We start from the raw sequence: 51,847 nt of genomic DNA, 5'->3' as shown, positions 1-51,847 counted from the left end.
CTGCCACTTCGCCTACGACGACGAAGAGACCTGCATCGCCGAGGTCCGCTACCTCCTCTCCCTCCTCCCGCGCAACAACCGCGAGGCACCCCCCGCCGCGCCCTGCGCCGACCCCGCAGACCGGCGCTGTACGCGCCTGCGCGACCTGGTCCCGCTCGACGGCAGCCGCCCCTACGACATGCGCGAGGTCATCGCCGAGATCGTCGACGACGGCGAGCACATGGAGGTCCACGAGCGCTGGGCCACCAGCGTCATCACCACTCTCGCCCGGCTCGGCGGCCAGGTCACCGGCATCGTCGCCAGCCAGCCCAGCTCGCTCGCCGGCGTCCTCGACATCCACTCCTCCGAGAAGGCCGCCCGCTTCGTGCAACTCTGCGACGCCTTCTCGATCCCCCTGGTCACCCTCGTCGACGTCCCCGGCTTTCTGCCCGGCGTCGACCAGGAACACGGCGGCATCATCCGCCACGGCGCCAAGCTGCTCTACGCGTACTGCAACGCCACCGTCCCCCGGGTCCAGGTCATCCTGCGCAAGGCGTACGGCGGCGCCTACATCGTCATGGACTCCCGTTCCATCGGCGCCGACCTCTCCCTCGCCTGGCCCGCCAACGAGATCGCCGTCATGGGCGCCGAAGGAGCCGCGAACGTGGTCTTCCGGCGCCGCATCCAGGCCGCCGACGACCCCGACGCCATGCGCCGGCAACTGGTCAAGGAGTACAAGTCCGAGCTGATGCACCCCTACTACGCGGCCGAACGCGGCCTGGTCGACGACGTCATCGACCCCGCCGACACCCGCTCCGCGCTCATCGCCTCCCTGGCGATGCTGCGCACCAAGCACGCCGACCTGCCCACCCGCAAGCACGGCAACCCCCCGATGTGAGGAGCCCCCATGGCCCGCACCTCTCACACCCCTTCCGCCCCGCCCTTCGAAGGCCCCCTCGGCCCCGCCCTGTTCCGGGTCGTCGGCGGCAGCCCCACCCCCGAGGAAGTCGCCGCCGTCGCCGCGCTCCTCACCGCACTCGCCACGGCGCCCGCCGAGTCCGCCGCCGAGACGGCCTCCGGCACCGAGGACGCCCTCGAACAGGCGCCCGCCCGCTGGCACTGCCCCGCCGCCCCGCCCCCCTCGTCCTGGCGGGCCCGCGCCTGATCACCCGCTGGCAGCTTGCTGCCGCCGCCGTTGCGGCCCTGCCCAACGCCTTGTTACTCAGTCAGAAAGCGGCGAAACCGGCCGTACAGGTACGGCTGCGGCCGGAGTCGGGAGGCAGCGGTGCTTCAGGTGGTGTTCCGGATCCTGGGCCCGCTGGACATCAGCGCCGAGGGACGGCCCATGGCCCTGCAGGGCGCCCGGCAGCGCACCATCATGTCGATGCTGCTGCTGGCCCCGGGGCGGGTCGTCTCCGTCGACACGCTCGCCGACGCCGTCTGGCACGGCGAACCCCCCGCCACCGCCCGCAACCAGATCGCCATCTGCGTCTCCGCCCTGCGCAAGACCCTCAAGACCGCGTTCGGCATCGACGGCGTCCTCGTCACCAGCCACCCCGGCTACATGCTCTTCCCCGGCGAACACCGCATCGACGCAGTCGAGTTCGAGGAACGCGCCGCCGAGGGACGGGTCGCCGCCCGCCGCGGCGACCTCGAGGAGGCCCGCGCCCACTTCGAGGAGGCCCTCGCCATGTGGCGCGGGCCCGCCCTGGAGGGCGTCACCGCCGAACGCGTCGAGGCCGAGGCGGCCCGCCTGAGCGAACTGCGCCTCGACGTGTACGAACAGCTCACCGCCGTACGCCTGGAACTCGGCCAGCACGGCGAACTCGTCGCCGAACTCGCCCGGTTCGTCCGTGAGAACCCGCTGCGCGAACAGGCCGTCGCCCAGCTGATGCTGGCCCAGTACCGCTGCGGACGCCGCGCCGAGGCCCTGGAGACCTACCGCGAGGGGCAGCGGCTGTTCGCCGAGGAACTGGGCATCGACCCCGGCCCCGCCCTGCGGGAACTGCACGAGGAGATCCTCGCCGACGCCCCGACCCTGGTAGCGCCCCCCGACCAGGTGACCCTCGCGCCGGCCACCATCGTGCCCGCCCATCTGCCGCCCGCCCCGGCCTCCTTCACCGGGCGCCGCGACGAACTCGCCACCCTTGACCGGCTCCTGGACCACCTCGACGGCGCGGCTCTCCCGGTCGGCTCCATCACCGGCACCGGCGGCGTCGGCAAGACCGCGCTCGCCGTCCACTGGTCCCACCAAGTGCACGCCCGCTTCCCCGACGGGCAGCTCTTCGCCGACATGCGCGGCTACGACGAGGAGGAGGCCCCGCGCAAACCGAGCGCCGTCCTCGACCGCTTCCTGCGCGCCCTCGGCGTGCCCGGCCCGCAGATTCCCGCCGAACAGGTCGAACGCACCGCCCTGTTCCGCAGCGTCCTCGACGGCCGGCGGGTGCTGATCGTCCTCGACAACGCCCGCTCCTTCGCGCAGATCCGCCCGCTGCTGCCCGGCACCTCCCGCTGTTGCGTCCTGGTCACCAGCCGCGACAGCATGGGCGGCGCCATGGCCGGCGACTACGCCTTCGTCCCCCTCCAGCTCGGCTCGCTCGAACAGGACGAGTCGATCACCCTGCTGTCCCGGGTCGCGGGCGACGACCGGTTCGGCGCCGACCCGGTGGGCGCGGCCCGGCTCAGCGAGCTGTGCGACCGGCTGCCGCTGGCGCTGCGGATCGCCGCCGCCCGGCTCGCGGCCAAACCCCACTGGTCGGTACGGACCCTGGTGTCCCGCCTGGAGGACCAGCACCGCAGACTCGACGAACTCAGCATCGACTCCCGCGGTGTCCGGGCCGGCCTGCGGCTCAGCTACCGCGGCCTGCCCGCCGACACCGCCCGCATGTTCCGGCTGCTCGGCTGGCTCAGCGTCCCCGAGTTCTCCTCGTGGACCGGCGCCGCGCTGCTGGGCCTCGACCCCGTCGACGCCGAGGACCTCATCGAACAGCTCGTCGACGCCCAGCTGCTGGAACCCGTCAGCGTCGGCGTCGGCCACGTCCGCTACCGCTTCCAGGACCTGCTGCGGCTGTTCGCCCGCGAACGCGCCGCCGAGGAGGACTCCGACGACGACCGGCGCGCGGCCGTGCGCGGCGCCGGCGGCAGCTGGCTCGCCCTCGCCCGGGAGGCCCACCGCAGGATGTACGGCGGCGACTACGCCGTGATCCACGGCCCCGCCGCTCTGCGGGAACTGCCCGCCCACCTCGTGGACAGCCTGCTGGAGGACCCCATGGGCTGGTTCGAGACCGAGCGGCTCGCCCTCACCGCCCTGGTCGACCAGCTGGCCCGGGAGGACGAGTCCGCCCACGCCTGGGACCTGGCCGTCACCGCTGTCACCCTCTTCCAGAACCGCAACTACCTGGAGGACTGGCGGGACTGTGCCGAGGCCGCGCTGACGGCGGCCGTGCGCACCGGCGACCGGCTGGGCGAGGCGGCCCTGCTGCAGTCCCTCGGCACCCTGGAGATCATCCAGTGGGACTTCGGCTCCGCCCATGCACGCCTGGAGCCGGCCCTGCGCCTGTTCGAGGAGCTGGGCCGGCCCGAGGGCCGTGCGCTCGTGCTGCGCAATCTGGCTCTGTGCGCCCGTCATCAGACGGAACCGGACCGTGCGCACGAGCTGTGCCGCGACGCTCTGGAGATCTTCCGCGAGGTCGGCGACCACTACGCGGAGGCCCATGTGTTGGGCCTGCTCGCGCAGATCGAACTGGAACGGGGTGACGCCCGGGCGAGCCTGCTGCTGTCGTCGGAGGCGGTGGCCAAGAGCCGGGGCCTCGGCGCGGTGCGCGGCGAGGCGCAGAGCACCGTACGGCTGGCCGAGGCGCTCGTGCAGCAGGGAGAGGGGGAACGGGCCGAGGCGGCCTGCCGCCACGCCCTGGATCTGGTGCTCGCCAGCGGTGACCGGCGGGGTGAGGCGCATGTGCTGCGCGCGCTGGGGGAGGCACTGTGGTGCCAGGAGAAGCTGAGCGAGGCACAGACCGTGCTGCGTGACGCGGTACGGGCGGCCGAGCAGGTGCCGGACCGGTACGTCCAGGCACGGGCGGCCGTCGTCCTCGGCTGTGTGTTGATGCAGTGCTCGGACCGGGCGGGCGCCGCGGTCAGCCTGCGCATGGCGGACGAGTTGTTCGTCGAGGTCGGGGTGCGGCAGTGGCGGGAGCGGGTGCAGCAGCTGCTGGTGGCGCTCGGGGAAGACGAACCGGCCGACACACGCCTGCTGTTCGCCCTCGCCCGCCCCTGACCAGGCCCCGCCGCCGGCCGCTCAGGTCCACGGGTCGTCCTGGGCCGAGGCGGGGGCGGACGTCCACGGGTCGTCGGCGGCGCTCTTCGGCGCGGGGGTCCAGGGATCGTCGGTCGTGTCGGCGGGCGCCGAGGTCCAGGGATCGTCCCCCGGCGCCGCGGCCCGCACCGACGTCCACGGGTCGTCCGCCGTGATTCCGGGCGCCCCCTGGCCCGCCAGCGGCGCCAGGCCCTGGGCCGCGCCGAGCGTGCCGACCGCGGCGAGGGCGAGCACGGCGCCGGCCGCGAGACGGCCCACCGGAGCGGTCGCGGCGGTCTTCCTGGCGGTGTGGAAGAAGCGGTGCATCGGGTCCTCCTGGGATCGGGGGGCGTTCTCAAAGCGGTTGCCCGGGGGTACGCCGAGAACGCTAGGCAGTCCCCTTTTTCCGGCGGTTTCGAAGCTCTTTCGCCGCCCCGAAATCGATCCGAGGGCGAGGAAAAACCGCAGGTCAGTAGCTTTTCGCGGTAGACGGCCCGGAACCGGACGCGGGCCCGCGCAGCTGCGGAGGACCGCATGGAGTTCAGGATTCTCGGCCCCGTGTCCGCCGAACGCGACGGGCGGTCCGTACCCCTCGACGGCGCCAAACAGCGCGCCACCCTGGCCGCGTTGCTCCTCGCGCGGGGCCGGCTCGTCACGGACGAACGGCTCACCACCCTGCTCTGGGGCTGGGACCCGCCCACCACCAGCACCCGCCAGCTCTACACCTACGTGTCCCGGCTGCGCACCCGGCTCGGCCCCGGACACGGCCTGACCCGCCACGTCAGCGGCTACCGCATGGATCCGCAGGACGCCGTCCTCGACTGGCAAACCTTCCTGGAACTCGCCGAAGCGGGCCGCGCCGACCTGCGCGCCGGACGCTTCGCCGACGCCGAACGGCGCCTCGCCGAAGCCCTCGCCCTGTGGCACGGCCCGGCCCTCGGCGACGTCACCGATGAACTCGCCGGGACGGAGGGCCCCCGCCTGGAGGAAGCCCGTCTCACCGCCCTCGAGGACCACACCGAGGCGGCCCTGGCCCTCGGCCACCACCACGACCTCGTCCCCGCCCTCACCGGCCACGTCCACCACCACCCGCTGCGCGAGCGGCTGCGCGGCCAGCTGATGACCGCCCTGTACCGCTGCGGCCGCCGGGCCGACGCCCTCACCACCTACGAGAACACCCGCCGCCTCCTCGCCGACGACCTCGGCATCGACCCGGGCCCGGCCCTCCGCACCCTCCACCACCACATCCTCACCACGACCCTCCCCGCTCCCCCGGCCGAGGACCGCCCAACGCCCCCACTCCACACACCGCGACCGAGGCCCACCACGAACACCCAGAGCTCGACGGACGGTCAGACACCCCTGACAGGTCGGCCCTCGGTGGGACGGAGCACCGCGACGGTTCAGCCCCTCGGGTTCACCCAACTCCCTCCGGCCGACTGGCCGTCAGCGACCGGTCAGGCATCCCCGGCAGGTCGGATCCCCGGAATCGCCCGGCCCGCCGCCGGTGAGTTCGCCGTGGCCGGCCAGGCCCTCGCGTACGTCCAGGACACCGCGGTGCCCACCCTGCCTGCGCCCGCCACCACCCCCGCCCCGCCCCGCAGCGCGGCTCACCCCGATGCGTCGGCTCTCCTGCCGTCTGCACCTGGTGACTTCACCGGGCGGGAGGCCGAGATCGACGAGGTGGCCGGCGCGCTGCGGGCCCGGTACGACGTCGTGGTCACGGGTGCGCCCGGCAGCGGGACGTCCGCGCTCGCCCTGCGCGTCGCCGAACTGTGCCGCGAGGACTTCCCCGACGGCCGGCTGTACGCCGATCTGCGCACCGACGACGGCCGTGGACGGGACGCCCACGAGATCCTCGGCTGGTTCCTGCGCGCGCTGGGGATTGCCGCCGACCGGCTGCCCGGGACCGCCGACGAACGGGCGCGGCTCTACCGCGCGCAGATCGCCCGACGGCGCGTCCTGATCGTCCTCGACAACGCCGCGGACGACACCCAGGTACGCCCGCTCCTGCCCGGCGGCGGCCCGAGCCGCACCCTCGTCACCGGCACCCACGCCGCACTCGCCTCGCTCGAGGCGGTCCGGCTCGTCCGGCTCGGGCCCATGGCCCCGGCGGAGGCGGCACAGCTCCTCGCCGCGCAGGCAGGCACCGCACGCCTGGCCGCCGAACCCGAGGCGACCCTGCGCGTGGCCGAGTTCTGCGACCGGCTGCCGCTCGCGCTGCGGATCGCCGGCGCACGCCTCGCCGCCCGGCCGCACTGGCCCGTCGCCCGCCTCGCCGACCGGCTCGCTCCGGAGGAGCACCGCCTCGACGAACTGCGCATCGGCGCCCTCGACATCACCACCGGGCTGCGCACCGCGCTCGCCGGGCTCCCGGCGCGCGTGTCCGAGGCCCTGCGCGTCCTCGCGGCGGCCGGCCTGCCCCGGCTCACCGCGCGGGACGCCGCCGCGCTGCTCGACCTCACTGCGCGCGACGCGGAGGACGTCCTGGACCAGCTCACCGACGCCCACCTCGCCACGGCGACGGCCTTGCACGACGACGAACTCTGCTACCGACTGCCGCCGCTGGTCCACCTGTACGCCCTGCGGCAGTGCTCGCACGCCCGGCCCGACCGCGAGCCGACCCTGACCTGACCGCCCTTGCCCTGCTCCCCCCGCCCGGTGGCGGCCGTCCTCTCGGACCGGCCGCCACCGGGCTGCACCGCGTCGCGGCTCAGCCGCAGCCGCCCGCATGCCCCTCGTCGAGCCCGTACGTGGCTGTATAGCCGTTCTCCTCGGCCCCTCTCAGCGCCAGCTCGTTCAGCGCGTCCACATAGGCGGCCAGCAGATCCGCCCACGGCGTTCCGGCGTCCCGCAGCAGCAGCTCCTGCTCCGTCGCCGCGGAATTCTCGATCTGCGTCAGAAATTCCAGAGGATGCTGGACCTGAGACGGGTGGTTCAGTTCGTCGTGCATTCTCTCCTCCTGTTGTTTTCGGGTCCCTCTCAGGTCCCGCACCAACAGATTCGAGGAGCTCGCTGTACGCATTCACCGGCCCGTCCGTACGCGTCGATACACGCCGGTGCAGGACAATACAGCCCCGATACAGAGTGCATACAGACCGGCTGCACATCGCCCGGGGAAAGGCGTCGAGAATTGCCTCATGGAAAGCCTGGAGATCGTGATCGCCGGCGGCACGCTCGCCGCCTGGACCGCCGCCGCACGGCTCGCCGCCACCTTCGGGCGCGCCCTCGGCGTCACGGTGCTGGAACCTCCGCGGCAGACCCCTGCCCCGACCGGGGAAGAGCAGGTCGTAACCCTCGCACCGCAGGTGCAGCGGGACCTCTTCGACCGCCTGGGCGTTCCCGAGGACACCTGGATGCGCGCCTGCACGGCGTCCTTCACGCTCGCCGTGCGCTACGTCAACTGGCGCGCCGGCGGGCCCGCGGCACGCACCCCTCGCCCCCTCCCCGGCCATTCACCGGACCGGTTCGACCTGCCTTTCGCGGCGCTGCCCGAATGCGAGGAATTCCCGCTCTCCGAATTCTGGCGGCTGCGCCGCAGCACCGGCGAGACCGTGGAGCCGTTCGACCGCGCGTGTTTTCGTGAGCCGCCGCTTCTCGACGCCCGCAGGTCGCCGCGCTGGATGGACGGCCGGGTGGCCGTTCCTTACGGCTGGCACGCCGACGCGGAACTCCTCACCCGATTCCTGCGCGAGACGGCCGTCCGGCAATTCGGCGTACGGACCGTGTACGGCACCGTGCGCAGTGCCGAGCGGCACGCCGACGGCGGAATCACCGCCCTGCGCACCGCTGACGACACCCGGCTGGCGGGCGACCTCTTCCTGGACTGCACCGGCCCGGCGAGCCTCCTGCTGAGGGGCCTGCTCCACGAACCCGTCCCCGAGCCGCCCGGCGGCCTCCTCGCCGACCGCATCCTGACCGTCAGCGTGCCCCGCCCCGACGACAGCGCCGGCGACGGCATCGAACCGTTCGGCACGGCCACCGCCCTGCCCCACGGCTGGGCCTGGCACCGTCCCCTGCCCGGCCGCATCGGCGCCGGACTGGTCCACGGGAGCGCCTGGACGGACGACGAGCAGGCCGTGCGCACGCTCTGCGCGCTGTGGGGCCTGCGGCCCGGCGAGGCCGACGTCCACTTCCACCCGCGGCCTGCCGGGGCCGCACGCCGCGCCTGGGTGCACAACTGCGTGGCGCTCGGCGCGGCCGCCGGCGGCACCGACCCGCTCGCCGACCCCGGCCTCACCGACGTACTGCGCCACCTCGACCGTCTGGTCAGGGACTTCCCCGACCGCGACCACCTCGGCGCGTCCGCGGACCGCTTCAACCGGGCGGCCCGCCAGGACCACGCAGCGGCCGACGACCTGGCCGGGCTCCTCTACCGGTCCGCCCCCCGCGCCGACACCGCGTTCTGGCGAGCCCACCGCGAGCTCCCCATGTCCGACACCCTGTCGGCCTGCCTGGAGGGTCATCGCGCCGGGCTGGCCCCCGAACCCCCCGAGCTGCCCCTGCGCACCCTGCTGACCGCCCTGGACCCTCAGGGCGCCCCGCCCCCGGCGGCCCTGCGGCACCGCACGACGGCCCGCCGGACCGCCGACGCCCACTTCGCCAGGATCCGCCGCCAGCAGCGCATCCTCCTGGAAACCCTCCCGACCGCCGAGACGTACCTCCACCGCCTGCACACCCGCCCCCCGCTGGCCGCGCCCCCGGCCCTGGCCGGCGCGTGACCGGCACTCGGTCCGCCCGTCGGCTCTGGGGTTGACCGGCGGGCAGAGACTCCCGCCCGGCGCGTGCGGCGGCTCAGATGTCCCGGCAGAGAACGGGTGGCCCTGTGACCTGGCGCGCTGGGCGGGTTCGCGGTGTTGAACTGCACAGATAGCCTTTCGGTTGTTTCACATCCGTACTCCTTGACGCAGCCGGAAGTCCCAGAAAAGTCCCAGGGAACCGGCACTTCCGACGGCCACTGTTTCGGCTTTGGGCAGGGGAGAGGACGCAAGCAGTCGAAGTGCGGTACTCCACGGCGGCTGGTAACAGACGACGGTGGCCGACATCCCGCTGCAGTGATGTCCACCTCGCACTAAGGCTGTGAGAGTGCGTCGGTGCTGCCTTCAGGGATGCCGATGACCTCGACAGTCACCCCTCGTGCCGCCAGCGCTTTTGCGGTCTGCGCAATGGTGATCTGAGAGAAGCCGAAGACGGAGTCCGGGGTCAGGCTCGTGCGGTTCTTGAGGAGCATCGCGAGGACGATTCGCTTGGGCGTGTAGTCATCAGGAAGCAGGCGTGCGCCTCGACTCAGTCGGGCCACCTTGGCGGTGAACTCGCTGCGGACCCGGGCGGACTCCTGGAGCAGTTCCACCGCGACCCTGGCCTGGCTGAACAGGTGGCTCAGCGGCCCGGAACCGCCTGCCCGCTTGACGAGGATCAGGGTGTCGTCCGGCGTGAGCAGGTCGCAGATCTCGACCTGGTCTCTGGGCCGGAGAGGGTTGACGACATTCTTTGTGTCGAGGCAGAGCCAGCGGGGCTGGCCGTCAGCCACCGCGCTGTTGTACTCCTCGGCCACTCTGTTGTTGTAGGTGTTCTCCGACTCGCCTTCTTCCCAGGAGGGCAGGGAGACGGAAGGCAGAGGAGAGAACAGCGCCCGCACCGTGGCCCGGCACTCTTCGACATAGGCGGCCCCGGCCTCGTACCACTCGCCGTCCATCAGGAAGAACCGTCTGGAGCCGAGGGATACGCCGGTCTCCAGCCAGGTCAGCGCGCTGGTGACGGCGAGCGTGTCGGCGGCCCCCCTCCGGCGGCCCCTGGCCAGGGTCACCGTCCCTTCGCGCAGTGCCTTCAGGCGCCGGCCGGGCGGTGCGAGCCGGGCCCGGGTGAGCACGTATCCGAGGTCGAAGTCGTCCGAGAGCAGGGCTCCGTTGTCGCTGTTGATCTGAGTCATGTACGTGGTGGCCTCCGCGTATGCCGTGTGATGTTCGGAGGGGACACAGACCGAGAAGCTTCCCTCGTCCGGCTGGCCGAGACGGTCGTCCAGGGTTTCGTGGAGGGTGTCGAGGGTCGTCGGGTCGCTCACCGGGACGATGTGGTCGACGAACTCCAACTCCGGGTGCGGGATGTCCTCGCGGCAGATCCTGGCGATGGCCCGCAGGTCGGAGAGCAGGGCCTCGGGTTCGATTCCGAGGGCGATCCGCAGCCCACAGCCGCCTTGGGCGCTCACGGCTTTGCCGAGGCTGTACCGCGACCGGGTGAGCGGCAGGTTGTCGAGGTATCCGCCCAGGCTGCGCACGATGCGCGAGTGGTCGCGAATACCCAGCAGCGGGACCGAGGCGCCGCCCGGAACCAGGGAGATGTCCGTGCGTGCTTGCCCGAGAGATCTCGACACGGCTCCGCGGATCAAGTTCGGGTCCATCTGCCGGATGGCGAACGAGAGACCGAAACGCTTGTCCTTGAGGTGCTCGGGGATCAACCGGTACCCCTGGTCGCAACCGATGGCGTACACCACGCCGTCGACTGCGAGCAGCAGTACGGCTGCGGTGCGGCGGACGCTCTCGTTGACCACGATGCCCGTGGTGCGTGACATGGGCTCGCACCACGGGGCCTCGGTGCGTTCCATCCCACAGGTGATGTACACAGCCGGGACCCCGAGTGCCTCCGGTAAATGTGGATCCGCACCGAGGCTGTCCAGAAGGGCGGCGTCAAGGGCGTCCAGCATGGCTTCGCTGGTGGGGGCGACGCCAGGCAGCCGGTAAACGGTGCGTACTTCGGTGTGCGAGGGCATGGCGAGGCTCCGTGGGTCAGGAGGAATCGAGTACACACAGTAGAGAAACATCTGGCTGTGTACGTTGTCAACAGAGTTCTTTCTGGAATGGGAGTGGCGGTCCGTGTACGCTGGGGTTATGACGGACAACGCCGTTCCATCGGTCGGCCCCCTGGTCACCGGCGCCGAGATCGCCCGGCTGGCCGGAGTCACCCGGGCCGCTGTCTCCAACTGGCGTCGGCGCTACGACGACTTCCCCGCGCCGGCCGGAGGTGCCGCGAACAGTCCGCTCTACGCGCTCACCGAGGTTCAGGAATGGCTGGACCGGCAGCGCAAGGGCCAGGAGGTGTCGCCCGAGGTCGAGTTGTGGCAGGCCATGCGGGCCGCGTACGGGGAACAGATGGTCTCGGGTCTGGCGCAGGTCGCCGCGGCTCTGTCCGGGCAGCCCGGACCAGGGCTGCCGGACGACGTCGCCACCCGCGTACGGGCGCTCGCCCGAACCGGGCCGTCCGTCGACCTTGTGAACGGACTTACTGACCGGTTTATGGACTCCGCTCGGCGGGCTGGGTCCGATCAGGTGACCCCTGAACGCGTAGTGCGTGCCGTCCGCCACTTCGCCCCCGAACTGCCTTCCAGCGCCACGGTCTTCGACCCTGCCTGCGGAATCGGGGTGCTCCTCCTGTCTGTCGCCTCCGATGCCGGGACGCGTTGCTACGGACAGGAGGTGGATGACGACAGCGCTCGCTTCGCACAGCTCCGCGCCGACCTCCTGGGCCGCTCCGGCGTGCGCATCGTGGCAGGCGATTCACTGCGTGCGGACGTATGGCCGGACCTCAGGGCGGATCTGGTCGTCTGTGATCCTCCGGCCGGTGTGACCGAGTGGGGGCGGGAGGAGTTGTTGCTCGACTCCCGCTGGGACCTCGGTACCCCGTCCAAGGCCGAGGGGGAGCTCGCCTGGCTCCAGCACGCCTACGCCCACACCGCGCCCGGCGGCCACGTCCTCATGGTGATGCCGGCCTCGGTCGCCTACCGCAAGGCCGGCCGCCGCATTCGGTCGGAACTCGTCCGCCGGGGCATCGTGCGCCGAGTGATCGCGCTGCCGCCGGGGACGGCGACCTCGCACGCCCTGCCTGTGCACCTGTGGTGTCTCCAGCGTCCCGAGAGCACGGAAGGGGTGGACACGCACCACACCGTGAGCATGGTCGACCTGACGGAGAACCCGCCCGACGGGGATCTGGAACCACGCCCCGACCAGGTTGCCGACGTGCCCCTGATCGAACTCCTCGACGACACCGTCGACCTGACGCCCGGGAGCCATCTCCGTTCCCGTCACCGCGATTACCCCGCTGAATACGTTGCCCTGCGCAAGGAGTTGGAGGACCAGATCCGGCGACTCGCCGCCCTTCTGCCCGAACTCGCGACGGGCGGCGGTCCGGGCTCGCTGGACGGCGCCACCACCAGCGTCGCGGATCTGGCCCGCGCCGGGCTCGTGGCGTACGAGGGTCCGGAGCCCGTCTCGGCCAGCGAGCAGCTCGACACGGACTATCTGCAAGGGTTCCTGCGCAGCTCGGCCAACGCCCGCAGGTCCACGAGCGCGAGCGGGACCTACCGCTTCGACGGCAGGGGCTCACGTATCCCCCGTATGGGCATCGACGAGCAGCGTCGGTACGGCGCGGCCTTCCGTGCCCTGTCCGCGTTCGAGGAGGGCATGCGCAAGGTCGACGAGCTGAGCCGACAGCTCGCCGAGGTCGCCCGTGACGGTCTGGCCACGGGCGCCCTGGCACCGGAGGAATGAGTCGGTTCGCCGGTCAGTCGACGGGCGGGAGGAAGGTGCTCACGGTCCCGCTCCACGTCACCTTCAGCGTTTCGCGAGCGCGTGTGCAGGCGACGAAAAGCAGGCAGCGCTCGCGGAGCAGATCGGCGTCATGCTGGAGTGGGTCCGCCTCACGCGGGGTGATCTCATGGGCGAACGGGACGGTGCCCTCGGCGACACCGAGCACCGACACCGCACGGAACTCCAGTCCCTTCATCGCGTGCATCGTCGCCAGCCGTACGCCCTCGGACCCTTGCGTGACCTGCCCTTTGACCCGGAGCACCGGAATCCCCGCGGCCTTCAGCTTCTCCTCGGCCGCGTCCAGGGCGAGGTTGAAGCGCGCGCACACACCGATCTCGTGCGGCGCGAAACCCTCGGCGACCAGGGCACGCACCCGCTCCACCAGCGCCTCCGTCTCCTCCTGCCGGGTGGCATACCCCCGCACCCGGGGGCGGCCGCCGTGGAGCAGCGAGCGGTACCCGGCCAGCGAGTCCGTCCCCTCACCCTCGAGCGCGTCGACGGTGACGGGCGCGAGGAGGCGGGCAGACCAGGTCAGGATCTCTTCCGTGGAGCGGTAGTTGACGCGCAACCGGAAACTGCGACCGGCCGTGGTGATGCCCAACGAGCCGAGCGACACCCGGGAGTCGTAGATCCGCTGATGTGGGTCACCGGTGATGAACAGGTCGTCGGGGCCGGGGGAGACGGCGGCACGCAGCACCCGCCACTGCGCGGGGTGCAGGTCCTGTGCCTCGTCCACGACGACATGGGCGTACGGCGCCGGCCCGTCGGCTAGGAGTTCCGCGGCACGGGCGCAGATGCCCAGGTGCGTGGTCTCGCCGCGGTCGCGCAGGAACTGCTCGAACCGTTCAACGCCCCTCCACACCTCCCGGCGGCGCGCGGCGCCGAGACCGGTGCCGCGGCCGCGGCGGCTCGCGGCGAGGTAGGCGTCAACATCCCGGAGGTTCTGGCCGAGGACGACATGCCGGTACTCCTGGGCCAGGAAACGGGCGGTGAACGGCAGATCCAGCTGCTTGACCACCTTCTCCCACAACTGCCGCTGCTCCCGGTCCCCGATCGGCTTGGGCGCGGTCACCGAGTGGGTGCGCACGACGCCGTTGGCACAGGCGTCGACCGTCGTCACATCCACCCGTGCCAGCAGCTTCTCGTCCTCGTCGAGGAGCAGGCCGAGCATCTCGCGCAGTCCGGCGGCGAGCGCGTTCGTGTACGTGGTGAGCAGGATACGGCCGTCCTCGGAGCGGCCGAGCAGATGCTTGACCCGGTGCAGCGCGGCCACCGTCTTGCCCGTGCCGGGGCCCCCGGTGACCTGCACGGGGCCGCCGTACGACGTGCGGTAGGCGACGCGCCGCTGGGAGGGATGCAGGAAGACGCGCCAGGCCGCGAACGGCTTCGCCAGCATCTCCTCCAACTCCCGCGGCCCGGTGACCAGTCGGATGCGGGCGGACGTGTTGGTGATCACCGTGGCCAGGTCCTCGACCGGTTCGGCGGGCGCGTCGGCGGGGCGCCGTACGGCCACGACGTCCCGGTAGACCTCTTCCGGGCTGAAGCCCTCGGCGAGGTACTGGAGCACCTCCAGCTGGTCCTCCGGCAACAGCGTGGCGAAGGCCTCCAGTTGGGCCTTGTCCACCAACGATCGTGCGGCGCGCAGGACTTGGTCGTCGATGCCGAGATCGCGCAGCGTGCCGTCGGAGACGTCCGCGAACAGCAGCCGGGGAGCCGTGCGCGCGGCCGTCTCGTACAGCGGTGTCAGCTCGTCCAGGGCGACGGCGTTGCGCACTTCCAGGGCGCGCGTCGCGGAGTTCGCGCTGTACAGGCGCTTCGCCGCCCAGGTGTAGGCGTCGTCGTGCGGCAGGACATTGACCAGGAGGAACATGTCACTGCCGTCGTCGGGGGCAAGAACGACGCCACGCCAGAAGTCGGTGATGCGGATCGTCCGCATCCGCGGGTCACGGGCGTTCTGGACGGACTCCAGGTGCAGCCCCTTGTCGGCGTTGAGTTCGGCCGCGCTCATGGCCTGGAACTTCGCCATGGCTTTGCGTACTCCGGCCCGGACCGGCTTCTCCAGGGCGTCGTAGCCGTCCCAGAAACTCTGGGCGAAGGCGAGCCGAGGCATCAGGTCACTTCCCTTCTTCCGGACGCCAGGTGTGCGGCGATCTCCCGGAAAGCGGTGAGGAGTTGTTCCGGCTCGCGGGAGAGATCGAGGCTGTGCTGATAAAGCCGCACGGCCGTTCCGCGCACCTCGTGGTAGCGCAAGGGCTGCCGTCCGGCCGCGTACACCAAGTGGGCCTCGCGCAGACCGAGCACCGTGGCGTACGCGAGGGCCTGGTACAGGTCGGCGTTGAGGAGCCCGTCGGCCATCTCCACCTTGTACTTGGCGTCGACGACGGCGAGCGGGGTACGACCGTCACCGGTGCGGACGACCAGGTCGGGGCGCATGCCCACCCGACCCGCGACGTCGAGGTGATGGGGGTCCTGGAGGCGCGCGGTCAGACCATGCTCCCTGAGCGCCTCGCGCAGGCCGACGGTCACGAAGTCCTCGAACAGCTTGTTCATGTCGAGCAGGAAGCCGTCCACGGCGAGTGGGTCGGCCCCGGCCGGCCGGTGCTCCGGCGAGGTGCCCCGCAAGACCGCTTCCGCGAGCCGAAGCGCGGGCTGGTAGCGGGAGTTGAGGCGCGACGGCTGCCACCGCGGCAGTGCCTGCCCCCGTATCAACGGCATCGCGTCGGCCAGCCGCACACGCTGATGAGCGAGGCGTCGCCGGACGACACCGGGAACACCCGGCAGCCGCAGCAACCGCTCGGTGGCGGCGCGCAGGATGCGGTTCTCGGCGGTGTCGGCGGTGTACGCGTCGTAGGCGATCTCCACGGGCGGCGTACGGCCGAAGTGCCGCCGGATCTGCTCGGCCTCACGCAGCCTTCCGCGCACGACCAGCGCGGTCTCCTCGACCTCCCGGTAGCCCTGGAGGACACCCTGCCGCAGGGCCCCGTCGATCTGCCGCTCCACGGCATGGGCGAGGGCGGGCACGACATCGTCGTAGGCGCCGGTGTCCACGGTGCCCTCGCTGCTGTCGCGCCAAGCGCGGGCGGGGTCGAGGCTGAACCCGAGGAGGAAGAACAACCGGCTCACCGGGGTCTTGGGCATGATCCGTACCACCTGGCCGCCGGCTGTGCGCACCGCGCCGACGCGGCTGCCCGCCCGCAGCAGCCAGTGCCCGCCACGGCCGGGATCGGGGGTCGCGCTCTGCAGGATCCCGGAGGCGGCCAGGGCGCGCCCGGCCTCGGTGTCCAGCGCGACGGAGACGGCGGGTCCGTACTCGCGCAGCGACACCTCGGGCAGGGGCAGTGTCACGGGCGCCGCTCGCGCAGTGCGTCGAGGCCGTAGCGGGCGGCGACGTCGAGGCCCTCGCCGTAGTGGTGCTCCTCCAGCAGCGGCAGGATCTTCGTGCGCCACGTCCGTTCGAGGCCGCCGTTGCGGTACACGCCCGGCTTCATCAGGTACGACGGTCCGATGGCGAAGTCGCCGTCGTCGATACGGGCGTTGAGGGCGTCGAGCAGCCGGGCGGGCTCCAGGTCCCTGCCCTCGCGCTTCAGCCAGCGGGCGAGCAGCCCGGCGGTCGGCTCGGTGCGCGGGGACAGCTCCACGAACGCGAAGCGGCGCCGCATCGCCGCGTCCACGAGGGCGATCGACCGGTCGGCGGTGTTCATCGTGCCGATCACGAAGAGGTTGGGCGGCAGCGCGAAGTCGTCCCCCGAGTAGGTGAGTCGGACCGACTTCGTCCGGTACTCCAGGAGGAAGTACAGCTCGCCGAAGACCTTCGCCAGATTGGCGCGGTTGATCTCGTCGATGATCAGGAAGTGCGGGATGTGCCGGTTGCCGTCGCGGGAGGCGAGATCGGCGAGCTCCCGGAGCGGGCCGGCCGTCAGCCGGAAGGCCACCTCCCGCGTCTCGGGGTCCTCCACGGGCCGGAACCCCTCGAAGAAGTCCTCATAGGCGTACGAGGGGTGGAACTGCACGATCTTGACCTGTTCCGGGCCGCCGCCGAGGTACTCGGCCAGCTTCATCGCCAGGTACGTCTTGCCGGTGCCCGGGGGGCCGTAGAGCACCAACTGCCGTTCATCGATGAGCAGTTCCCGCATCTCGTCCAGCCAGGCGCGGTCATGGACGAAGAGCTCGGCGGCGAGTTCTGCGGTGATGTCCGGCAGGGTCAGCTCCCGGGGCGTCGGCGACCGCTCCCCGGTGGTGTCGACCGCTCCCGGGGCCGCGAGATCCCCCGGTCCGGCGAGCACGTCCAGGGCGTCCAGGACACCGGTCAGGTCGACGACATCATGCTGAACGGACAACTTCTGCTGCAGTTCCTCCGGCAGTTCCTCGTAGGCGTGGCTCTTCGTGCGCCAGGCTACGGTCCTGCGCAGATTGGACAGGCCGTCCGGTGACGAGGCCTGCACGGCGTCGCCGGTGAGCCGTCCGGTGTGAAGCCGACCGTCGCTGATGGTGGCCACGGTGTCGCCGATCCGCATCTGGGTCAGGAAGGCGTGCAGCTCGTCGACGAGACCCCGCTTCTGGTTGTACGAGGCCGCTCCCTCGTACCCGTCCTCCACGAAGCGGCGCAGCGTGCTCTTGGTCGGGTCGGTCTCCTCAAGGGGCGGCAGATGCGCGGCCGGCAGCGAGACGAGCCCTTCCTGGAGCCACAACTGCCGCACCAGGTTGTGCCCGGAGACGTTGGAGCCGCGGACCAGCCATGCCTTGCGCGGGGCACGCCAGCCGGTGGAGAGGTAGTCGGCGAGCGGATGGCCTTCCGCGGTGCGCCAGGACTCCGGGCCGGAGGCGTCGTAGCCGTACACGAGCGCGGCGGCGGCCGAGGAGGAGTTGCACTCGATGTCCCGGGCCGCCCTCCACCGTTGCTGGTCCTTCGGCAGGCCGGGGTCGGCCGTCTCGTCGACGAGGCCGCCGCTCGCGCGCAGATCCGCGCGGTTGCGGCGGGCGTGGTCGCCGAGCCCGGGCCAGGCCTCGGCGGCCACCAGGGAACCCTCCCGCAGCAGGAACTTGTGCGTGCCGTTGCCGCCGAACTCGGCCAGCAGGTGCCCGCGCGCCTCACCTCCCTTGGGGAGCTTGATGCGGAACTCGGGAGTGCCGGGGAGGAGTTCGGGCTGGGACACGGATGACCTTCCGGGAGTCGCGAGGCCTGCACCGACGGTCACACCCTACCTGTTGACGCCGTCAAACGACCTCTCTCGAGTGTAAACAAATCCAGATGATGCGTTGACGTTGTAAACGTGCCGGGTCTAGAGTGCTGGTTGTGCTCGGCCGACCCCTAGCCGGAGGTCCGGGCGCTCTAACGCTCAAGTGGGGGGCACTATGGGTGGGGAGCCGACGGCTGAGGCCAGACGGCGCACGATCGAGGCGGAGTTGCCGTCGGTCATCGAAAGACTGAAGGGCTGTGCGTCTCGTGCGGGCGTGGTCAGCCAACGGGCCTTCGTGCTGGAGGCGGACCGGCTCGGGTTGAGGACCGATGAACAGCGGCGAAGACTTTGTGGTGAGCTGGCCGCCGCAGGCGTTCACGTGAAGCCCGCGAATGGGCCCGCGCCTGTCGTCGATATTGAGGTGCCGACTGCGCCTCCGGCGGCAAAGGTGTCTGCCCCACCGACCCTCTCCGCTGAACCAGGGCTCGTCGCAACCGAGGCAGCCAGACGCCTGGCCCAGGCCCGGCGCATGCTGGCCCGCTACACCGACGCCAACGGCACCGTCAGCAGGCTCGCCCACGATGGAGTGGTACGACTCCACGGACTGAGCCCAGACGAAGCGCGCGAGCTGACCGCCGACTTCCCGATCACTCGACCTGGAACGCTCCGCGTGCAAGTCGAACCTGCGGAGCGTCGTGATGTCCGCTCCGGCGCGCCCGCACTGGCGCCGACGTTCCGGGCCGCACCGGTGAGGCCGCCGATCGGCCGGACGAATGCCCTGGTTGCTTCTTCTGCCGAGGAAGTCGGACTCGCCGACGCCGTTCGCGCCGCCCGAGCTGTACTGGAGGAAGACCGGTGGCGCCAGGACGCGGCCACAGTGGTGCTGAAGGCGGACGAGGAGGTCGGCCTCGCCCTTCTGCTCCGTGGCGGTACCGGCCCCCTCGCGCGCGCCGTTCCGGAGAGCGAGATCTCGGCGCTGCCTCGCGACAGCGAGCGACGGCGCGCTTACGAGTGCCTTGTTCTGCATAATCAGCACCTCGTGCGGAGGATCGCACAGGGCCACCGGGGACGCGGACTGGACATTGAGGACCTCGTCCAGCACGGAAGTATCGGACTGCTGAGTGCGGTCCGCGGATTCGACGCCGGCAGAGGCAACAAGTTCTCGACCTACGCGACTTCGTGTATACAACACGCCATCGTCCGGGCCATCGCCGACGAAGGCCCCCTGGTCCGGCTTCCCTCGGACCTCCGCGAAAAGGTCAGGAAGGTCGCCCAGGCCGAGCGCAAGCTCTCGGCTGAAGGTCGCGCCACGACGGTCGACAACGTGGCCTACGCCAGCGGTCTCACCTTCGCTGAAGTGGAGGAAGCGCGCGGGATCAAACAGCCCGCCGGACGGGCTGGCCGGCGACGGCCTCGCGCTCGATGACCTGACTCCGACGGAGCCACTGCTGCCGCCCCCTTCCGACCTCCGACTCTGATCCGAAGGACCCCGCACATGGACCCGCGCCAAGAGCTGGTCGACTACCTCACCCGCCAGCTCGTCGGCCCAGTCGGCGGTGACGGCGAGGTGCTCGACGCGCCGCCGGACCGGCAGTACCTGATGGGCACGCTCTACCCGCAACAGGCCGACCGCCGACGCCGGCTCGATCTCGCCGCCGACGACCCCGAGGCGCCCGGTGCCGAGCAGGACGCCCCCGACGTGGACCCGGCCACCGATCCCGTGCCCGAGACCAACAGCTGGCTGCCCGCGTCCCTCGGCATCAGCTTCTACACCGATGCCGTGAACGTCGAGGTCAGCTGTGCCGCCGCCCGCTACGAGACGCAGCGCAACGAGCCCGGGCGCGGCCGACGCTGGCAGCGCATCCCCCTCCCGCCCGAGGCCCACACGATCGGCCCCGACCGGGAGGAGGTGCCCGTCTTCGAAGGCCGCGCCAAGATCCGGCTGACCCGCCGCTCCTACGGCGCGGGCACCCTCCTCACCGTGGCCCTGGTCAACGAGAAGCATCACGACGGTGCCGACGACAAGGCGCCGGACTGGGACGACATGCTGTTCCAGTGCCGGCTCAGCGTCCGCCCCGCCGACGGCGCCGTGCTGCCGTATCCCAGTGTGCGGCTCGCCAGCCGCGATCCCGAGGAACGCGAACTGCGCCTCCAGTACCGGCATGTCGTCACCCACGCGGTCGGTCACGGCTGCGCCGTCCGCGAGGACCACGGCGCACACGGTGGTGTCGAACTCCTCACCTGTGAAGCTCTGCCCCGGGCCGAAGTACCCACCGTCCGGGCCGGCGGCCCGCTCGACGCCCCCGCGCTCACGATCTCCCACCTGGCCGACCCAGCCGTCGGCAGGGACCAACTCCGGGACGAGCTAGCCGAGTTCGCCGCCAGCTACCACGCCTGGTACGTGGGCCAGCGCTCGGTCGAGGTACCGGATTGGGGACGGGAGGCAGCCGAGCGGATCCTAGCCCGCGTCCGCCAGGCCGTCACCCGCATCGAGGCCGGCGTGCGCACCTTGTGCGACCCCGATCGCCCCGAACTCCTCGACGCCTTCCGCATCGCCCAGCGCGCCATGCTGCTGCAGATGCGGCATTCCGCCCCCGACCAGGCCGGGCAGAGACGGCTCCGCTCCAATGCCGTGGCCCTCGACCCGCCCGTCGACCTCAGAGCCACCTGGCGCCCCTTCCAGCTCGCCTTCTTCCTCCTCGCCCTCGACGGCGTCGCCGATCCCGGCCACCAGGACCGCGACACCACCGACCTGATCTGGTTCCCCACCGGTGGTGGCAAGACCGAGGCCTATCTGCTCCTGGCGGCCTTCACCATCGCCCTGCGTCGGATCCGCGGCGAGGGCGGCGGGACCACTGTGATCAGCCGCTACACGCTCAGCCTGCTCACCACCCAGCAGTTCCAGCGCGCCGCCACCACGATCTGCGCCCTGGAGCACCTCCGCCGCACCGAACCCGGACTCGGCCTCGGCGGTGAACCCATCACCATCGGCCTGTGGGTCGGTGACACCACCACCCCGAACAAGTTCGAGGCGGCCAAAGTCGCCTTCGACGAGCAGCGCGCGGCCAGCCACCCCGAGGACGTCTTCATCCTCGATCGCTGCCCATGGTGTGGCACCCGCATCCTGCCACCCACCTGGTCCAGCGTCCGCTCCGACTACGGAGTCCGCGCCGAGGCCGACGAGTTCGCCTTCCACTGCACCCGCGACGAGTGCGCCTTCCACGACGTCCTGCCCGTCGCCGTCGTCGACCAGCACCTCTACGAGGATCCGCCCACGTTCGTCCTCGGCACCGTCGACAAGTTCGCCCGGCTCGCCTGGGAGCCCGACTCCGGCCGCCTCTTCGGCGCGGGCACCGGCCACCGGCCCCCGTCCCTGATCATCCAGGACGAGCTGCACCTGCTCACCGGACCGCTCGGCACCACGGTCGGCCTCTACGAGGCGGCCGTCTTGGAGCTCTGCACCGACTCCGACGGCCGCCCGCCCAAGATCGTCGCCGCCACGGCCACCATCCGACGTTCCGCCGAACAGGTCCGCGCCCTGCACCACCAGGACGTCCAGCTCTTTCCGCCGTCCGGACTCGACGCCCGCGACAGCTTCTTCGCAGTCCCCGACACCGGCAGCCCCGGCCGCCTCTACCTCGGTGTCATGGCACAGGGCCACACCGCGGGCCGCGGCGCCGTCGCCACCACCGCGGCCATGCTCCAGGGCGTTCACCAGCTCCCCGAGGAACACCGCGACGCCTACTGGACCCTGGTCGCCTACCACCACAGCCTGCGCGAGCTCGGCCGTACCGTCACCGCGGCCGGTGACGACATCCCCGCCCAGCTCCGGGGACTTGACGAGGGCGTCGGCGTACGCGCGCTCGGCGACGGCGACGTACAGGAGCTGACCAGCAACCTGCCGCGCGCCGAGCAGCCCATCCTCCTCGACCGCCTCGAACAGCCCTGGAGGGACCCCCGGTCGGTGTCGTTCCTGCCGTGCACCAACATGCTCTCCGTCGGCATCGACGTGAAGCGGCTCGCGTACATGCTCATGCAGGGCCAGCCCAAGACCACCGCCGAGTACATCCAGGCCACCAGCCGCGTCGGCCGTCACCGGGTGCCCGGACTCGTCGTCACCTACTTCAACGCCACACGCCCGCGCGACCGATCCCACTACGAGACCTTCATGGACTACCACCGGGCGCTCTACCGCTACGTCGAACCCGCCAGCGTCACTCCCTGGTCGCTGCCCGCCCGCCGCCGCGCCCTGCACGCCGCGCTGGTCATCCTGGTCCGCCACCGGCTCGGCCTGGCCGCCGAGAACCGGGCCGGACGCATCACCGACCACAAGGAGGAGGCGGGGCGGATCGCCGACACCTTGGCCGAGCGTGCCGCGACCGCCGAGTACGGAGCCGCGGGAGCCGACACCGTACGCGCCGATGTACGGGCCGAACTCGGCTACCTCCTGGACGACTGGTACCGGCAGGCCGGCGCCGCCGCAGCCGAGGGCAAGGACCTCTACTACCGCAGCCAGGGCAAGGGCCAGCACAACCTGCTCAAGGTGTTCGAGCAGCGCTACGGCCTGTGGGAGACCCTCAACTCGATGCGCAGCGTGGACCGCGAGTGCCAGATCACCGTGACGGGAGCAGGAAAGTGAAGCACAAACTCCGGGTCCGTCAGGCGCAGACCGTGCTGCCGTTCGGCGTGGGCGCGGTACTCGACGTCCAGGGCGAGTCGTTCGTCGCCGCCGGAATCGAGCGGTGGCCGGACCTCAAGACTCCCGTTCCCTCCGAACGCCTCGCCACCCGCCTCGGCGTCAGGGGCTTCTACGCCGCGCCCCACACCCTCAACGACCGCTACGACAAGACCGATCGTCCCGGCGTCCCCTATGTGCGCTTCCCCGGCTGGCTGTTCTGCGGCTCCTGCCGGGCCATGGTCCGCTTTCTGCGCGAGCACGAGAAGCCGGGCGAGCCGCCCGTCTGCACGTCCTGCGCCGCGGCACCCCGGCTCACCCCGATGCGGTTCGTCCGTATCTGCCCGGACGGACACCTCGACGACGTCGACTGGTGGTACTGGGCCCACTCCAAGCTCGCGCCCGAACTGCGGGACTCCTGCTCCGAGTCGAAGGACGCCTGGAACGCGCGTCGGCTCAGCTTCCGTGTCGCCGACCGTGCCTCCGGACTCGAAGCGCTCTCGGTGCGCTGCGACGCGATCAGGGAGGGCGGGAAGCCCTGCGGCGCCGAGCGCGACCTGCTCGACGTCCTCGGTCCCCAGACCGGACGCTGCTCGGGCCGCAACCCCTGGCAGCACTGGGACGCGAGGGTTTCCTGCGGCCACCAGGTGCACAACGTGCAGCGCACCGCCGGAAACGTGTACTACCCGGTCGTCTACTCGGCCCTCGACATCCCCCAGACCGCCGAAGCCCCGCGCGCGGAGCGGAACCTGGCCGAATCCGTCCTCGGTCACGACTACTGGCCGCTCATGCTCAAAGCGCTCGGCAAGCCCAGGGCCGACAACCTCCGCGACATGATCAAGGAGGACACCGAGGCCCCGGACAGTCTCATCGACCAGCTCGTCGCAGAGGCCACAGGTGCCCCCGCGCAGCCGTCCCCCGACCGGCAGGAGTTCGGAAAGTCCGGGAAGGTCGACCTGAGCCGCGACGAGTGGTATGCCTTCGACGCCGTGCAACTCCCAGAAGCGACATCGGAGTTCGCCATCCGCCGTGGCGGACTCGGCCTCGACGGCGAGAAGGAGGAACCCTGGGCCACCCTCGACGCGCACATCGGCGGCATCGTCCTGGCCGACCGCCTGCGTGAGGTCCGCGCCCTGACCGGCTTCCGCCGCCACTCCCCGGGCGGCACCCTCGTCCCCGCCGACACCACCGGCCGTCTGCGCTGGCTCCCCGCGACCGAGGTCTACGGCGAAGGCATCGTCCTTACCCTCGACGAACAGCGCCTCAGCGCCTGGGAGAACGACCCGCGCGTGCAGGCCCACGTCCTGGGTGTCCGTACGGACCTCGACGCGTCGTTCCGCGACGAACAGCTCGCCGAGACGACCGGCAGCGAACTCTCGCCCCGCTTCCTGCTCCTGCACACCGTCGCGCACCTGCTCATCCGCCAGCTGTCCTTCGACTCCGGCTACACCACCGCCAGCCTGCGCGAACGCGTCTACGGCCGCCCCGAGTACGGCCAGCACGGACTGCTGATCTACACGGCCGCCGGTGACGCGGAAGGCACCCTCGGCGGCCTGGTCCGGCAGGGCGAGGCACCGCTCTTCGCCGAGACGCTCATCCGCATGCTGGAGGCGGCCGCCTGGTGTTCCGCCGACCCGCTGTGTGCCGAGCACACCGGCCAGGGCTTCGGCAACCTCAACCGGGCCGCCTGCCATGCCTGCACGCTGCTGCCGGAGACCAGCTGCCAGACCGGCAACACCCTGCTCGACCGTGCCCTGGTCGTCGGCTCCGCCCGCGTACCCGGCTACTTCACCGACATCCTCACCGCGAGCCGCGAGTCCGCCGCCGCCATCGTCCAGGGATGACACCCATGACCACCGCGAACACCCCTGTCCTGCACCCGGACCTCACCTCCGCCCAGCGCGACTGCCTGGACTCCCTGCCGCTGACCGGCAACCACGTCGTCAGCGGCCCGCCCGGCAGCGGCAAGAGCCTGCTCGCCGCGCACCGCGCCGTCCACCTCTCGCTCACGGGCCGCCCCACCTTCCTGATCTCGCGCTCCAACCTGTTGCGCCAGCTCCTGCGCGGAACCCTCCAGGGCCTCACCGTCCCCGGCGCGCCCGTCGATGCCGCCACCGGACACACCTGGATCCATCGCCACTTCGGCCATGACGCACCGCGCGCCGAGGACGGCTGGTTCGACTGGACCGAACTCACCCGCCGAGCTGCCGCCACCCTCGGCGAGGACGATGCGGCGACCCCTCATCTCGTCATCGACGAGGGCCAGGACCTGCCGCAGGGCTTCTACCGCCTGGTACGCCTTGCCGCTGCCTCCGTCACGATCTTCGCCGACGAGTGCCAGCGCCTCACCGAGACGAACTCCACCCTGGCCGAGATCACCGACGCCCTCGGCCGTTCCACGGCGCGGGTCGAGATCACCGGGAACCATCGGAACACCCGCGAGATCGCCTCCCTGGCGGAACACTTCCGCACGGGCGGTTCCCGCCCAGAAATCCCCCTCCGCAGCGGGGCGCTGCCCGTGGTCCGCCACTATGCCGCCGTCAAGGACCTCGCCGACGACATCGCGACCATGGCCGGCCGACAGCCGCGGCAGCGCATCGGCGTGATCGTCAACCACCTGCCCACCGCCGCCGATCTGATGCGGCGCCTCGAACGGGCCGGACTCGCCCATGAGCCTCAGCTCTACAGCTCGGCGGCTTCCTCCGGCCGCTACCGCGACCTCGACCTTGCCCGCCCGGGTGTCGTACTCGTCCATCGAGCCAGTGCCAAGGGCCTTGACTTCGACACCGTCGTCATCGCCGACGCGGAGTCCGACTCCGCCGACGACCCCACGTCTGCGACCCTGCGCATGGCGTACTACGTGATGATCACCCGGGCGCGGGAGCGGCTGGTGCTGGGTTGGCAGGGAAGCCGACTGCCGCGGCACCTGGAGGGGCTGGAGGGGTGGGTGCGAACGCGGTGATGGCGCGTCACCCGGCCGTCAGCCGTACTGCGCCCGAGCAGCCGGCGTCGGGCCTCTTCCCGGAGCTCGTCGGACATGGGAGCGCCGCGCCGCTCGGTGAGGAGCGCGCGGAAGCCGCCCAGGCGTCCTCGTTCAGGACATGCTCCCATGCCGTCGCCTCTAGGAGCCGTACTGGATGCATGGACGCGACGACCACTGCCCCCCCGCGCCGAGGTGCTGCGGGACCGCTACCGCAGTCGGCTGCCCGAGCGCCTGCAGGAGCTGGCCGGCCCCGTCGAGGGCACCGTCGACCTGCCGCTTCACATCGTCTGGTCAGGGCGGACGAGCTACAGCCTGGACCGCCCCAAGTCCCGCATGACGCTCTACCGGACCGTTCTCGCCGAGGGCCTGCGTGATGACCTGGCGACCTTCCTTCACCACCGGCTGCTCACCGAGCAGTGGCCCGTTCTGCGTCGCTTGGTCAGCCCCTACATCCGCGAGGTCTGGGAGGACGCCTTCCCCGAGCTCCCTCGCACCGCTCCGGCTGACGCGACCGCTGCGTGAAGCTCACCCCGCTCCACGAGCGTCTTCTCTCCGACATCCTCGACCTCGGCTCCCCCTACCCTCTGGTCCTCACGGGTGGATACGCTGTGCAGGGCCCACGGCCTGGTCGAACGTTTCAGCCGCGATCTCGACGTCGCCACCGAGAACCCCGCCCCGATGGACGAGATCGTCGCCTCCCTCACAGCAGGTCTCGTAGCGCGCGGATGGCGGACCACGCATGTCCAGACCGACCCGCTCAGCGGACGGTTCCTCGTCACCGACCCGGCCACTGGCGAGGAGTGCGAGGTCGACGTCCTCAAAGAGGCGTTCTGGGCCCCACCCGCCCAGACCCCCTACGGCCCGGTCCTCTCTCTCGACGACGTGATCGGCACCAAGGTCCGCCCCTCGCCGACCGCGGCACCGTCCGCGACCTCATCGACGTCCAGGCTGCCTCCCGCCACCGGTCCACAGCCGACCTGGAATCTCTCGGCCGCCGCCGTGCCCACGACGAGTTCAGCCTTGAAGACCTCTGTGACCGGCTGACCGGTGCGGACTGGTACGAGGACGAGGACTATGCCGCGTACGGGCTCACCTCTCGGCAGATCGAAGAACTCAAGACGTGGGCGCTGGAGTGGGCGGAGGACCTGGGGGCGCGGGTCCACGACGACAACGCCTGACAGTGGCGACGCCTTCCCGGCCTCAGCGAAGCGTTCTGAGGGATACCCGACGGAGATCGTCTCGCTTTACGTCCATCCGATATTCACTCCCAGGTGATATCGGGCCATGTCGTTCAGTGCTGCGGTTTCATCTGGCTCGCGGAATGGGGCCGCTGGTAGGTGATCGCGGCCAAGAGGGCCGACCCCATGCACGACGTCGTCGTATGCCGATGAGATGGCACAGCCGATGAACAGGTCAGTGGCTTCGTCGAGAGTAAGGTGCTTGGCGGGCCATCCGTATACTCCATCGTTGATTACTTTCAGCGGCGGGAAGAACCACCATGGGTAGTCAGGAGCTTCTGGGTCCAGCAGGCGATATCCGTCAATGTCGATCAACAAGGAGCCGAAGTGAGATATTGATCTGATATCCGCGTGTCGCTCTCTGTGAAGTCGGTCGGCTGAGAGAAGTGGGATACCCATCATCCTTCGCGCAAGGGAGCGTTTAGGGTCCGCGATGTCACGCAGGTCCGAGTCCTCGGTCAGTTGGCAATCGATCGACCCCATGCGGACATCGGTCTCTCGAGTGACCGTGCTGAAGAAGTCGCTGACGTGGCCGATCGTGGGCCGTGTGCTGACTGCCTCCGAATGCTTGTAGTTGTGCCCCTCTGCCATTTCTGCCGCGGCGAAGAGGAATCGGTATGGTGGGTAGAGCTCGCGCCAGTCAATGGTGCGCACGCCGTTGTGCAGGCCAGGCAATGGTGGGTTCAAGGCGAAGTCGATGAGGGTCAGTACTTCAGAATGAGAGAGACTTCGGCCGGCCATGGCTTCTGCGAGGCGGTAAGGTGCCCCGTATTCTCCTCTCCGGTTGATTTCCCACATTCTCTGTAGTCCTCGATCCATGATCTTCGGATAAGGACCACGGAAGAGATACCCCTCGTCCAATAGGCCTGCGCACTCAAAGAGGAGCCGTGTAGTGATCGGCTCGTCGCCTCCAAGGAGGGGTTCGAAACTGTGCACGTGTGCGTAGTCTTCACTCCCCATGGACAACATTCCTCGTCCTGCCCATTGGCTCCAGGTCGTGTGCAAAGCCAAGGTCAGTGAGTCTTGCATTGCTTCCCGGTCTATTTTCGACCAGTTGAGAGGCTCGAAGCCCAGGAGGATCGAGTAGGCACGGTGCAGGGAAAGCCATGTGAGGCAGTCGTCGGTTATTTCGCTTCCGAGTGAGTAGGCGCTTGCTCTCTGGTTCCAGGCGAAGAGGGGAATGCCGTCGTTGCGACGCGTCTCGAAAGTGGCTCGGTCGTTACCGTCGAGGTTGCGGATGGAATAGTCGGCCAGTGAGTCTCGGGCAGCGCGGAGAAACGTGAGAAGCACGCCAATGGTGGATCCGTGGAATCGGGCCCAGTGGCTCGTCTCGTGCGCATGGACTAAGTTCCACGACATGAGTGACGTGACTAGGTCGTTCGGATTGTCGCGCATGTTTTCGTGGAATAGGAGCTGGCTTCTTAGATTTAGTTGAGCGCCGGTCGCACTATGCAGGGTCGGAGAGTTCATCGGGAATCCTGTTCTATGCTTCAGCTACTCGCCATTTTCGTTTTCGATTGGCTCGACGGATTCCACGGAGCCGCGGTCACGGGCTCGGTCAATGAGAGCTCGGATCGCGTCGTACAGGCCGTTGGTGGCAACTCCTGCCGCTACAGAGATGGCGATTTCCGCCCACTGTCCGTGATGCAGTGAACTGCTCTGTGTCTCTCGGTGTGTGACTTCGACCGTGCAATGCCGGCTCAGTTCTGGGGATTCCCGGATCTCTTCCGCCAGGAGTTGCAGGTTGGCCGCCCCGCCTCGGTACATCAGCTTGATCATGAGGGGAGCATACGAGGCGTGCGGATGGCGAGTCGGAGGATCGCGAAAGCCGGTGGACGGGCGATCCGGGCGACTCGGCCGATTTGGTGCGGCTTCGCAGTGTGGCCTCGGGTGTGACGGCTCACCGGCCGACGTACTCGCCCTTGAGTGGCTGTGCGGGCGCCCTCAGGCTGGACAGCTCAGTTCGGCCCGCACGGTCTTGCCACTGGGTGGGTAGGGGACGCAGTCCCAGTGGTCGACGATCGCGGCTACGAGGGCGAGGCCGCGTCCGTTGGTGTGGAGTGCCGTGTCGGAAGCGGCGGCGGTCGCGGGACGGGGCTGCGGGCCTCTGTCGCCGCGTGCATCGGTGACGTCGATGCGGAGGCGGCCGGCCGGGGCGTCGAACACGAGGGTCAGCCGGAAGCTACGACCCGGCAGGCGCCCGTGGAGTACGGCGTTCGCGGCGAGCTCCGCGACGACGATCTCGGCACGCTCCGTGAGGTCCGGCGGGGCGTCCCAGGACCGCAGTTGGCTCACACCGAGCAGCCGGGCGAGGCGCGCGCCGCGCGGGGTCGACGAGAGAAGCTGCGTGAAGGTGAGCGAGGGCGTGGCGAGTTGGGGCGGTGGTTGGTTCATGGAGCCAGCGTGGCGGGAGTGTGGGGGCTGTTGCGAGCCTGGCGCCCCGTACGCGGAGTCAGCGTACGGGCACGCAGGGTGGACAGTACGTCTCTTCTGACGTCACGCTGAGTGGTGATCGTGTGCGGGCCCGTGGGGCTGGAGAGAGGGGCGGCGGATGGACATCGTCGAGGCGGATGCGGTGGCGGCTGTGGGGGTTGGGGCCGCCCGGACGAGTCCGGCGGGGGAGTGGGAGCGGGAACCTCATCCGTCCGACAGTCTGCGTACGTTCGGGGCGGTCGTCCAGGCGTTGCGGGAACATGCGGGGCTGAGCCGGGAAGAGCTTGCTGCGATCGTCCAGTACTCCAAACACACCGTGGAATCGGTGGAGTTGGGGCGTCGGATGCCGGACGAGGGGTTCGTGGAACGGGCGGAGGGGGCGACCGGCAACACGGGTGCGTTGCGGAGGGCTGCGCGTCATTTGAGCCGGGGGGAGGTGGGGCTGGCGGCGTGGTTCCGGCGGTGGGCTCGGCTGGAGCGGGAGGCGGTGAGTCTGTGTACGTATGAGTGTCGGCTGGTGCCGGGGTTGTTGCAGTCGGAGGCGTATGCGCGGGCAGTGTTTGAGGGGACGATTCCGCTGCGGACGGATGGGCAGCTGGAGGAGCAGCTGGCTGCGCGGATGGGGCGACAGGAGATGATGCGGGAACGGCCGACCGTGCCGTTCAGCTTCATTGTCGAGGAGCATGTCTTCCGGCGGCGGTTCGGGGACGCGGGGGCGATGCGTGAGCTGTTCGACCATGTGCTGGAGCGGAGCGCTCCGCGCAATGTGACACTGCAAGTGGTGCCGCTGGATGCAGGGTTGCACGCGTGTCTGGATGGGCCCGTGCAGGTTCTGGAGACTCCGGAGGGGCGGCGGCTCGGCTACTCGGAGGGGCAGAAGAACGGGCGGCTCATCTCCGACTCGAAAGAGGTGAGTGTGCTCTGCCAGCGCTATGAAACACTGCGCTCGCAGGCCCTGAACCCGACGGAATCGCGGGGCCTGCTGGAGCGACTGCGAGGAGAGCTATGAGCAGCGGTACGACGGAACTCGCCTGGTTCAAGTCCAGCTACAGCGGCAGCGAGGGCGACAGTTGCGTGGAGATCGCTCTCGCCGAGCAGGCCGTCTACGTACGGGACTCCAAGGACGTGAGCCGCCGGCCCTTTGCGGTTGGCCGTGAGGGCTGGCGGTCGTTCGTACGGTTCGTGGACCACGCCTGAGCGGAGTGGTGCACGCCCTGGTGGCGCTTTGATCAGGCGCCACCGCAGCACTTACGGGGCGTCGGCCTGGGTGTCGTCGTCCTCGTCGTCGGTCGCCAGCGCGGCCGGTAGCGGCAGGCCGTACTTCTCGCACAGGAAGCGGGTCTGGCAGTACCGCTGGGCGTCGGCGGCCACCCTGCCGAGGATCGCGGCATTCATGCCCGCACCGACGAGAATCCCCACGAACGGCACGACCTTGGCGACGTTCTGTACCGGCACCCTGGAGCCGGCCGGGCCGAGCTGCTGCATCAGCTTCTCCAGGGCGGCCACGAGGCGATGGTCCTGGCGGAGTTTCTGCGACCAGTTGACGCGTCCCTTGAGGGCGTGCGCTGCCCGTGCTGTGTCGCGCAAGGGCTCGGCCTTGGCCGCCTGGGCCATGAAGGACCGGCGTACCAGGCGCTGGATGAAGAGCTGCTCGTCGGGGTCCTTGGCGTCGTAGCCGTAGGAGTACGCGATCCGCGAGGCGATCGACGTGCTCAGTACCTGGACGACGAGGATGTCCGCCGTCATCGCGGCGGGGATACCGGCGACGGGTACCAACGCCAGCACGCCCATGGCGCCGCCTTCGAAGGCCCCTGCGGTGCGCCACTTGAGGGTGTTGCGGGTCAGCAGCCGGTCGCAGAACTTGAGTTCCTGCTTCCGTAGTTCGGTGAAGCTTTCGAGTTCGAGACCCTGTTTGCGGGCGAGCTTCACGACGTTATTCGGGTCGTTGAGCTCCCTGGCCGACTCGTTGACGAGGTCAAGCAACGCCGCAGCGCCCGCGAGCGCCGGTCGCAGGGCCTTGTCGGCGACCGCGTCGCCCGCGCGCCGTATGGGCTCCGAGACAGCGTCCGGGACGGCGTCCGCGACCCGTCTGGTGGCCTTTCCGGCGGCCTCGCCGGTGCGACTCAGCGCTGTGCTCGCCCAGGTCGGCAGGCCGCGGCGGTTGTTGCGGCGCTGCCAGTGGTCGTTGAGCGTGGCCCATACCTGCTCGTCGTACTTGCTCATCGCGGGTATGCCGTCGAGGAGGTGGTCGGCGTGCGTGTTCATCGCGATTCTCCGGTTCGACTGTGATGGCTGGGGCCACGATGGGCTGGCCGTCGGCGCGTGGGTCAAGCCGCAGTGTGGAGGCTGCGGTGTGCTGTACGGGTTCAGGTGGCGGTTAGCTCCTGGAGTGGGCCCGCTCCAGGCTGATCTGCTCAATGGAGTGACGTGCTGTCAGGCGGGATGCCTGGGGCCCTGGCCGGGGGGCGGCGTGAGGGTGGAGCGGTAGGTGCCGGACTCGCCCTCAGTGAGGGGGTTCTCCAGGGTGAGGCCGGCGGCGGCCATGCGGTCGTACTCGGCGAGGATCAGGTTCTTGGTGCGGTACTCGCCGTGGGCCTTGATGTCGTTGTCGCGGGTGACGTTGAAGGTGTCCAGGATGTACGCCGTGTCGTCACGGGTGATGCCGTAGAGGTGGAAGAAGAGAGCGTCCAGTTCGGCGCGGATGACGGCTCGGCGGGCTGGGTCCCAGCGGAAGGGAGTGCCGGTGTCGTTCAGGTCGCGGGCGAAGGGAGCCATGTCGTGAGAGGTGTAGGTGAGTTCCAGTGCCCGCCGAGTGATGAAGGGGGCGTGGGGCGCGAGCTGTTTCGGAGTTGGTACGGGAGTTTGCTCAGATGTGCCCTGCGGAATGCTGGGTTGGCTTAGTGCGTTGCGAAGGGTGTAGTCGTAAACGAAGGAATTGTAGACAGTGAGAAGCAGGGATAGACGGCGTGCCTCAGGGCCTGCGGAGATAATCCAGCCGTAAGAAGCTGCGCCCCAGGGGATGAGGGCAGAGATTGCTGTCCGATCATCAGTGCTCCGAGCCACCCGGCGATGGCCGAGGAGCGCAGATTGGCAAGCAAAAGTGCGGCGTGCCAGTCGATCCCTTACTGCTTCAGGGGACACCCAATACTGCGGCTGCACCTGTGAGTGAGGATCGGTGAGGTCGCCGACGGTGATTGCACGTTCTCCTGTGGCGTCTGCATAGCGGTGTGTGAACTGATGGCCCATTCGGCCCTCGTATAGCGGGATGAGGCGCTCCTCGCCACGGGCCAAGGAGTTGCCATCCAGGTGCCAGCCGTCTTTTAGGAGGTCGTCGAGGGTTTCGTCATTACGTGCATCGGGACGGAAAAGATGGGAATCATGCGACATGTTGAACAGGCCCTGCATGAAAGACACGCCCCATGGATTGCCGTTCAGCTCGTCGGACTTTTTGACGAGGACTGGAACTCGCCGATATATAGCAAGTGTGATCTCGGCGTCGCGACGGGAGCGAAAGACCGGGCAGGTTCCGGTGTTGGGGTTGAGGAGAGAAATTTCCTCAGGGGTGAGGGTGAAAACCTTGTCTGGATCTTTGAGCTCGGCCGGGTCGTGGATGAAGAAGGAGAAGTGTGCGGATGGTTCCCGCAGCGCGTTGCCGGTGAGGGACAGCACGCAGAACTTAATACGAGAGTCAACTGCGGGGAACAGCCCGCTACGGTTCTCAAAGTCGAACAGTGCAGTTAGAGACCCTGCTGATACAAGGTCCTTGAAGAAGTACTGTGTACGAGCATCCGTCGCGATGCCGGTTGGCACGACGACGCCCGTACGGCCTCGATCGGCGGTCAGGATGCGGTCAGCCTCAGCGAACAGTGCGTAGAGGTTGAGGTTACCCTGGCCCGTCAAGGGATAGCGGCCCGAATTGCGAAGGAAGTGGCTTTCGCCGAGTACTTTGCGTTTTGCGGCCTCGTGTTCGTTATAAAGGTCGACGGTGTCGGGGTCGTTCTTAAGTGCCTCAATTTTCTTCTGGCGGGCAGCGGTGTTGCTGGTGGCCGCGATATTCGGCGCTCGTACTGCGAAGAACTCGGTCTCGGGCAAGTTCACGCTGTCCCATGGCGGATTCCCCACCACCGCGTCGAACCCCCCGGCCCACCCTGTCCCCCGCTGAACCCCAACCCCCGACTCCGGAACGGAAAAGACCTCCGGAAACTCCAAGTGCCAGTGAAAGAAGCTGTACTGATCCCGCAGCCGCAGAATGCACTCGTGCGTGTCATCCGGAACCGCAGACTGATCCCGCCCCCGCAACGCCCGAAACACCTGATCGGTAGGCGCCTCCGGCGCACCCTCCTGCTTGGGCCACACAAACGCGGCGCACCACGCGTCGGCAGCATGCAAGTCCTGCACATACGCGGCCGACTCGGTGTAAGCCTGATAAGCGGACTCCTGCGCCCGAACCTGCTCCAGAAGATCTGCGGGCGCCGCAACAATACGCGCGAGCTCGGCGGCGTATCGCTCGTTGCCCGGCAACGCATCCGTATCGAACAGCAGCTCGTCCTGCCCGCCTCGCTGAGCCTTGTTCCGCTTGACGAGCCCCGCCGCGTACTTCCGATCGTCCCCCTCGATCGGTTTGAACGCCTCATCCGGAACCCCGTCCGCCAACAACTTCGGCGTCGCGCCGATCAAGCCGTTCCCCTGCTTCACATGGGCGTCCAGGAACCCGAGCGGCTTGCCCGGCTCCATCGCCTCGATCCACAGGGACACCTTGGCCAGCTCCACGGCCATGGGGTTGAGGTCGACACCGTAGATGCACCGCGCCACGACCTCATGCAACGCATGCCGCATCGCATCGACCGTCGGCTCAGGGTTCCGCTCCCGCACCGACGCCACCCGCTTGGCAATACGCCGAGCCGATGCGACAAGGAAGTGCCCCGACCCACAAGCAGGGTCACACACCGTCAGTGAAAGCAGCTCGGCCACGATGTCATCCGCCGGATCGGGACGCCCAGCCTCAGCGGCCCGCTCCTCGCCCCGCTTGACCGCATCGTCTATCACCGGGTCCAGCGTCGTATCCAGCAAGCACTCGATCAGCGACGAGGGCGTGTAGTAACTCCCCGTGGTCTTACGGCTGTTCCCCGCCACCTCGATCAACTCGAACGACCGATCCGTGGCCGAGTGCTTCGGCTCCAGCTCCAGCAGGGACTCGTACACCGAGCCCAACTCCTCGGCATCCAGATGCCGATAGTCAACGGCCCGCCACCGCCGCGCCCCCACATCGCGCACCTGCGCCAGGTGCCGAACCGCCGCGAGCAGCGACTCGTTGGACAACTTCAGTCCGTCGAGCGGCGCATCGGCCTCCTTGGGGGAGAACAGCCCGCCAAGCCCAGGCAGCCCCAGCTCCGGCCGGCCCCCCTCCGTCCCCAGCGCGTCAAGAACGATCCGCAGCGCCTCGTACTGATCACCATGAGCCGTCCCCTGACGCCGCCGCGCCCGCTCCCGCAACCGCGCCGACGAGAAGTACCGCTCGTACGCCTCCCGCTGCCGCTCGCCGGCGGCCGGGTCGAGCAGGGCCCCACGGTCCTCCGCGACGAACACGAACAGCAGCCGATAGACCAGCCGCAGCAACGCATCCCGAAGCGCCTTCGGATCGACGTCCTCCCGCAGCCGGACATTCTCCGGGTGCCGAAGGAACCCGGTCCCGAGCACCGTCAGCGCGTTCTGCACCCCCAGCCGCAGCTGATCCAGGGCCCGCGCCCCCGAAGTGACCGCCTCCGTGCGCCACTTCTCCAGCCAGCACCCCGAAGGCGCCGCCCCTTCCGGCACCGCGAACCGGGACGCGTGCAGCAGGCTGTACAGCAGCACGAACTCGCTGAACAGCTCACCGTCGAACAGTGCCTCCAAGTCGAACTCGACGTAGGCAGCCGTAGAGAAAGACGACGAGTCGCGCAGCAGACGCAGACGCCGGCCATTGGTGAGGACCGCCCACAGGTGGGCCTCCGTACGGTTCAGGCAGTCCTGAAGCATGGACTGCGCAGGGACCTGACCCGCCGCCGGGCGCTTGTCCAACTCCTCGTTCCAGGGGATCAGGTGGACGAGCGCCGGACCGTGCCGGTGCGACACCGGGAACCGCTTCTCCGCATCCGAGTCGGCCGGGATACCCCCCTCCCCGACCTCCGTCAGCGCACCGAAGTCCAGCTTCCGGAAGAGCTGGGCGAGCCAGTCGGTACCGGCGCGGCCCGTCGGGTCGGCGGCAGGGGCCCCGGTGTTCGGGTCCGAGGGCAGGGCCTTGCGCAGATCGCGCCAGAGCGGCTTGAGGTACTCCCAGGCGCGTTCGGCCTCGTCGCGCACCGGCACGGACGCGGGCAGGCCGTAGTCGGCGGACTTGGTGCCCGGCAGGTTCCGCGCCTCGGCGATGCGCAGCAGCATGTCGGCGGGGAGCAGCCCGCCGACCGTGGTGACGGCGGTGAAGGCCAGGGCGGTGCGGGTGGCGGTGACGGGCATCAGGCTTCGGCTCCGGACACAGTAGAAGCGGGCTGCTGCGGCAGGTAGACGTACACACCGAGGACGTCGGCGGGCTCCTGCGGGACGACCTTCAGGCCGCGGACGATCTCCTCGTTGGCCTTGCGCACGCGGCGGTGCGAGGCGTCGAGTTCGGCGGCCAGGCTCGTGCCGTACTCCGTGAGATGCCCGGCGAGATCCGGCAGGCCGTCCAGCGCGCGGCCGATCTGGTTGCGGGCGAGCTGCTCGTGGGTGTTGGCACTGGCCCGCGCGGCCAGCAGCGCGGCGGCCGCCTCATCGTCCAGCCAGCGGGCACGCGACGGCATCCCCTCGTAGGCGAGCAATCGGGCGTCCTCCGCGACCAGTTGCCGTTCGCCGGTGCGGGACGGCAGCGTGAGGTGGAAGCGGTAGCGGACCAGCAGAAGCGTGGTCCGGATCGTCACCGCGTCCGTCGTCACCACACCGCAGCGGCGGGCCGGACGAGGCCCCGGCGTGTTCGCGTCCAGCGCCGAGTCCAGGACGTACGAGGCGATCGCGCCGATCGCCGGGTCGGTGCGGACCAGCGCGGCCTCGCCCCGGCCGACCGCCGGTGTCGTACGGAACGGGATCTCCCGGTCCTCCTCGATCAGCCGCCCGCCGAGGGTGGCGGCGAGCGCGTCACGCAAGCCGGCCGGGGCGCCACCGGCCTGGGCGGTGAAGTCCCCGCTCCCGTCACGCGGGTCGCGCACCAGCGCGTCCAGGTCGCGCAGTGCCTCCAGGGCGAAGTCGCGCACCTCGTCGGCGCCGCCGAGCGCGGCCCGTACGGCGGCGACCTCGCGGGCCACCTCCTCCGGGTGGATGCTGCGCTGGGCGTACTTGGACTGGGAGGTCTTCTCCCGCTCGGCGGCCGAGGACCACTCGCGCTCGATACGCTCGAAGGACTCCTGGTGGCTGTCGAGCTCGAACAGGCTCTCCTGGCTGCCCTGACGGCCGTGCAGCAGCAGCCACTCGACCACGGCGTCCGTCACCCCGGAAGCCGTCTCGTCGGGGACGGAGACCGAGATGCCCAGGTCCTTCTTGATCTGCCGGTGCTTGGCGAACAGCACCTCCAGGACCTTGCCGTCGATGCCGTTGTCCTCGCCGAACATGGTGATGACCCGGACCTGGTCGCGCTTCTGGCCGTACCGGTCGACGCGGCCCTCGCGCTGGTCGTGGCGGGTCGGGTTCCAGGCCAGGTCGTAGTGGACGACGGCGTCGAAGTGGTGCTGGAGGTTGACGCCCTCGGAGAGGCAGTCGGTGGCGATCAGCACGCGGCGGACGGCCGGATCGCCCGCCTCCTCGGCGGATTCGGCGGCGAGCTGCTCGATGCGCTCCAGACGCTGCTGCGGGGAGAGCGTGCCGGTCACCGCGGCGATCTTCGTCTTCTTGCCGAGCTTGCCCTCCAGTTGGGTGGCCAGGTACTCGGCGGTCGGGATGTAACGGCAGAAGACGATCGGGTGGTAGCCCTCGGCGATCAGGCTCTTCAGGTGCTTGGTGAGCGCCTTCAGCTTCGCGTCCTCCGCCGGGCCCACCAACTCCGCGGCTCGCTGGGAGAGTTCGAGCAGCCTTGCACCCGCCTCTTCCGACTCAGCGGCGCCCGGAGCGACGTCCATGCCCTCCAGACGGTCGTTCTCGGCGGAGTCCGCGGCGACCGGGGCACCCAGCACGTCCGCCTCCTGCGCGGTGCGGGCGGCGGCGGACTCCGAGCGGGTCTTCAGGGTCTGGGCGGCGGCGGCCGGGGAGGAGACCATCGAGCGCAGCAGCGCGATCACCGACCACCAGGCGACCCGGGCTTCCCGCCTGCCCTGCTCGCCGGCCGCCTGGACGCGGTCCCTGGCGTAGGCGATGGCGTCGTCGAGCAGCGCCCGGTAGGCGGGGCTGAGCTTGTACGGCTCGTCCTTCGTCCAGCGGTCGGACGGGAACGCGGTCCGCTCGGCCAGGGAGTCGTCGCTGAGGCCGTCCTCCTTGGTGAGGTAGGTGCGGACGTCGGCGCGCTTGCGGGCCACGAAGTACTCGGCGAGCTTCGCCCGCCCCGCCGGGGTCTCCAGGTTCAGCGTCGCGAGCTCCGGCCGCACCAGGCCGAGCAGGTTGCGGAACGCGGACTCCTTGCCGGAGTGCGGGGTCGCGGTCAGCAGCAGCAGGTGGCGGTCGGCGTCGGCGGAGATCCGGCGCAGCAGCTCGTAACGGAGCTGGTGGGACGAGGACGAGGCGGTGCCCTGTCCGGCGTCGTCGGCGGCCACGCAGCTGTGGGCCTCGTCGACGATCACCAGGTCGGGGCAGTTGCGTACGAAGTCCTCGCGGTGCCGGGTCGACTTGATGAAGTCCGTCGAGATGATCGTGTACGGGTGCTTGTCGAACAGGGACTGGCCCAGCTCCAGGCCGCGTTCGAGACGCGTCACCGTGGAGGCCAGGACCAGCTCGGCGTCGATGCCGAACTTCTCCCGCAGCTCACCCTGCCACTGCTCGGCCAGCGCGGGGGAGCACAGCACCGCCAGCCGGGTCGCCTCGCCCTGCGCGAGCAGCTCCTTGGCGATCAGGCCGGCCTCGACCGTCTTGCCGATGCCGACGTCGTCCGAGATCAGCAGCCGCACCGTGCGCTGCCGCAGCGCCATCAGCAGCGGAACCAGCTGGTAGGCCCTGGGCTCCACCGCGATCGACGCCAGCGAACGGAAGGGGCCCGCACCCGACCGGAACCCGATGCGCAGCGCCGTGCGCAGCAGACCGGCGGCTCGCTGGTCGCCCAGGTCGGTCGGGCTCGGCGCCGCGAACTCGGCCGGCCGTACGTCCTCGAAGGCGGGGAAGACGGCCGCGATGTCGTCCTCGCTCCCGCCCAGCGGGCGCAGCACCAGCATGTCGGAGGCGCTCTCGGGCAGGACCACCCATTCCCGGCCACGGGCGGCGACCAGGGAGCCGGCTGTGTACGTGAGGCTCATGAGATGTCTCGGTTCCTAATGGTGGTGAAGGTCGTGAAGGCCGGGAGCCGCTGAGACGAACAACGGAGGTGGTGCGGTCAACGGAGGTGGAAGTAAAGGGCGTTGGTGTCCGCGATGGTGTCCCAGTCGGCGTCCGTCGGGAAGCGCACGACGTCCCAGCCGGCGTCCTCCAGGCGATACCCGGCCTCGATGTCGCGGGTGGAGTCGGGGGCGCGGCCCGGGAGGTCGACGAACACGGCGAGGTTGGCGCCGTCCAGCCGGAAGACGAGGTCCGGGCAGGCCCCGGCCTCCGGGACGAGGACTTCCACCTCGTCGGGCAGCCGGTAGCCCTTCGCCCTCAGCCAGCCGAGCAGATCGCCCTGCGCGACCAGGGCCGCCAGATCCGCCTCGACCGGGGTCGGCGAGGTGCTCGCGGGGGCCAGCCTGCGGAACCGTTCGCTGCGGGACTCGCCGCGGTCCTCGCGCTCGGTGCGGGCCTCGGACAGCCGCAGCAGCAGCGGCTTTGCCGCGTGCCGGCTCAGCTGGCGGTGGTGTGTCTGGTTGCCGTAGGTCAGCAGACAGGCGTAGCAGCCGCGGGCGCACCTCTCGCCGTCCGCCGGCCCGCCCTCGTCCTCGCCCGTGTCCGGGTCGAAGTGGCAGATCTCCAGGGCGGTCTTCGCGGCCTTGGCGAGGGCGTCCTTCTCGTGCTGGATCCGGCGCAGCACACCGGCGCCGCCCTCGGCGGCCTCCGTGAACAGCATGCGGCGGCGCGGACCCGAGTCCGGCGGGAGCAGCTCCGCGGTCAGCTCGGAGTCCTCCAGCTCGAACGCCGCCTCGATGCCCCGCTCCAGCGCGTACAGGAACGACCACGCCACCGGCTCGGGCAGCGGCTCGTCCAGGGTGACCACGAGAATGTTGCGACGGTCCTCCACGAAGGGCAGGACCCGCTTCTTACGGCGCTTCTCGTTGCCGTCCTCGTCGACCACCGGCATACCGGTGCCCTCGATGGCGTCGGCGGCGGCCCGGTCGTTGAGCCAGCGGCCATCGCCCAGGTCCAGCCAGTAGCCGTCCGGCTCGTCCTCCTTGTCGCGGACGCGGCCGAGGTTGGTGATGCGCACGGTCGCGGAGTCGCCGTAGTCCAGGTCGAGAACGGGCGCCCCGTCGCCGTCGGTGACATGCGAGGTGAGGCGTCCCTTGCGGGCGCCGTGGTCCTGGAAGGCGTACGAGGTCTCCAGCCGGAAACCGGCCCGGCGGCGCTCCTCCTCGTCGGAGGAGATCCGCTCGCGCGGCGTGGTGTACACGGTGTGCAGGTGAAGCAGGCCGGTGCGCTTGCCGCGCAGCTCCTCCTTGCACATGTCGCACTGGTCGAGGCCTGGTTTGACGACGTAGTGGTAGCCGCAGCCGTCGCAGCGTCGGGCCTCCGCCGTCGCCAGCTCGCCCGAGGCGTCCGGCGGCAGCTGCACCCGCGTGACCTGGTAGCGGGCGCCCTCGTGGTAGATGAGCGCACCGGGGCCGAACTCGCGGATCGCGAGGAACCGGGGGCGTTGCAGATAGTCGCCGTCGGCATTGCGGCGGTTGCCGGAGCGCGGGATGTACGCGGCCAGCGGCAGCCGCGGGAAGCTGTAGCCCGGCAGGAAGCCCTCGGACGCCAGATAGCGGTACGGGTTGAAGTCGCTCATCACCGACTTGCTGTCGGTGGAGCGGTTCAGCAGCAGGTTTGTCTGGGTCTCGGCCTCCCGGCGGCGGCTGCGCGCCCGGCTCTGCTCGCCCTGCGTGAGGGTGTGGTCGACGACCCGCTTGTTCTGCTCGTACTGGTCGATGACGGCGGCCCGGAACAGCTGGCGCCACCGGTCGAAGGCGGCGTCGAACTCCTGCGGGGCCCGCTCGATCCGGTCCTCGATCCACTCGTCGTACCACCAGGTGGTCGACTCGAAGTCCGCGATCAGCGGGGCGAGGACGGTACGGGCGGTGGCTGCCGCGCGTCTGCGGGCGTCCTCGTCCAGGGACCGGTTGAGGATCTCGGAGCGGAGCGGGAGCGGCATCTGCGGATCGGGGCGGTCGCCCCCGTCCGGGTCGTAGGCGACATCGACGACCTCCGGAATCGCGATGCCGAGCTGCATCTCCGTCTCCGCCAGCCAGACGCCCTGCAGATGCGAGCGGACCAGATCCTCGTTGGCCAGGTCGAGGCGGGGCGGAGCCACCTGGCCCGCCACCATCTTCTGGGAGTCGCGGAAGTAGTACTGGTCGTGGCTGTTGCCCGTCGCGCAGTACGTGGTCACCAGCGCGGGCTGACCGGAACGGCCCGCGCGGCCCGAGCGCTGCGCGTAGTTCGCCGGGGTCGGCGGCACATTGCGCATCATCACGGCGTTGAGCGAGGAGATGTCCACGCCCAGCTCCATCGTCGGCGAGCAGTACAGGAGCGGCAGTTCGGCCTTGCGGAACTGCTCCTCGCGCTCCAGCCGGTCCTCCGGGAGAACCTGGGCGGTGTGCTCGCGTGCGTACAGACCGGCCAGTTCGGCGGCCGCGGTGCGGTACAGGTCGCGGAAGAAGGGGTTGACGCGCGGGCCCTCGCCACTGCTGTAGGTGCGCGCGAGCGGGTCGACCGCGCCGCGTTCACCGTTCCCGGCCCGCCAGATCAGCGCCGCGGCCGACACCCGGTAACCAGTGCGCTTCTGCGCCGCACGGCGCCGGTAGGCAGGGCCGGAGAGCTCGGGGGTCGCGTCCACCTCGCGCACGAGGTCGGCGTCGACCAGTACCTTCAACAGGTCCTCGATGACGCCCTGGACGTCGTCCAGGGGCACCGACTGCTCGCGCAGCTCGGGCATGTTCCGCCGCAGGTACTTGCCGAACTTGCCACGGGCCGACAGGAACAGCGCGGAGCGCTCCATACCCGGCCGCGAGCCGTACGGATAGGCGGTTCCGACAGTCGGGCGGTCGCTCTCGCTCAGCACCCACGCCCCGGTCAGCCGCTCCTCGCTCGCCCGCTGCAGGGTGTCGAAGTCGTCGCGGAAGTACTGGACGTCGATGGCCAGGGCCCGACGCATGAAATCGAGCAGAGTACGGGCGATCTCCTCGCGCAGCGCCGGATCGGCGTCCCGCAGCACGGCGTGCGTGGACTGCCAGCGCTCGTCGGCGGCGGCGAGCCAGCCCAGGTCCTCGTAGTCGATCCTGAGCAGCCCCGTCTGTTCCAGGTTCGGCATCGTGATACGCCAGCCGCGCTCCAGGTCGCGGTAGAGGCGGTACCCGACGACGTCCCGGAAGGCCTTCACGGCCCGGCGCTCCATGGCCGGGGTCAGGTTCGCGACGTCCGTGAACTCGGCGGGCGTCAGACCCATCACCTCGGTGACGGCCTCGGCGAGGTCGTCGTGGCTGAGGCCCTCCTCACCGGCCCGCACCGCGGCCTGGTACAGGGCGCCCCGCAACTGGGTCACCTGGGCGAAGTCGTTGAAGTGCCCGGCCTGCAGCGAGGCATCCTGCCGGTTGTCGACGAAGGTCAGGAGCTTGCGCGCCTCCTTGCCCAGGCTCTCCTCCGGGACCGCCCGCAGGGACTTCACGATCGACGCGGAGATCAGCGAGGTCGCCGAGGAACGCCCCTCCTGGTCCAGGGTAGCCAGCTTGGCGAAGTCCCGGCCGCGCGTCTGCTCGTAGGAGACCTGGCAGTGCACACAGAACAGGAACGGTGCCGGGACGAACGCCGCCACCAGCCCCTCACCCGACTCATGGCCGTAGGCGTCCACGACGACCCGCTTGGGCACCCGGGGCCGGTAGGACTTCTTGACGACCGTCACACCCTGCGCGTCCGACTCCAGCCAGGACTCCGGCAACCGCCGGTCGTCCACGGCCTTCTGCGGATCGGCCGGCCACTCGTAGTCCTCACCCGGCATGCCCAGGTACAGGCAGCCCTCGCCCGCCCGGCCCCCCGAGGCGGAAGTGTCGCGGCGCGGCTCGTACCGGAATACGCCGTCCTCCTCCGTCCGCCAGACCGTCAGGTACTCCTGGCCGCACTCACGGCAGAACGCCAGCGGGAACAGCGGCTTGCCGTCGCTGTCCGGCTGCTCCAGCTGGTAGGTGCGGGTCAGCGGCCGGGTCAGCGGATCCTCGAGCGTGGTGAAGACGGTGTCGCCCTTGGAGAGGAACTGGTGCAGCCGGAACGCGAACAGCGGCCGCTCGGTCACCGGATGCTTGGCCTGCGCGCCCGCCTCCAGGGTCGTCCGGATCGCCTCCCGCACGGTCTCCTCGGGCACCCCGGACGCCGCGGCCAGCTCGGCCGCCGCCTCCTCGACGGTGCCCGGGGCGCAGCGCCGCAGCCGTTCCGTGCCTTCCTTGCGCTCCAGACCGAACCGGGACTCCACCCAGCGGGCCAGCGGGTCCTTCGTCAGCGCGTCGTACGAGCGGGGCGCCGCTGGCACCCGAAGCCGCTCGGCGGGCACGTTCTCGGGGGTATCTTCGGTCGCCCGGACCAGGGTCTCGCCGATGACCCGCTTCGGCAGCACCGTCGTACCGAACAACCGGCCTGCGACCCTCGCCACCTCACGCTGCTGGTCCTCCCAGGAGCCCTCGGTGGACATGGTCGCCGAGGTGCCGATGCACTGCAGGGTCGCGGACGCGCGGCAGGCCTCACGCACGCGGCGGATCAGGAACGCCACGTCCGCGCCCTGCCGGCCGCGATAGGTGTGCAACTCGTCGAAGACGAGGAACTGCAGCCCTTCGGCCATGCGGATCAGGCTGGACCGGTCGTCCGGCCGGGTCAGCATCAGCTCCAGCATCACGTAGTTGGTCAGCAGGATGTCCGGAGGGTTCTTGCGCAGTTCCCGACGGTCCTCCTTGGACTCCTGACCGGTATAGCGGGCGAAGGTGACCGGCTCCCGGCCCTTTCCGAAGCCGTGGCGCAGGTACTTCTCCAACTCGCCCAACTGCGAGTTGGCCAGCGCGTTCATCGGGTAGACGACGATCGCCCGCACCCGGCGAGCCGCATCGGGGCCGGTCGCCTGACGTTCCTTCAGCACCCGGTCCACGATCGGGACGATGTACGACAGCGACTTGCCGGAACCGGTGCCCGTGGTGAGCACGTAGGAGTCGCCCGCCTGTGCGGCCTCGATCGCCTGCCGCTGATGAAGGTGGAAGGTCAGCGGACGCCCGTCGGGGCGGGGCGAGCTCTCCTTCTTGTCGGCCTGGAAGATCTCCGCGCACCTCGGGTGGAGCACGCCGTCCCGCACGAGATCGGTGACCTGACCGCCGTCCGCGAAGAACGGGTTCAGCGACAACCAGGGGTCGGGCCACTGGGACTTCGCCGCCAGATCGTCCTCGACGAAGCCGGCGATACGGGCGTCCCGGATCACCGTCGCGCTCCTGGTGAAGCTCTCGTACTCGCTGATCAGATCGGAGTGGATACCGAAGACGTCCATCGCCTCGGGCAGCCGGGGCGCTCTGCGCGGCACGGGCGTGGGTGCGGCCGGGGTGGGCCGGGGGAGGAGGGCGCGCAGTCGCGCCACCGGGTCCATGACCTGCCAGTGCGGAGCCAGCAGGGCGGCCGTGTCGTCCGGTGCGAAGGCGAGCGGGACCAGCGTCTCGCGGACCGAGGCAGCGTTGTCGGGCCGGAGCTCGGCGTCCTTCTCCAAGAGGCGCTCCACCAGCCGGACCAGCTCGGCGGGCAGATCCGGGCGCACCAGGGTCAGCCGCGGCGGCCGCTCGTGCTGATGCTGTTCGGAGAGCTCGTAGGGGGTTCTCGCGGAGAACGGCGGCCGCCCTATCAGCAGTTCGTACAGGATGCAGCCGAGCGCGTAGAGATCGGCCGACGCGGAGACCCGCTCGGCACGGAACTGCTCGGGCGCCATGTAGCGGGCCGTGCCGACGCTGACTCCCGTACTGGTCAGCCGCGTCTGGTCGGGATCGTCCACGACCGAACCCATACCGAAGTCGAGGACCTTGACGGTGCCGTCGCGGGTGAGCATCGCATTGGCCGGCTTCAGATCGCGGTGGACCACCCCCGCGGTGTGCGCGGCGGCAAGACCGGCGGCGAGCTGCGCCCCGAGCGCGGCGACCCAGGAGACCGGCAGCTGGGGTTCTTCGTTGATGAGGTCGGCGAGCGGATGGCCGTCCAGCAACTCCATGGCCAGATAGGGCAGTCCGCTGCCGTCCGGAGCCTCGTCCACACCGCCGTCGATCAGCAGGGTGAGGTTCGGGTGCCCCTGGGAGAGCATGCGCATGATCCGCACTTCGCGGCGGAAGCGGTCGATCTCCTGGCCGGACCCCGAGGTGTCGACGGCGATGCCGGTCCGACTCCGCAGCACGGTTTTCACGGCGACCTGCCGGTGCGGGGAGTCCGCGGCGGCCTGAAGGTCCTCGGCGCGGTGTACCTCGCCCATGTTTCCGCGGCCCAGGATCCCCGTGACCCGGAAGCGTCCGCCGACCGTCCCCAGGCTCACTGGCCCTCCCCGTCTCACCCGTCGTATACAAGGTGGGTACATCCCGTGGGGAGCGTATACCTTCACCTGTTGACGAGCATCCCATCTTCACGTTGACACTGTCAACGGGTGATGCGGGCGCGGTGTACGCGGCAGGCCGTGGCGCTCACCGGATGCGCCGGAGGCTGATCGGGCCGCCTCCTCGGCAACGAGTTCTGGCACCGGCTTCTTTCGGCCACGTACGGCCTGGTCGTGATGCCTCCCGCTCGACAGAGTGCTACACCTCGTACGATCACCTTGCGTATGTGACGTGAGAGGCCGCAGCGACGGGGTGGGGGTAGTACGGCATGGGCACACCAGGCTCAGCGGCGGGGCAGGGAAACGGTCCCGATGTGCGCGTGTCCCGGGACAACCTCACCAAACTCGCCGAGGACCTCGATGACATGCAGGACCACCTGGACAGACAGGTCCGACGCATGGACGCGATCGTCGACCGCGTGGAGGCGGGCTGGCGTGGCCCGGCCGGGGCCGCGTACCGCGCGTTCCACCGGGCCGCCGCTGAGGACGCCGTACGCATCAGGGACGTCATGCGTCACCTGGAGCAGGCCGTTCGCCTGAGTCGTGACGGTTTCACGGAGAAGGAACTGGATGTGCTCCAGCAGATGCGCAGCGTCCGGGTGGACGTCAACAGCGAGGTCGACCGGCTGTCCACCCCTAACCCGGACACGGGGACCGGCAGCGCGCCAGACGGTCGGCGCAGCAGTCTCGACTCGTTCTGACGCCGCGGCCGGCCTTACAGCGCAGTTCCGAACACGAAACGGGGATTCATGACGACCGGGCCGTCGTATGACGACCACATCACCGTGTCCCTCGCCGGTCTCCGCGAACTCGCCGGCGAATTGGAGGACATCCTCAAGAAGTTGAACGACAGGCTCGACGATCTCTACGACCGTGCTGTCCCGGTCGTGCTGTCCTGGGAAGGCGAGGCCCGCGAAGTCTTCGTCGACAAACTCGACGATTGGGGCCGCTCGGCGCAGGACCTGCAGGCGGCGCAGAAGTGGCTTCACGCCTGTGCGACCACCTCTCACGTCAATTACACGGCCGCACATCAGGCCGTGCTGCGGGGCTGGGGTGCGCCCTGATGGCCGGCACACAGCCGGGTGCGCAAGCGCCCGGAGGACAGAACGGCACCATCGATGTCAAGCCGTCCGACCTCCACCGGGTGTCGGCGGGGGTCGCCGCCCAGCAGACGCCGATGGACAAGGGCGCTAAGACCCTTATGGACGAGCTGAACAAGTACCCGGACGCCGGCGGTTACGGAACCGCTCCGCAGGCGTTCGCGACCTCGTACATCAAAGTGGGCAACCGCTTCCTCGAGGTGTGGGCCAAGAGTGTCGTGAGTATCGGCGGAGTGGCGGTCGGCTTCACCACGACGGCCAACAACTACGCGACGGCGGAGGCGGCCAACGATCCCTCCGGGCGAACGAGGGCGGTCACTCAGCCATCGCCGCAGGTGATCGACAGAGCTCCGGCCTACGGCCCCGTACCCAACCTCAAGTGGGGTGATGACGACGGGGGCGACGACATCATCCGCACCCTCCTGGAGTGGGTGCCGGAGCCCGTCCGCGAGGTCCTGCGCCCCATCGTGAAACACGCCTTCCGTATGGGGAAGGTCGCAGAGGTCTACCCTTACCCGCAGCAGCACTATCTCAGTTCGCTGTCCCAGGCGTGGATGGCGACGACCTCGACGCTGTCGATGTCCGAGACCGCGCTGACCGGACACATCAGCAGCATCACGAAGCAGAGCAACAGCGAATGGCACGACGCCATGCGGCAGTTCTGCAGCGCTCTGTGGGGGACGACCGCGTGGGGCACGAGCCGTGAAGGCTACGAGTGGAAGCACGACTCGGCCTCGTCGCAGACCTCCTCGCACCCAGTGATGACGGTGCTGTTCGACACCGCCCAGAAGGTCGGCGACCTGCTGTACGACTTCGCCGAAGCAGCCGTCTACCTCAATCGCGAGGTGTGGGACGTCTACGTGGACGCGATCCGGGAGGCGATCCCCAAGGTGGAGGTGAACCTCAAGGACGGTGTCGGGATGGACGACGTCAAGGGCCTCCTCAAGGGTGTGGTGAAGGGGGTCGCCAAGGGAGCGGGACAGCTCGGCGCGGGCATCGTCCTCAACCTCGACACCGGTCGGCTCAACGCGATCGTCACCGAATACAACCGGCGGGTCAACGCGCTGGTGCCTCGTCTCGATGCGCTGGTAAGACCGTTGGACGAGGCATATCGCAGTGCGCCGACCTTCCACGCCGAAGAGGCGCGCGCGCAGGCGTTCGGCGCCCGGGCACTGAACGAGTTCAGGACCGAGCACACATACACGGTCCCGGGAGAGGATCCCAAGAACCATTTCTATCCACTGGACCTGGCCGGCCAGGAAGGCATTCATGGGAGCCACGGTGTCGACAAGCACATCGGGCTCAGCGACGACCAGCTGAAGCAGCGCCTGCGGGACCAGGGGAACGCCCCGTCGGCCTCCACGTACAAGGATCTGGCGTCCGCGCAGCGTCTGACGCAGGGGGCACTCGACGACATCAACAACGCCCAGCGCGTCGAGGACTGGATCAAGAGGGTGGAGAGGCGGATGGCCAACAACCCGAACTGGAACCCCGACAACTCCAAACTGGACCCGGCTCTCAAACTCACCGTGAGCGAGGTGACCGGTCGCACCGTGGAACGCGGTGACTACACCTCGCACGGTATGAACGCCTCGGCAAGCGAGGTGCATTCCGTGCAGGTCGCCCTGAAGTACAAGAGGGGTATTGACCCGCCCTTCGTCGTCGTCACCTCGTACCCTGTCAGTCCTTAGTAGATCGTAAGGTTCGTTCGTGGTTCATGTTCGTGGCAATGAAGACGGTGACAGCTTGGTAGTGCACACCACACGTCTCTTCATCGACGGTCCGATGAGGAGGGTCCTGGAGCTCGCCGCCGCGGTGCGGGACTCCGAGGGAACGCTTTCACTCGAGGCCGAACTTCGGCGTTTCATCAGGACCACGCACGCAACCGTTGCGACGGAGTGGGTGTGTCCCGTCGAAACCGTGACCGCGCTGCTCGACCATGTCGCCGGTCTCTGCGCCGAAGACGCGGAAGCCGCGCCGCAGGAGTTCCATGACCTCCTGGAACGAGCCGGCGCCGGAACGGACGCCGCCGCGTACCTGCACTCGCTGGCGAGCACGATCCGGACCCTGGCCCAGAACTCGCAGGCCGATTACGACGAGCTCCCGTTGTCCCGTTGGGAAGTCGACGTCAGATTTCCCCGGCTCTCCGGGTTCGGGGTCAACTGGGTGTACGACGGGGAATACGCGACCCTTCAGGATTCCCTTCAGGCCGCGGTCGATTCCGAGCATCCCTACTGCGGCGAGTTCCTCGCCCCGCTCGCAGCCGAGGCCCAGTCCGCCCTCGTGCTCTTCCCGGGGGAGCAGGCAATGGAGGACCGCCTGTCCCCCGTCGTCGAGTGGGCGACCCCCCAGGCGCTGCGTCTCCTCCTCCAGGCCGTCGACGACCACATGCAGCGGGAGCACACCGCCCCGTCATGACCCCAAACACTTCAGAGGTCCTCTCCGCCATGCCGTCCCGGAACCGGTCCGCCACCTACCCCGACCGAGAGACCGCCCAGTGGGCCACGCAGCAGGTCGTCACCGCCAACGAGCAGCTCATCCACCGCTGGCTCGCCCAGGGCACGCGGCCCCGGCTGACCATCGAGGCGTCCTGGCCTACGCGGCCCGACCCCATCGGCCGGGTGCTGTTGCAGGCGATGATGCTGGCGGGGCGGGAGCCCGTCGACGTGCGTGCCGCGCGCGTCGTGCTCAGGCGGGACGTGTCAGCCCCGCACGGCTTCGTCGTCCATGCCACGTTCCCCGTCTATCTCTAGCGCATCCGCCGCTGGTCATCCATGAAAGTCTTTCCCCGTGCCCCTGAGCCCCCTCGAACACGACCGCCGTTACGGCGAACTGGACCAAGTGATCCGTGCCTATGCCGGGCAGTCGGCGGACGACACGCCGGACGCACCCGGCCAAGCCTTGACGGCCTACCTCCGGCAAACGTGGCACACCCGTCCCTGGGCTCTTGCTGTCGCCGAGCGGCAGGTGCGGGAGTACGCCGAGAACCCGCCCGGACGGCTGAGGCAGCGGCTGGGCGAGTTCTACGCCATCCCCGACGTGGGCCTGCCCGAGGGAGAAGTGCAGGAGTGGCTGCACACGATCGGTGCCCACATCAGGCGCAGCATCGAGAAGGGTGAGGTGCCGCCGCCCGCTGTGCCCGTCACCCACTGGGAGTGGCACGCCCGGTTCCCGGAGCTCGGTCAGTTCCTCGGCGGGTGGTTCTCGCAGGACATGCCCGACGAGTTCGAGGACCATGACGCGGCCGTCGCCGACTACCGGACCTCCACCGACCCGCAACTCGTCGCCCGCCTCGTCGGCGAGCTTCACGAATTCCTCGCCCTCAGTCTCGACGAGTCCGACTGTGCCCTGGCTGTCGCAGAACTGGGCATGGAGGTCGACCCCCCGGCCCCGTACGCCCCGAGCGGCTGGCTCGCCCACCTCGCCGACCGGCTCGCCCAGCCGAGCGCGGCGTACAGGCCGTCGCCGCGGGCCGGGCAGGAGTAGCCGAGACTCTGCCGGCACGCAGGTCGGGTCGTGGGCGCGTTCTGCCGGACCCTTTCAGACGCGCAGCAGTGCAGGTCGAAATGAGCCCGGCAGCCTCACCGCTCAGATGTCCCGGAACGTCTCGATCTGCGCCCCCACCGAGTTCAGCCGCTCCGCCAGCTCCTCGTAACCCCGGTTGATGACGTACACGTTGCGCAGCACCGACGTGCCCTCGGCCGCCATCATCGCCAGCAGGACGACCACCGCCGGGCGCAGCGCCGGCGGGCACATCATCTCGGCGGCGCGCCAGCGGGTCGGGCCCTCGACCAGGACGCGGTGGGGGTCGAGGAGCTGGAGCCGGCCGCCGAGGCGGTTCAGGTCGGTCAGGTAGATGGCGCGGTTGTCGTAGACCCAGTCGTGGATGAGGGACTGGCCCTGGGCGACCGCCGCGATGGCCGCGAAGAACGGGACGTTGTCGATGTTCAGGCCGGGGAACGGCATGGGGTGGATCTTGTCGATCGGCGCCTCCAGCTTGGAGGGCCGGACGGTGAGGTCCACCAGCCGGGTGCGGCCGTTGTCGGCGAAGTACTCGGGCGTGCGGTCGTGGTCGAGGCCCATCTCCTCGAGGACCGCCAGCTCGATCTCCAGGAACTCGATCGGCACCCGGCGCACCGTCAGCTCCGACTCGGTGACCACGGCCGCCGCGACCAGGCTCATCGCCTCGACCGGGTCCTCGGAGGGGGAGTAGTCCACGTCGACGTCGATGGTGGGCACACCGTGCACGGTGAGGGTGGTGGTGCCGACGCCGTCGACCTTGACGCCGAGCGCCTCGAGGAAGAAGCAGAGGTCCTGGACCATGTAGTTGGACGAGGCGTTGCGGATGACGGTGATGCCGTCGTGCCGGGCGGCCGCGAGCAGCGCGTTCTCGGTCACCGTGTCGCCGCGCTCGGTCAGGACGATCGGACGGTCGGGGCTGACCGCGCGGTCCACCTGGGCGTGGTACTGGCCCTCGGTGGCGGCGATGTCCAGGCCGAACCGGCGCAGCGCGATCATGTGCGGCTCGATGGTGCGCGTACCGAGGTCGCAGCCGCCCGCGTACGGCAGCTTGAACGAGTCCATGCGGTGCAGCAGCGGGCCGAGGAACATGATGATGGAGCGGGTGCGGCGGGCCGCGTCCGCGTCGATCGCCTCCAGGTCGAGCTCGGCCGACGGCACGATCTCCAGGTCGACACCGTCGTTGATCCACCGGGTGCGCACACCGATGGAGCCGAGCACCTCGAGGAGGCGGTACACCTCCTCGATGCGGGCGACGCGGCGCAGCACCGTGCGCCCCTCGTTGAGCAGTGAGGCGCACAGCAGTGCCACGCACGCGTTCTTGCTCGTCTTCACGTCGATGGCACCGGACAGCCGGCGCCCGCCGACCACGCGCAGATGCATCGGACCGGCGTAGCCGAGGGACACGATCTCGCTGTCGAGGGCCTCCCCGATGCGCGCGATCATCTCAAGGCTGATGTTCTGGTTGCCCCGCTCGATCCGGTTGACGGCGCTCTGGCTGGTGCCGAGCGCCTCCGCCAGCTGCGACTGAGTCCAGCCCCGGTGCTGCCGGGCGTCACGGATGAGCTTGCCGATGCGTACGAGGTAGTCGTCTGCCATGGGACTGAGGTTATCTCAGATATGAGATGTCACCCGACCGGGGGGTCCGAACGGGTGACGGGACGTCAAGCCCGCCCGGTGGGCTCAGTGTCGACGCGCTTTCGTGGTGCGCCGCCATCCGAAAGGTCCGGGCAGATCCATCGATGTCGTACGACGTCCTGTGCTGCTGCGGGTGTAGCGCGGGCCGTTCTTTCCGCCGCCGGTGGTGATGGACCAGGAGCGCTTGTTGATGTTCAGACGCACCCCCGGAAGGATCCGGAAACTCTTGCGGAACGTGAGCGGCATGCCTGTCTCCTCCTCCGTCGTACGTGGGTACCCGGTTCGGATACCCCGGAAAAGGGCGCGCATGACCGCACGGGCGGACGCCGGGGCA

34 protein-coding genes and 1 pseudogene are annotated in these 51,847 nt (G+C 69.7%); 20 read left to right on the top strand and 15 right to left on the bottom strand.

From position 1 onward, the window contains the following. The 3 genes from IE153_RS18810 to IE153_RS18800 all read left to right on the top strand — a co-directional run. On the top strand, positions 1–877 hold an 877-nt coding region (locus IE153_RS18810), incomplete at its 5' end, for an acyl-CoA carboxylase subunit beta (protein ID WP_308432192.1). A 9-nt stretch (positions 878–886) separates the two neighbouring features. Continuing rightward, entirely contained in the window at positions 887–1,144 is a 258-nt protein-coding gene (locus IE153_RS18805; protein ID WP_189590832.1) for an acyl-CoA carboxylase epsilon subunit, read from the top strand. Between the two features lie 120 nt (positions 1,145–1,264). Then, entirely contained in the window at positions 1,265–4,252 is a 2,988-nt protein-coding gene (locus tag IE153_RS18800) for an AfsR/SARP family transcriptional regulator (protein ID WP_189590831.1), read from the top strand. Between the two features lie 21 nt (positions 4,253–4,273). Here IE153_RS18800 and IE153_RS18795 read toward each other — a convergent pair whose 3' ends face one another. Next, the gene (locus tag IE153_RS18795; RefSeq protein WP_189590830.1) at positions 4,274–4,597 is read right to left on the bottom strand and encodes a hypothetical protein; all 324 of its coding nucleotides are present in this window, start codon (positions 4,595–4,597) and stop codon (positions 4,274–4,276) included. Between the two features lie 207 nt (positions 4,598–4,804). On the opposite strand from IE153_RS18795, the gene IE153_RS41655 reads away from it, so the two are divergent. After that, the gene (locus IE153_RS41655; protein ID WP_229829048.1) at positions 4,805–6,904 is read left to right on the top strand and encodes an AfsR/SARP family transcriptional regulator; all 2,100 of its coding nucleotides are present in this window, start codon (positions 4,805–4,807) and stop codon (positions 6,902–6,904) included. A 79-nt stretch (positions 6,905–6,983) separates the two neighbouring features. Here IE153_RS41655 and IE153_RS18785 read toward each other — a convergent pair whose 3' ends face one another. Next, entirely contained in the window at positions 6,984–7,223 is a 240-nt protein-coding gene (locus IE153_RS18785; RefSeq protein ID WP_189590829.1) for a DUF6269 family protein, read from the bottom strand. A gap of 187 nt (positions 7,224–7,410) precedes the next feature. On the opposite strand from IE153_RS18785, the gene IE153_RS18780 reads away from it, so the two are divergent. Further along, on the top strand, positions 7,411–8,991 hold the full coding sequence (locus tag IE153_RS18780; RefSeq protein WP_189590828.1) for an FAD-dependent oxidoreductase: 1,581 nt from the start codon (positions 7,411–7,413) through the stop codon (positions 8,989–8,991). 350 nt (positions 8,992–9,341) lie between these two features. On the opposite strand, the gene IE153_RS18775 is transcribed toward IE153_RS18780, so the two are convergent. After that, entirely contained in the window at positions 9,342–11,036 is a 1,695-nt protein-coding gene (locus IE153_RS18775) for a TIGR04141 family sporadically distributed protein (protein ID WP_189590827.1), read from the bottom strand. A 118-nt stretch (positions 11,037–11,154) separates the two neighbouring features. Here IE153_RS18775 and IE153_RS18770 point away from each other — a divergent pair, with 118 nt between their 5' ends. Then, positions 11,155–12,810, top strand: coding sequence for an N-6 DNA methylase (locus tag IE153_RS18770; protein ID WP_189590826.1), 1,656 nt, complete (start codon positions 11,155–11,157; stop codon positions 12,808–12,810). A gap of 13 nt (positions 12,811–12,823) precedes the next feature. Here IE153_RS18770 and IE153_RS18765 read toward each other — a convergent pair whose 3' ends face one another. The 3 genes from IE153_RS18765 to IE153_RS18755 are packed head-to-tail and all read right to left on the bottom strand — an operon-like array spanning position 12,824 to position 18,002. Further along, positions 12,824–14,959 (bottom strand): UvrD-helicase domain-containing protein, encoded by a 2,136-nt coding sequence (locus tag IE153_RS18765; protein WP_189590825.1) that lies wholly within the window; start codon positions 14,957–14,959, stop codon positions 12,824–12,826. Then, the gene (locus IE153_RS18760; RefSeq protein WP_189590824.1) at positions 14,959–16,194 is read right to left on the bottom strand and encodes an McrC family protein; all 1,236 of its coding nucleotides are present in this window, start codon (positions 16,192–16,194) and stop codon (positions 14,959–14,961) included. Before IE153_RS18760 ends, IE153_RS18765 begins: the two co-directional genes overlap by 1 nt. Then, positions 16,191–18,002, bottom strand: coding sequence for a DUF4357 domain-containing protein (locus tag IE153_RS18755; protein WP_189590823.1), 1,812 nt, complete (start codon positions 18,000–18,002; stop codon positions 16,191–16,193). The genes IE153_RS18760 and IE153_RS18755 overlap by 4 nt, the downstream gene beginning before the upstream one ends. A 199-nt stretch (positions 18,003–18,201) precedes the next feature. Here IE153_RS18755 and IE153_RS18750 point away from each other — a divergent pair, with 199 nt between their 5' ends. The 6 genes and pseudogenes from IE153_RS18750 (at position 18,202) to IE153_RS18725 (ending at position 26,862) form a co-directional block, all read left to right on the top strand. Beyond that, the gene (locus IE153_RS18750) at positions 18,202–19,452 is read left to right on the top strand and encodes a sigma-70 family RNA polymerase sigma factor (protein ID WP_189590822.1); all 1,251 of its coding nucleotides are present in this window, start codon (positions 18,202–18,204) and stop codon (positions 19,450–19,452) included. 69 nt (positions 19,453–19,521) lie between these two features. Continuing rightward, positions 19,522–22,665 carry a helicase-related protein gene (locus tag IE153_RS18745; protein WP_189590821.1) on the top strand — a complete coding sequence of 1,048 codons (3,144 nt, stop codon included), beginning with the start codon at positions 19,522–19,524 and terminating at the stop codon, positions 22,663–22,665. After that, complete coding sequence (drmB, locus tag IE153_RS18740; protein ID WP_189590820.1) at positions 22,662–24,545, top strand: DUF1998 domain-containing protein; 1,884 nt, start codon at positions 22,662–22,664, stop codon at positions 24,543–24,545. The genes IE153_RS18745 and drmB overlap by 4 nt, the downstream gene beginning before the upstream one ends. A gap of 5 nt (positions 24,546–24,550) precedes the next feature. Beyond that, positions 24,551–25,663 carry a DEAD/DEAH box helicase gene (locus IE153_RS18735; RefSeq protein ID WP_189590819.1) on the top strand — a complete coding sequence of 371 codons (1,113 nt, stop codon included), beginning with the start codon at positions 24,551–24,553 and terminating at the stop codon, positions 25,661–25,663. Positions 25,664–25,810: 147 nt separating this feature from the next. Next, positions 25,811–26,206, top strand: a complete 396-nt coding sequence (locus tag IE153_RS18730; protein WP_189590818.1) for a hypothetical protein — start codon at positions 25,811–25,813, stop codon at positions 26,204–26,206. After that, positions 26,203–26,862, top strand: a pseudogene (locus IE153_RS18725) (nucleotidyl transferase AbiEii/AbiGii toxin family protein). The gene IE153_RS18730 and the pseudogene IE153_RS18725 overlap by 4 nt, the downstream one beginning before the upstream one ends. Positions 26,863–26,928: 66 nt before the next feature. Here IE153_RS18725 and IE153_RS18720 read toward each other — a convergent pair. The 3 genes from IE153_RS18720 to IE153_RS18710 all read right to left on the bottom strand — a co-directional run bounded on the left by IE153_RS18720 (position 26,929) and on the right by IE153_RS18710 (position 29,316). Beyond that, complete coding sequence (locus IE153_RS18720) at positions 26,929–28,392, bottom strand: hypothetical protein (RefSeq protein WP_189590817.1); 1,464 nt, start codon at positions 28,390–28,392, stop codon at positions 26,929–26,931. Between the two features lie 24 nt (positions 28,393–28,416). Beyond that, positions 28,417–28,701 (bottom strand): hypothetical protein, encoded by a 285-nt coding sequence (locus IE153_RS18715; protein ID WP_189590816.1) that lies wholly within the window; start codon positions 28,699–28,701, stop codon positions 28,417–28,419. A gap of 165 nt (positions 28,702–28,866) precedes the next feature. Beyond that, complete coding sequence (locus tag IE153_RS18710) at positions 28,867–29,316, bottom strand: ATP-binding protein (protein ID WP_189590815.1); 450 nt, start codon at positions 29,314–29,316, stop codon at positions 28,867–28,869. Between the two features lie 157 nt (positions 29,317–29,473). On the opposite strand from IE153_RS18710, the gene IE153_RS18705 reads away from it, so the two are divergent. Both IE153_RS18705 and IE153_RS18700 read left to right on the top strand, forming a co-directional pair. Next, positions 29,474–30,364 carry a helix-turn-helix domain-containing protein gene (locus IE153_RS18705; protein WP_189590814.1) on the top strand — a complete coding sequence of 297 codons (891 nt, stop codon included), beginning with the start codon at positions 29,474–29,476 and terminating at the stop codon, positions 30,362–30,364. Beyond that, a complete protein-coding gene (locus tag IE153_RS18700; protein WP_189590813.1) occupies positions 30,361–30,552 on the top strand; it encodes a DUF397 domain-containing protein in 192 nt (63 codons plus the stop codon). Before IE153_RS18705 ends, IE153_RS18700 begins: the two co-directional genes overlap by 4 nt. A 51-nt stretch (positions 30,553–30,603) precedes the next feature. Here the strand turns inward: IE153_RS18700 and IE153_RS18695 are convergent, their stop codons facing one another. The 4 genes from IE153_RS18695 to IE153_RS18680 all read right to left on the bottom strand — a co-directional run bounded on the left by IE153_RS18695 (position 30,604) and on the right by IE153_RS18680 (position 45,199). Further along, on the bottom strand, positions 30,604–31,620 hold the full coding sequence (locus IE153_RS18695; RefSeq protein ID WP_189590812.1) for an EcsC family protein: 1,017 nt from the start codon (positions 31,618–31,620) through the stop codon (positions 30,604–30,606). Between the two features lie 168 nt (positions 31,621–31,788). Beyond that, the gene (locus tag IE153_RS18690; RefSeq protein WP_189590811.1) at positions 31,789–35,847 is read right to left on the bottom strand and encodes an Eco57I restriction-modification methylase domain-containing protein; all 4,059 of its coding nucleotides are present in this window, start codon (positions 35,845–35,847) and stop codon (positions 31,789–31,791) included. Then, the gene (locus tag IE153_RS18685; RefSeq protein WP_189590810.1) at positions 35,847–38,795 is read right to left on the bottom strand and encodes a DEAD/DEAH box helicase; all 2,949 of its coding nucleotides are present in this window, start codon (positions 38,793–38,795) and stop codon (positions 35,847–35,849) included. Before IE153_RS18685 ends, IE153_RS18690 begins: the two co-directional genes overlap by 1 nt. A 77-nt stretch (positions 38,796–38,872) precedes the next feature. Continuing rightward, entirely contained in the window at positions 38,873–45,199 is a 6,327-nt protein-coding gene (locus IE153_RS18680) for a protein kinase domain-containing protein (protein ID WP_189590809.1), read from the bottom strand. Positions 45,200–45,525: 326 nt separating this feature from the next. On the opposite strand from IE153_RS18680, the gene IE153_RS18675 reads away from it, so the two are divergent. The 6 genes from IE153_RS18675 (at position 45,526) to IE153_RS18650 (ending at position 49,842) form a co-directional block, all read left to right on the top strand. Further along, the gene (locus tag IE153_RS18675; protein WP_189590808.1) at positions 45,526–45,957 is read left to right on the top strand and encodes a WXG100 family type VII secretion target; all 432 of its coding nucleotides are present in this window, start codon (positions 45,526–45,528) and stop codon (positions 45,955–45,957) included. 48 nt (positions 45,958–46,005) lie between these two features. Next, complete coding sequence (locus IE153_RS18670) at positions 46,006–46,320, top strand: WXG100 family type VII secretion target (protein ID WP_189590807.1); 315 nt, start codon at positions 46,006–46,008, stop codon at positions 46,318–46,320. Further along, entirely contained in the window at positions 46,320–48,047 is a 1,728-nt protein-coding gene (locus tag IE153_RS41650; protein WP_229829047.1) for an RNase A-like domain-containing protein, read from the top strand. Before IE153_RS18670 ends, IE153_RS41650 begins: the two co-directional genes overlap by 1 nt. A gap of 229 nt (positions 48,048–48,276) precedes the next feature. Then, on the top strand, positions 48,277–48,774 hold the full coding sequence (locus IE153_RS18660; RefSeq protein ID WP_229829046.1) for a hypothetical protein: 498 nt from the start codon (positions 48,277–48,279) through the stop codon (positions 48,772–48,774). 29 nt (positions 48,775–48,803) lie between these two features. After that, on the top strand, positions 48,804–49,109 hold the full coding sequence (locus IE153_RS18655; RefSeq protein WP_189590845.1) for an RNase A-like domain-containing protein: 306 nt from the start codon (positions 48,804–48,806) through the stop codon (positions 49,107–49,109). A 37-nt stretch (positions 49,110–49,146) separates the two neighbouring features. Continuing rightward, on the top strand, positions 49,147–49,842 hold the full coding sequence (locus tag IE153_RS18650; RefSeq protein ID WP_189590805.1) for a contact-dependent growth inhibition system immunity protein: 696 nt from the start codon (positions 49,147–49,149) through the stop codon (positions 49,840–49,842). A gap of 102 nt (positions 49,843–49,944) precedes the next feature. Here the strand turns inward: IE153_RS18650 and IE153_RS18645 are convergent, their stop codons facing one another. Beyond that, positions 49,945–51,474, bottom strand: a complete 1,530-nt coding sequence (locus IE153_RS18645) for a helix-turn-helix domain-containing protein (RefSeq protein WP_189590804.1) — start codon at positions 51,472–51,474, stop codon at positions 49,945–49,947. 84 nt (positions 51,475–51,558) lie between these two features. Beyond that, entirely contained in the window at positions 51,559–51,759 is a 201-nt protein-coding gene (locus tag IE153_RS18640) for a DUF4236 domain-containing protein (RefSeq protein WP_033308449.1), read from the bottom strand. Between the last annotated feature and the right edge of the window lie 88 nt (positions 51,760–51,847).

Origin of the sequence: Streptomyces massasporeus, assembly GCF_014648995.1 — a bacterium.
In the GTDB taxonomy this organism is placed as follows: Bacteria; Actinomycetota; Actinomycetes; order Streptomycetales; family Streptomycetaceae; genus Streptomyces; species Streptomyces massasporeus.
This window is presented reverse-complemented; position numbering and strand designations above follow the sequence as displayed.

Bases quoted from the DNA above. Each gene is read 5' to 3' on its own strand.
- IE153_RS18805 (WP_189590832.1), top strand. From the start codon at position 887: ATGGCCCGCACCTCTCACACCCCTTCCGCCCCGCCCTTCGAAGGCCCC.
- IE153_RS18795 (WP_189590830.1), bottom strand. From the start codon at position 4,597: ATGCACCGCTTCTTCCACACCGCCAGGAAGACCGCCGCGACCGCTCCG.
- IE153_RS41655 (WP_229829048.1), top strand. From the start codon at position 4,805: ATGGAGTTCAGGATTCTCGGCCCCGTGTCCGCCGAACGCGACGGGCGG.
- IE153_RS18785 (WP_189590829.1), bottom strand. From the start codon at position 7,223: ATGCACGACGAACTGAACCACCCGTCTCAGGTCCAGCATCCTCTGGAA.
- IE153_RS18780 (WP_189590828.1), top strand. From the start codon at position 7,411: ATGGAAAGCCTGGAGATCGTGATCGCCGGCGGCACGCTCGCCGCCTGG.
- IE153_RS18775 (WP_189590827.1), bottom strand. From the start codon at position 11,036: ATGCCCTCGCACACCGAAGTACGCACCGTTTACCGGCTGCCTGGCGTC.
- IE153_RS18770 (WP_189590826.1), top strand. From the start codon at position 11,155: ATGACGGACAACGCCGTTCCATCGGTCGGCCCCCTGGTCACCGGCGCC.
- IE153_RS18765 (WP_189590825.1), bottom strand. From the start codon at position 14,959: ATGCCTCGGCTCGCCTTCGCCCAGAGTTTCTGGGACGGCTACGACGCC.
- IE153_RS18750 (WP_189590822.1), top strand. From the start codon at position 18,202: ATGGGTGGGGAGCCGACGGCTGAGGCCAGACGGCGCACGATCGAGGCG.
- IE153_RS18745 (WP_189590821.1), top strand. From the start codon at position 19,522: ATGGACCCGCGCCAAGAGCTGGTCGACTACCTCACCCGCCAGCTCGTC.
- IE153_RS18735 (WP_189590819.1), top strand. From the start codon at position 24,551: ATGACCACCGCGAACACCCCTGTCCTGCACCCGGACCTCACCTCCGCC.
- IE153_RS18730 (WP_189590818.1), top strand. From the start codon at position 25,811: ATGCCGTCGCCTCTAGGAGCCGTACTGGATGCATGGACGCGACGACCA.
- IE153_RS18720 (WP_189590817.1), bottom strand. From the start codon at position 28,392: ATGAACTCTCCGACCCTGCATAGTGCGACCGGCGCTCAACTAAATCTA.
- IE153_RS18715 (WP_189590816.1), bottom strand. From the start codon at position 28,701: ATGATCAAGCTGATGTACCGAGGCGGGGCGGCCAACCTGCAACTCCTG.
- IE153_RS18710 (WP_189590815.1), bottom strand. From the start codon at position 29,316: ATGAACCAACCACCGCCCCAACTCGCCACGCCCTCGCTCACCTTCACG.
- IE153_RS18705 (WP_189590814.1), top strand. From the start codon at position 29,474: ATGGACATCGTCGAGGCGGATGCGGTGGCGGCTGTGGGGGTTGGGGCC.
- IE153_RS18700 (WP_189590813.1), top strand. From the start codon at position 30,361: ATGAGCAGCGGTACGACGGAACTCGCCTGGTTCAAGTCCAGCTACAGC.
- IE153_RS18695 (WP_189590812.1), bottom strand. From the start codon at position 31,620: ATGAACACGCACGCCGACCACCTCCTCGACGGCATACCCGCGATGAGC.
- IE153_RS18690 (WP_189590811.1), bottom strand. From the start codon at position 35,847: ATGCCCGTCACCGCCACCCGCACCGCCCTGGCCTTCACCGCCGTCACC.
- IE153_RS18685 (WP_189590810.1), bottom strand. From the start codon at position 38,795: ATGAGCCTCACGTACACAGCCGGCTCCCTGGTCGCCGCCCGTGGCCGG.
- IE153_RS18675 (WP_189590808.1), top strand. From the start codon at position 45,526: ATGGGCACACCAGGCTCAGCGGCGGGGCAGGGAAACGGTCCCGATGTG.
- IE153_RS18670 (WP_189590807.1), top strand. From the start codon at position 46,006: ATGACGACCGGGCCGTCGTATGACGACCACATCACCGTGTCCCTCGCC.
- IE153_RS41650 (WP_229829047.1), top strand. From the start codon at position 46,320: ATGGCCGGCACACAGCCGGGTGCGCAAGCGCCCGGAGGACAGAACGGC.
- IE153_RS18655 (WP_189590845.1), top strand. From the start codon at position 48,804: ATGCCGTCCCGGAACCGGTCCGCCACCTACCCCGACCGAGAGACCGCC.
- IE153_RS18645 (WP_189590804.1), bottom strand. From the start codon at position 51,474: ATGGCAGACGACTACCTCGTACGCATCGGCAAGCTCATCCGTGACGCC.
- IE153_RS18640 (WP_033308449.1), bottom strand. From the start codon at position 51,759: ATGCCGCTCACGTTCCGCAAGAGTTTCCGGATCCTTCCGGGGGTGCGT.